Annotated in this window: 49 protein-coding genes and 1 pseudogene (1 of these 50 only partly in view); 15 read left to right on the top strand and 35 right to left on the bottom strand. The window is 60.8% G+C overall.

Annotated features, from left to right (window positions below):
* Positions 1–528: 528 nt before the first annotated feature.
* The 15 genes from EK373_RS22920 to EK373_RS22850 form a co-directional block, all read right to left on the bottom strand.
* Positions 529–912, bottom strand: a complete 384-nt coding sequence (locus EK373_RS22920) for a hypothetical protein (protein WP_129646305.1) — start codon at positions 910–912, stop codon at positions 529–531.
* Positions 913–1,397: 485 nt separating this feature from the next.
* Positions 1,398–1,940, bottom strand: coding sequence for a hypothetical protein (locus tag EK373_RS22915; protein ID WP_129646304.1), 543 nt, complete (start codon positions 1,938–1,940; stop codon positions 1,398–1,400).
* Between the two features lie 18 nt (positions 1,941–1,958).
* Positions 1,959–3,260, bottom strand: a complete 1,302-nt coding sequence (locus tag EK373_RS22910; RefSeq protein ID WP_129646303.1) for an MFS transporter — start codon at positions 3,258–3,260, stop codon at positions 1,959–1,961.
* 71 nt (positions 3,261–3,331) lie between these two features.
* Positions 3,332–3,793 (bottom strand): RidA family protein, encoded by a 462-nt coding sequence (locus EK373_RS22905; RefSeq protein ID WP_129646301.1) that lies wholly within the window; start codon positions 3,791–3,793, stop codon positions 3,332–3,334.
* Between the two features lie 2 nt (positions 3,794–3,795).
* Complete coding sequence (locus EK373_RS22900; RefSeq protein WP_129646299.1) at positions 3,796–5,088, bottom strand: metal-dependent hydrolase family protein; 1,293 nt, start codon at positions 5,086–5,088, stop codon at positions 3,796–3,798.
* Positions 5,089–5,140: 52 nt separating this feature from the next.
* A complete protein-coding gene (locus EK373_RS22895; protein ID WP_198683566.1) occupies positions 5,141–7,330 on the bottom strand; it encodes a TonB-dependent receptor in 2,190 nt (729 codons plus the stop codon).
* 88 nt (positions 7,331–7,418) lie between these two features.
* Positions 7,419–9,524, bottom strand: coding sequence for a S9 family peptidase (locus tag EK373_RS22890; RefSeq protein WP_129646295.1), 2,106 nt, complete (start codon positions 9,522–9,524; stop codon positions 7,419–7,421).
* Between the two features lie 9 nt (positions 9,525–9,533).
* Positions 9,534–10,301, bottom strand: a complete 768-nt coding sequence (locus EK373_RS22885) for an SDR family NAD(P)-dependent oxidoreductase (RefSeq protein ID WP_129646293.1) — start codon at positions 10,299–10,301, stop codon at positions 9,534–9,536.
* Positions 10,302–10,308: 7 nt separating this feature from the next.
* Positions 10,309–11,448, bottom strand: coding sequence for a dipeptidase (locus tag EK373_RS22880; protein WP_198683565.1), 1,140 nt, complete (start codon positions 11,446–11,448; stop codon positions 10,309–10,311).
* An 18-nt stretch (positions 11,449–11,466) separates the two neighbouring features.
* Complete coding sequence (locus EK373_RS22875; protein WP_129646291.1) at positions 11,467–13,425, bottom strand: serine hydrolase domain-containing protein; 1,959 nt, start codon at positions 13,423–13,425, stop codon at positions 11,467–11,469.
* Positions 13,422–15,158 carry an alpha/beta hydrolase-fold protein gene (locus EK373_RS22870; protein ID WP_129646289.1) on the bottom strand — a complete coding sequence of 579 codons (1,737 nt, stop codon included), beginning with the start codon at positions 15,156–15,158 and terminating at the stop codon, positions 13,422–13,424. Before EK373_RS22870 ends, EK373_RS22875 begins: the two co-directional genes overlap by 4 nt.
* Before the next feature lie 21 nt (positions 15,159–15,179).
* Positions 15,180–18,281 (bottom strand): TonB-dependent receptor, encoded by a 3,102-nt coding sequence (locus EK373_RS22865; RefSeq protein ID WP_129646287.1) that lies wholly within the window; start codon positions 18,279–18,281, stop codon positions 15,180–15,182.
* 119 nt (positions 18,282–18,400) lie between these two features.
* A complete protein-coding gene (locus EK373_RS22860) occupies positions 18,401–19,477 on the bottom strand; it encodes a FecR family protein (RefSeq protein WP_198683564.1) in 1,077 nt (358 codons plus the stop codon).
* Positions 19,478–19,545: 68 nt separating this feature from the next.
* Positions 19,546–20,034 (bottom strand): RNA polymerase sigma factor, encoded by a 489-nt coding sequence (locus EK373_RS22855; RefSeq protein WP_129646283.1) that lies wholly within the window; start codon positions 20,032–20,034, stop codon positions 19,546–19,548.
* 563 nt (positions 20,035–20,597) lie between these two features.
* Positions 20,598–22,055, bottom strand: coding sequence for an amidohydrolase family protein (locus tag EK373_RS22850; protein WP_157994500.1), 1,458 nt, complete (start codon positions 22,053–22,055; stop codon positions 20,598–20,600).
* A 1,593-nt stretch (positions 22,056–23,648) separates the two neighbouring features.
* Here EK373_RS22850 and EK373_RS22845 point away from each other — a divergent pair.
* The 4 genes from EK373_RS22845 to EK373_RS22830 all read left to right on the top strand — a co-directional run bounded on the left by EK373_RS22845 (position 23,649) and on the right by EK373_RS22830 (position 27,847).
* Entirely contained in the window at positions 23,649–24,509 is an 861-nt protein-coding gene (locus EK373_RS22845; protein WP_129646279.1) for a WD40/YVTN/BNR-like repeat-containing protein, read from the top strand.
* A gap of 537 nt (positions 24,510–25,046) precedes the next feature.
* On the top strand, positions 25,047–25,637 hold the full coding sequence (locus EK373_RS22840; protein ID WP_129646277.1) for a DUF6624 domain-containing protein: 591 nt from the start codon (positions 25,047–25,049) through the stop codon (positions 25,635–25,637).
* A gap of 207 nt (positions 25,638–25,844) precedes the next feature.
* A complete protein-coding gene (locus EK373_RS22835; protein ID WP_129646275.1) occupies positions 25,845–26,297 on the top strand; it encodes a hypothetical protein in 453 nt (150 codons plus the stop codon).
* Positions 26,298–26,560: 263 nt separating this feature from the next.
* Complete coding sequence (locus EK373_RS22830) at positions 26,561–27,847, top strand: S41 family peptidase (protein ID WP_198683563.1); 1,287 nt, start codon at positions 26,561–26,563, stop codon at positions 27,845–27,847.
* A 390-nt stretch (positions 27,848–28,237) separates the two neighbouring features.
* Here the strand turns inward: EK373_RS22830 and EK373_RS22825 are convergent, their stop codons facing one another.
* The 7 genes and pseudogenes from EK373_RS22825 to EK373_RS34395 all read right to left on the bottom strand — a co-directional run bounded on the left by EK373_RS22825 (position 28,238) and on the right by EK373_RS34395 (position 34,074).
* Positions 28,238–29,305, bottom strand: coding sequence for an alpha/beta hydrolase-fold protein (locus tag EK373_RS22825; protein ID WP_198683562.1), 1,068 nt, complete (start codon positions 29,303–29,305; stop codon positions 28,238–28,240).
* 365 nt (positions 29,306–29,670) lie between these two features.
* Positions 29,671–30,948, bottom strand: coding sequence for an RNA polymerase sigma factor (locus tag EK373_RS22820; RefSeq protein WP_129646270.1), 1,278 nt, complete (start codon positions 30,946–30,948; stop codon positions 29,671–29,673).
* Between the two features lie 7 nt (positions 30,949–30,955).
* Positions 30,956–31,354: a YciI family protein gene (locus EK373_RS22815; RefSeq protein WP_129646268.1), complete on the bottom strand. Its 399-nt coding sequence runs from the start codon at positions 31,352–31,354 to the stop codon at positions 30,956–30,958.
* Positions 31,355–31,378: 24 nt separating this feature from the next.
* Positions 31,379–31,807 carry a YciI family protein gene (locus EK373_RS22810; RefSeq protein ID WP_129646267.1) on the bottom strand — a complete coding sequence of 143 codons (429 nt, stop codon included), beginning with the start codon at positions 31,805–31,807 and terminating at the stop codon, positions 31,379–31,381.
* Positions 31,808–32,184: 377 nt separating this feature from the next.
* Positions 32,185–32,871, bottom strand: a complete 687-nt coding sequence (locus EK373_RS22805) for a phytanoyl-CoA dioxygenase family protein (RefSeq protein ID WP_407676214.1) — start codon at positions 32,869–32,871, stop codon at positions 32,185–32,187.
* Between the two features lie 367 nt (positions 32,872–33,238).
* Positions 33,239–33,604: a type II toxin-antitoxin system death-on-curing family toxin gene (locus tag EK373_RS22800; protein ID WP_198683561.1), complete on the bottom strand. Its 366-nt coding sequence runs from the start codon at positions 33,602–33,604 to the stop codon at positions 33,239–33,241.
* Positions 33,579–34,074, bottom strand: a pseudogene (locus EK373_RS34395) (dihydrofolate reductase family protein). Before EK373_RS34395 ends, EK373_RS22800 begins: the two are co-directional and overlap by 26 nt.
* Before the next feature lie 299 nt (positions 34,075–34,373).
* On the opposite strand from EK373_RS34395, the gene EK373_RS22790 reads away from it, so the two are divergent.
* Positions 34,374–34,589, top strand: coding sequence for a hypothetical protein (locus tag EK373_RS22790; RefSeq protein ID WP_129646264.1), 216 nt, complete (start codon positions 34,374–34,376; stop codon positions 34,587–34,589).
* Positions 34,590–35,372: 783 nt separating this feature from the next.
* On the opposite strand, the gene EK373_RS22785 is transcribed toward EK373_RS22790, so the two are convergent.
* Positions 35,373–35,606, bottom strand: coding sequence for a DUF378 domain-containing protein (locus EK373_RS22785; protein ID WP_129646263.1), 234 nt, complete (start codon positions 35,604–35,606; stop codon positions 35,373–35,375).
* Positions 35,607–35,891: 285 nt separating this feature from the next.
* Between EK373_RS22785 and EK373_RS22780 the strand changes: the two genes are divergently transcribed.
* Complete coding sequence (locus EK373_RS22780) at positions 35,892–36,974, top strand: PepSY-associated TM helix domain-containing protein (RefSeq protein ID WP_129646262.1); 1,083 nt, start codon at positions 35,892–35,894, stop codon at positions 36,972–36,974.
* On the opposite strand, the gene EK373_RS22775 is transcribed toward EK373_RS22780, so the two are convergent.
* The 5 genes from EK373_RS22775 to EK373_RS22755 form a co-directional block, all read right to left on the bottom strand.
* Positions 36,971–37,963, bottom strand: coding sequence for a HupE/UreJ family protein (locus EK373_RS22775; protein WP_129646261.1), 993 nt, complete (start codon positions 37,961–37,963; stop codon positions 36,971–36,973). The two genes, EK373_RS22780 and EK373_RS22775, sit on opposite strands and share 4 nt — an antisense overlap.
* A gap of 3 nt (positions 37,964–37,966) precedes the next feature.
* The gene (locus EK373_RS22770) at positions 37,967–38,878 is read right to left on the bottom strand and encodes a peptidyl-prolyl cis-trans isomerase (RefSeq protein WP_198683560.1); all 912 of its coding nucleotides are present in this window, start codon (positions 38,876–38,878) and stop codon (positions 37,967–37,969) included.
* A 37-nt stretch (positions 38,879–38,915) separates the two neighbouring features.
* Positions 38,916–40,826, bottom strand: a complete 1,911-nt coding sequence (locus EK373_RS22765) for a DUF3604 domain-containing protein (protein ID WP_129646259.1) — start codon at positions 40,824–40,826, stop codon at positions 38,916–38,918.
* Positions 40,826–43,873, bottom strand: coding sequence for a TonB-dependent receptor domain-containing protein (locus EK373_RS22760; protein WP_129646258.1), 3,048 nt, complete (start codon positions 43,871–43,873; stop codon positions 40,826–40,828). Before EK373_RS22760 ends, EK373_RS22765 begins: the two co-directional genes overlap by 1 nt.
* A gap of 142 nt (positions 43,874–44,015) precedes the next feature.
* Positions 44,016–44,648 (bottom strand): TetR/AcrR family transcriptional regulator, encoded by a 633-nt coding sequence (locus tag EK373_RS22755; RefSeq protein ID WP_129647333.1) that lies wholly within the window; start codon positions 44,646–44,648, stop codon positions 44,016–44,018.
* A 616-nt stretch (positions 44,649–45,264) separates the two neighbouring features.
* On the opposite strand from EK373_RS22755, the gene EK373_RS22750 reads away from it, so the two are divergent.
* The 4 genes from EK373_RS22750 (at position 45,265) to EK373_RS22735 (ending at position 49,311) form a co-directional block, all read left to right on the top strand.
* A complete protein-coding gene (locus EK373_RS22750) occupies positions 45,265–45,930 on the top strand; it encodes a phytanoyl-CoA dioxygenase family protein (protein WP_129646257.1) in 666 nt (221 codons plus the stop codon).
* Positions 45,931–46,299: 369 nt separating this feature from the next.
* Positions 46,300–47,295, top strand: a complete 996-nt coding sequence (locus EK373_RS22745; protein WP_198683558.1) for an acyl-CoA desaturase — start codon at positions 46,300–46,302, stop codon at positions 47,293–47,295.
* Positions 47,292–48,527, top strand: coding sequence for an FAD-dependent oxidoreductase (locus EK373_RS22740; RefSeq protein ID WP_129646255.1), 1,236 nt, complete (start codon positions 47,292–47,294; stop codon positions 48,525–48,527). The genes EK373_RS22745 and EK373_RS22740 overlap by 4 nt, the downstream gene beginning before the upstream one ends.
* Positions 48,528–48,564: 37 nt before the next feature.
* On the top strand, positions 48,565–49,311 hold the full coding sequence (locus tag EK373_RS22735) for a ribonuclease H1 domain-containing protein (RefSeq protein ID WP_129646253.1): 747 nt from the start codon (positions 48,565–48,567) through the stop codon (positions 49,309–49,311).
* Positions 49,312–49,403: 92 nt separating this feature from the next.
* Here EK373_RS22735 and EK373_RS22730 read toward each other — a convergent pair whose 3' ends face one another.
* On the bottom strand, positions 49,404–49,622 hold the full coding sequence (locus EK373_RS22730) for a hypothetical protein (RefSeq protein WP_129646251.1): 219 nt from the start codon (positions 49,620–49,622) through the stop codon (positions 49,404–49,406).
* A 202-nt stretch (positions 49,623–49,824) separates the two neighbouring features.
* On the opposite strand from EK373_RS22730, the gene EK373_RS22725 reads away from it, so the two are divergent.
* Positions 49,825–50,808 carry a sodium-dependent bicarbonate transport family permease gene (locus EK373_RS22725; protein ID WP_157994497.1) on the top strand — a complete coding sequence of 328 codons (984 nt, stop codon included), beginning with the start codon at positions 49,825–49,827 and terminating at the stop codon, positions 50,806–50,808.
* Positions 50,809–50,974: 166 nt separating this feature from the next.
* On the opposite strand, the gene EK373_RS22720 is transcribed toward EK373_RS22725, so the two are convergent.
* Positions 50,975–51,775 carry a class I SAM-dependent methyltransferase gene (locus EK373_RS22720; protein ID WP_129646247.1) on the bottom strand — a complete coding sequence of 267 codons (801 nt, stop codon included), beginning with the start codon at positions 51,773–51,775 and terminating at the stop codon, positions 50,975–50,977.
* 246 nt (positions 51,776–52,021) lie between these two features.
* Positions 52,022–52,282, bottom strand: coding sequence for a hypothetical protein (locus tag EK373_RS22715; protein ID WP_129646245.1), 261 nt, complete (start codon positions 52,280–52,282; stop codon positions 52,022–52,024).
* On the opposite strand from EK373_RS22715, the gene EK373_RS22710 reads away from it, so the two are divergent.
* Positions 52,281–52,973 carry a serine hydrolase gene (locus EK373_RS22710; RefSeq protein WP_129646244.1) on the top strand — a complete coding sequence of 231 codons (693 nt, stop codon included), beginning with the start codon at positions 52,281–52,283 and terminating at the stop codon, positions 52,971–52,973. The two genes, EK373_RS22715 and EK373_RS22710, sit on opposite strands and share 2 nt — an antisense overlap.
* A 78-nt stretch (positions 52,974–53,051) precedes the next feature.
* Here the strand turns inward: EK373_RS22710 and EK373_RS22705 are convergent, their stop codons facing one another.
* Positions 53,052–53,891, bottom strand: a complete 840-nt coding sequence (locus EK373_RS22705) for a formylglycine-generating enzyme family protein (RefSeq protein ID WP_269813726.1) — start codon at positions 53,889–53,891, stop codon at positions 53,052–53,054.
* 402 nt (positions 53,892–54,293) lie between these two features.
* Between EK373_RS22705 and EK373_RS22700 the strand changes: the two genes are divergently transcribed.
* Complete coding sequence (locus EK373_RS22700; protein ID WP_129646240.1) at positions 54,294–55,058, top strand: SDR family oxidoreductase; 765 nt, start codon at positions 54,294–54,296, stop codon at positions 55,056–55,058.
* 6 nt (positions 55,059–55,064) lie between these two features.
* On the opposite strand, the gene EK373_RS22695 is transcribed toward EK373_RS22700, so the two are convergent.
* Complete coding sequence (locus EK373_RS22695) at positions 55,065–55,454, bottom strand: winged helix-turn-helix transcriptional regulator (protein WP_129646238.1); 390 nt, start codon at positions 55,452–55,454, stop codon at positions 55,065–55,067.
* Positions 55,455–55,528: 74 nt separating this feature from the next.
* On the opposite strand from EK373_RS22695, the gene EK373_RS22690 reads away from it, so the two are divergent.
* A complete protein-coding gene (locus tag EK373_RS22690; RefSeq protein ID WP_129646236.1) occupies positions 55,529–56,290 on the top strand; it encodes an NAD(P)H-dependent oxidoreductase in 762 nt (253 codons plus the stop codon).
* Between the two features lie 71 nt (positions 56,291–56,361).
* Here the strand turns inward: EK373_RS22690 and EK373_RS22685 are convergent, their stop codons facing one another.
* The gene (locus tag EK373_RS22685; RefSeq protein WP_129646234.1) at positions 56,362–56,853 is read right to left on the bottom strand and encodes a GyrI-like domain-containing protein; all 492 of its coding nucleotides are present in this window, start codon (positions 56,851–56,853) and stop codon (positions 56,362–56,364) included.
* Between the two features lie 42 nt (positions 56,854–56,895).
* Entirely contained in the window at positions 56,896–57,255 is a 360-nt protein-coding gene (locus tag EK373_RS22680; RefSeq protein WP_129646232.1) for an antibiotic biosynthesis monooxygenase family protein, read from the bottom strand.
* Positions 57,256–57,421: 166 nt separating this feature from the next.
* Here EK373_RS22680 and EK373_RS22675 point away from each other — a divergent pair, with 166 nt between their 5' ends.
* On the top strand, positions 57,422–57,671 hold the 5' end (the start) of the coding sequence (locus tag EK373_RS22675) for a creatininase family protein (protein WP_129646230.1). It continues 557 nt past the right edge of the window; 250 of the gene's 807 nt are visible here — the first part of the coding sequence; the start codon lies at positions 57,422–57,424; the stop codon falls past the right edge of the window.

Here is a 57,671-nt window from a genome sequence, read left to right as displayed (position 1 = left end):
CGTGGAACTCGCGCTCTATCGCATTTTCTTTGGCAAAACACATCTATGTTGTGCCACTTCTCCTGGATACTGTCTTCTTTCTCTTTGTTGGATACTGCCTCTGGCGCTGGTTGGCGCCGCGGCTCTGGCTTCTGCAGCCAATGATGCGTCGGTCGGTCCTGGCAGGAATTTGGGCGTATGGCGTCTGCGCCGCTGCGAGCGCACTGATTGTAAGCATCGCTTTCGACTTCTTTCCGAGCGCTTGGTACCGCCTTCCCATTGCGGACGTACTGAGCGTTCACGTACACCTATCCTTATGATCAGGCACGGGTGAACTCACGCGCCTGATCGTCCGCTCCTGGGCCCGAAGCCGGCCGCTCGTGTCATCGCACGCGCACCCGCACAGAGGCTGCAGGAACATCGTGTAGCGCTTCTTCGCGATCAGTCCACGTAAGGCCGCAGATATCCACACTGGATTGAGACCGCGCGCGCCTCACTCAATTGACTTGCCTAATCGATATCGAATTCGCGCGTGGCACGGTCTTGAGCTCAGCGAGGTGAGCTCGGCAAGCTCGAGCAATTGAAATACGTGACTTTCGCATCGCTGAATGCATTGACGTTGAAGCCGCCAATGCTCTTTTCACTGGGCAGCATCACGTATACGTAGTTAGCGCCCTTCGCTGACGCCGAATCCACTGCGCCCTGGGTGACGCGGTCGGCGGCCACCGCCCGATCGAGATTGCCCTTAAAGCCCCACTCCTGTTGCTCCTCGCCGAGCTTCTGGCACTGATATTCAGTCTTGGGCTCGGCCTGACCTGCCAGAACTCGCTCACCCGACTTGGCTTGATAGTCTTTGACGGTGAGCTGTCCAACCGCGGAGCACGCGGCAAGCGAGATAGCAAGAAACGCGATTGGCAGAGCTGTACGCGGCATGGTATTCCCTCGACGAATAAACGCAGCGTAGATCCGAGGTTCTTACGAAGATCTGTAGCAGTTCTCAGTTCTTTCAGCGCCCAGGCGGGCAAGGCGCCCGGAAAATACAGTTGACTGTCCCAATATGCTCGGCCCGATCCATTAAGGTCGTTACTCGGGGCAGCACCCGGCGCTTCGGTTCGAAATCTCGGGCGACCAGATGCACCCCGTGACGGCGACGCATCCACAACATCTCATCGTTTCGCGATTTTTTTCGACTCAGCAATGCGGGCGGAGCCGGATGATCTTGGGTGCATTAACGAACAGTGTTTGCGCTTCTTCTCGACATTCCATCAAGGCTATGAAGGATTCGGCGAGTACGAAGGCATACAAAAGGAAAGCGCGCGCGCACCCCAATGACGGATGGCCTGTTCCAGATTCTGGCCGCGCTTCGTTCCGCTTGCTCGAACTGGCAGCTCCAGCAGCTCACGCAGGTATGGATTTGATTACTTCGCTTCGCTGCCGCGGCGCCGGTAATAATGAACCGCGACGATGAGCAGCAAAGGTCCCCACAAAGCCAGCGGGGCATAACAGGCAACGAACAACCATCGCCATGCCCACGAGGAGAATCGGCCGAGGACCGCGTGTGTCGGGTCGACCACAACTTGCAAAACATTGGACACTAGCGGTGCAGTAATAAAGATGATGGCGATGCCCCCCGCCACCGCGATCAGGAAAGCAGGCCTTCGCGGAACATTCCTTCCGCCCAGCACGGGAACCCAGCGCGGGAAGACCTCGCCCCAACGCGCGACCAGGCCAATGGCCAGATACGCCGCGCCGCATGTGAATGCGCACAGGAACAACAGGTACAGCACGCCATACGCAAATGATGGCCCGCCGCTGCGCTCGAGCAGTGGCGGACCCAGCAGCCCGAGGTTGACACCGAAGATGTGGAACAGTCGCCAAAGCGTCGAGGGCACGGGCAGCAGAGCGATCAGCACGGCAAGCGCCCTGATGGCCTTCGGCACGCGCTGCTCGGTTCTATTCATTCGAGCCTGCAGCTTCTTTCACTCGGCGGGCGCACTCCCCGGAGACAGAGCTTGAATGCGAGTCGCGCTGGTAAGTCTCAGCAACACAACGGTCACTGCAATCGCCGCGACCGCGGCGACGTAGTAAGCAGGCGCAAGTGGACTGGAGCGCAGCCACAATGTGACGATGATCGGCGTCAGCCCGCCTGAAATGGCATACGCAAGATTGTATGAGAGCGAAATCCCCGAATAGCGAATGGTGGGTGGAAACTCGTTCACGAGCACTACCGGCACCGCCCCGACCACGCCGACGCAAAGCCCTGCAAGCGGATATACCCAGCCGAAGTACCGCGGTGCGTATGTCAGCGCGATGAAGAGCAGCAAGGAGGACGCAACCATCCCCATGCAGCCGACGAGCAGCACTCGATCGACGCCGAAGCGATCGGCGCCCGCTCCGCATAACACGCAGCCGACCGCCAGCGCGACCGTCGCCCACATGTTCGCTTGCAGCGAAGCTTGAACAGCGATGCCGTAGTTCGTCTGCGCCAGCGTGGGGGTCATCAGAATCACGATGACGATGCCCACCGTCAGCAGCCAGCTGAAAACCATGCAGCGAATCACGTTCCATCGGTGCCCCGCCAGCACGTGCCGCAGGGGAAGTCCTTCTACCAGCTGGCGTCGCTCGCGCAGCGCCTGGAAGACCGGCGTTTCACTCAGATACCGCCGCAGCCACAAGGCCAGCAGGCCAAACAGGCCGCCGACGATGAAGGGAACGCGCCAATAACCCGACAGCACCTGCTGCGTAGTCCACAACAGATTGACGATACTCGCGGTCACCGAGCCCAGCAGGATGCCAACGGTCAACCCGGCGGTCAGCACCCCGCACGCGAGCCCGACGCGCTCGGCGGGCACATGCTCCGAAACGAACACCCAGGCGCCGGGCACCTCCCCGCCAACCGCCGCGCCCTGCAAAATGCGCAAGATCAACAGCAGCAACGGCGCGAACGCGCCGATCGCGGCATAGGTGGGCAACAAACCCATCAGCAGCGTCGGGACCGCCATGAGCAGCACACTGAACATGAACATGCGCTTGCGCCCGCTTCGATCGCCGAAGTGCGCCATGAGAACACCGCCGAGCGGACGCGCCAGGTATCCAGCGGCAAAGATTCCGAAGGTCTGCAGCTGGCGCAGCCAGTCGGGCATGTCCGGCGGAAAGAACAACGCACCGATGGTCGCTGCGAAATAGACGAAAATGATGAAGTCGTAGAACTCCAGCGCGCCGCCCAAGGCGGCCAGTAGCAGCGTGCGCCCGTCCTGCGCAGATAGATTCCGAGCATGCATTGAGATATCCGGATGTGGCGTGCACTTCGACACTGAAGATTCTATGGACCGGGATCGCGAGCGAACATTCCCTAACCCGGCGAATAAGCCAGGCACTCGACCTCGACGCGCGCACCGAGCGCGAGCTCTTTGACACCGACCGCGCTTCGTGTTGGATAGGGCGGCTTGAAGAACTCACGATAAACGGCGTTGAATGCGCTCCATTCGGTCATGTCTACCAGAAATATCGTGCACTTGATGACTTGGTCGAGGGCCGAACCATGCCGCTGGAGGACCTGCTCGATATTAACCAGCGCTTGCCTGGATTCCGCTCTGACGCCGCCCGGCACGGGAGCAGGCTCATCACCCGGGACATTGCCGATCTGCCCCGAGAGATACAGCAAGTCCCCGGCACGGACCGCCTCTGAAAAAGGCAGTTTCAGCTTCTCCGCGTTTGGAGAATTGAGGAATCGGGCGCTTTCGGCAGAGAGACAGGCGCCCGCGAACGACGCTACGAGAGCGATGAGAACGAGGTTGATTTTGTACCGAGTCATGGCTACTGCTTCGCCACCCGCCCCGCACTCATGACGAAGCTGACGCGCTCCAACTCGGTGATATCTCGCAACGGATCGCCCTTCACTGCGATCAGATCCGCCGCCGTGCCGGGAGCGATCGCGCCGATTTCATCGCTCATTCGATTGTGATCGGCTCCCCAGACCGTCGCAGAGCGGATTGCATCCAGTGGCGAATAACCCGCTTGCACCATGAGCGCGAACTCTCGTGCGTTGATGCCGTGCTCGGACACGCCGCTGTCGGTGCCAAAGGCCACCTTCACACCGGCTTCTCTCGCGCGGCGCAGTGCACTGATCATGTTTGGGCCGACCTCGAGCGCTTTCTTCTTCACGTTGGGCGGCATCCACGGAGCGGTCTGCGCCTGACGCCGGACCGTGTCTCCAGCAAGGAGCGTGGGCACGAGGTATACGCCGCGCGCTTTCATCAGGCGAAGCGATTCGTCGTCCAGATACGTACCATGCTCTATGCCATCCACCCCAGCTCGCAAGGCCGCGTTGATGCCATCCGTCCCGTGGGCGTGGCAGACCACCCGCCGACCGAGGCTATGAGCTGAGCGCACGATGGCCTCGAGTTCCCCATCGAACATCTGCTGCCCGACCCCGGCCGCCGTGTTGGTCATCACTCCGCCGGTCGATGCAATCTTGATCACATCGGCGCCGCGCTGAACCGCCTGCCTGACGGCGCGGCTGCAGTCATCAGCACCCGAGCACATTCCAGGCGGGGAGAACTGCGTGAGGATCTCCGGACGATAGCCGTGGATATCCGCATGGCCGCCATGCGCTCCGACGACCCCTGCCGCAATGACGCGCGGACCAAGGAAATTTCCTCGCGCAATGGCATCGCGCAGCGCGAGCGCTGCACTTGGGTTGCCGCCAAGATCGGCAACGGTAGTGAAGCCCGCTTCGAGCGTGCGGCGCGCATACAAGACGCCATTGAGGGCCTGGTCCGTCGTAGTTTTTTTCAATGCGTCGAGTTCCGCAGTCGGTCCGTTCTGGAACGTGATGTGTGTATGGCTGTCGATGAGGCCCGGCAGAACGAAGCTATCGCGCAAGTCGATGACATTGCCCTCGCCTCGTGCGCCGTCCAGTATCTCGACGATCCTGCCGTTCGCTACGACAATGGTCTTGTTCCGTTCGACCTTTCCGCTCGCCGGATCCGCCAGCAGCAGGCCCGCTCGCACGTATGTGCGTTCGTCACCAGCTCTCTCGGACTGCTGCGCGTGGAGGCTCGACGTGTTCGCGAGCAATAACAGCGCGCCGATCCAGAATCTCGCCATGTTCATCCTCGGTTTCTATGGTTGCTTGATGGGTGGTGTTGCTGCTGGCTCGTCAAAACGTCAGATCCACGCTGACTCCGATCGTCCTGGGCTGCACCAGCGTCAGTTGCACCGCGCCCGGCCCGCCGCCGCCCAGCACGCTCGAGTAAGCGCGCTCATCCAGCAAGTTCCGGGCGAACAGACGCACCTTGAATCGCTCGAACGCAGCAGCCGCGTAGGCATCCACAAGCGAGTAGGCATCGAGGGCATAGCTGGTCGGATTGCTCTCGAATGGATATTCCGTCTCGCCTGCGTACCGGTATCCGAAGCCAATCTCACCGTTCGCGAGGGCCGCAAGCGGAAACGAGTAGCTCGAGGTGAGCGAAGCAGTCCAGCGTGGGACGCTTGGCACTCGATCACCCTCACGCGCCTGTAGCGCCGGAACGTCCTCCTGCAGCCTCGCGTCCGTATAGGCGAGATTGCCGCCGATGCGCAGGCCCGGCACCGGAATGAATGTCGAGGAAAGCTCGACGCCTTTGCTGATGGCGTTGCCGCCGTTGGCGCGATAGACGATGTTGGTGGGCGTATTCAGCTGCAGCTGGATGTCGGTCCAGTCGATATAGAACAAGGCCAGATCAACGGATGCGCGCCGCTGCAGAAAATCGGCCTTCGCACCGACCTCGTAGTTGACCAGGCGATCCGCGTCGAAGCTCGGCTCCAGTCCATCCAATGCGGGGTTCGGTCCACCCGGACGATAGCCGCTCGCAACGCGCGCATACAGCATGGTGTCGTCGGTCGGCCTGAACCTCGGACTCACCATGTAGGTGACCACATCCTCGGACGAGCGCCCGGTGTCCCGAGTGATGACAGTTGGAGGAAGGCCCGCCGCAGCGTTGACGAGGAAACCGCCTCCGTCGGTCGTGAAGTGCTGCTCGTTGCTGCTATATCTCAGCCCGGCAGTGACATCGAACCGATCCGTAAATTGATAGGTCACGTTGCCGAAGGCCGACAGGTCTCGATATGACGCCGGCCGTACGGCGCGGATCAGCGGGTTCGCAGGCGGCAGTAACGAGCCGTCGGGAGTTCGAACCGACCCGAACTGAGCGGCACGCGTGTCCTCATCCGTGTAGAAGGCGCCGAGCATCCACTGGAATGCGCCCTGGTCCGGCGAGGTGAGGCGGATCTCCTGCGTGAGCTTGTCGACTTCATGCAAGGATCTGAGGTCCGTGAGCATGCCCGGTCCAAAGAATGGGCCGAATACCAGGGAAGCGTCCGCGGCTACTTCGACATCGATCTTCGAGTAGCTCGAAAATATGTCCAGAGCAGCCCAGTCGAGATCCAGGCTCGCTGCGCCGCTATAGAAGCGCAGTTTGTAATCGCTGTACTGAGGCAGCACCGTGCTCGTGACGAATTCGCCGAAACGAGGTTGCCCGGAGGCGCGATTGACAATCACCGTGCGTCCACCGCCCTCGCCCATCGTGTCTTGCGCGAGCGCGGAGAACTCGACAATCAAGGCATCCGTCGCCTTCCACAACGCAGCCATCCTCGCGCCTTCCTGCCTTCCCTCGTCCTCGTCTTTACGACCACTGGCGGCGTTATCCATGATCCCCGCCAGTTGCTTGCGATAGATGCTCGCCCGCACGGCGAGCGTATCGTCGATCAACGGCACAGTGCCGCCGGCGCGTGCGATCCATCCAAGATCGTCGGAGCCACGAGTGGTGGTGAGCTCGAGCCCCGTCTGAAGGCTTGCCTGTCGCAGATCCGGTTTGCGCGTCACATATTTGAGCAGGCCGCCCATGCTGCTGGCGCCGTACAGAGTACCTTGAGGACCACGCAACACTTCGATGCGCTCAACGTCGTACGGCAACAGGTCAACCGACAAGCCGCCGCCGCGCGCGGCCGAAGTACTCGAACCCACTGGCGACTCGTCGATATGAATGCCAACGGTAGAATTATCGGAAGCACCGGTGGACACACCGCGCAATGTGAGCTGCGCACGGCCAGGATAGCCGGCATCGATCATTGTGAACCCCGGCACGTAGCCGACGTAATCGCTGAGCTGCTGCAAATTCAGGCGCTCCAGTTGCTCCTGCGGCAGCACGCTGATGGCCGAAGGCACATCCTGCACATTCTCTGAGCGCTTTTGCGCCGTGACCACCACTTCTTCCAGCGTCGATTCAACCTGCGCGAGCGCGAAAGGTGCAAATGACAGCGAGCTCACCAGGCCCGCTAGCGCAGCAGCGCGCGTGTTCCCGAATGACATGCCTACCCCCAGCCCGGAATTGAATTGTTGTTTGATGGAACGAGCCTTCGGCACGGCGCTCCGAGGAGCGCCGTGACCGCCGGCCGCGTCAAGTCTGATCGGGCCGCTGCTGCAACTTCTCATCGAACCATTGCAGGATGATCTCGAGCCGCTGCACTCGCTGGCTTGGCGGGCCGTTGCGAGAGAGGCTGTGCGAGGACAAGGGAAAGAGCGCGAGGCGAGCCGGCTTGCCCAACATCTTGAGCGCGCTGTAATACTGTTGGCCCTGATCGACAGTGGTGCGGTAATCCTCGATGCTCTGGATCACCAGCACCGGCGTCTTCACGTTATCGACGAGCGTGATCGGCGAGCGCCGCAGATAGTCCTCCGGATCGCGCCACGGGAAATCACGGAACCAATGCGGCACGAAGTAGACGCCGGCATCGGCGCCCGGAACAAAGCTGTACCAGTTGACTGCCGGCCGCTCGACCAGCGCCGCGGCGAATCGATCCGTTCGACCCACGGCCCATGCAGTCAACGTCCCGCCCGCGCTGCCACCGGCAATGCCAAGTCGACGTTCATCGACGTAGCCGCGCGCGACAGCCGCGTCCACGATGGCCATCAGATCGCGATGCGCATCGTCGCCCGGATGAGTGTATTGAACGGAGTTGGCGAACTCCTGCCCATAGCCCGTGCTGCCGCGAGGATTGGAAAGCAGCAGGATGTAACCTGCGTTCGAGAGCACCTGGAACTCGTGATAGAAGTTCTCGCCATACATCGCATGCGGTCCGCCGTGAATGTAGAGGATCAGCGGATATTTGCGCGCAGGATCGAAATCAGGCGGCTTGACGAGCCAGCCCTGGATGCGCTGTCCGTCGAACGATTTCGTCTCGATCTGCTCGTACGCCGAGAGCTTCACGCCGGGCAGCATGGCAAGCGCCTGGCCGGTGCGCTGACGCCAGGGCTTACCCACGCCGTCACTGGTCCACACTTCGAAAGGTTGCGTCGGCGAGCCGAAGATCGTCGCCATCTTCCCGTTGTCGGCGACGCTGATCTCGCGCAGATCGCCTCGCATGAGGTTTGGCACTTCGCGGACTTCGCCGCCATCTACGTCGACCCGATACAGCCTGGTGAGCCCATCGTCGCCGGAAAGAAATAGCAGCTCCTTACCGTTCGGCGTGAACGCCACGCGCTGACCCAACCCGTGCAGCCATGCTGCATCGGTGCCTTGCACCTCGCCGACATTGCGATCGAAAGCGCGGGTCAACGTGCGACGGCCCGTGCCGTCGGGCTTCATCACATAGAGCTCCGTCTGATAGGCGCTCTTGTGCGGATTGCCCGCATCATGGCCCGTTAAGGCAAGCAGCCCCGAGCGCGAGACGATCGCTGCGTCGTCGTTGCCCTTGTGCGCAGTGATCGCTTCGGGCTCTGCACCGCCAGCCGCGGGCACGCGGTATAGCTCCGTGTCGAACTCCACTTCCGCTTCCCACGTCGTCGGCATCGCGCTGAAAAAAAGCCACTGACCGTCGGGCGACCAAACCGGCTCCGAAGGCTCGGCATGACCGTCGGTCAGTGGCCCAATGCGTGCAGCGTCATTCGGCCGTGCCTCGGTCACGAACAATTGCGAGCGCCCATCTGGCAGAAAGCCGGGCACGCCATCCATTCGAAAGAACAGCCGATCGGTAACGAGTGCGCGCGTGCGAGCGAGGATCGCCGGGTCGGCGCCTGCCGGCGCATTCTTGGCGGCAGTTTTGGGCGCCGGCATCGCAGGACGAGCGAGATAGGCAATGCGCGAGCTGTCCGGAGCCCATGCGAACCCGCCCACGCCGCTCGGTTCGTTGGTCAGGCGCCAGGCTTCGCCACCCGACATTTCCAAGACGAAGATCTGTGGGCGCCCCTGCCGCGTCGAGACGAACGCAAGCCGTTTGCCATCGGGCGACCAGCGCGGCCGCGAGTCATCGCCCGCGCCCGTCACGAATGGCCGTGGATCCTTCTCGCCTTCGATCAGCCACAGATCGCGCTCATACTTATCCTGCGCCACATCGGTGCGGGTGAGCTCATAAACCACACGGCTGCCATCAGGTGAGATTTCGACGTCCTCGATGACTTGCAATGCATTGAGCGATGCGGGCGCAAGCGGCTCGCCGGTGGCGACAGCGCCAAGCGCCATCAAACACATCCCCATCGCCGACTGGCGTGCCAGATATTTTTTCATGTGTGCTACCTATGCGTCGTTCATCAGGCCGGCCGCGAGGAATCCACCGTCGACGGCCAGGACATGTCCCGTGACATACGCAGCCTCGCGGCTGCAAAGAAACATCGCTGAGGCGGCGGTCTCCGCCGGCGTGCCATAACGATCCAATGGAATCCTCGATCGATACGTCTGTCGCGTCCGTGGCGAATGCATGACCGCGACCAACTCGGTTTCTATGGCGCCCGGAGCGAGCGCATTCACTGTGATGCCGTAGCGTGCAAGCTCGACCGCCATGACTTTGGTCAGCGTGATGACTCCGCCCTTGGCGCTGCCGTAGGCGGCCCTGCCGACACCGCCTCGCAAACCAGCTGTCGATGCGAGCAGCACGATGCGTCCGTAGCCGGCGCGAATCATATGGCGAGCCAGCGTCTGCGACACGAGGAAGCTGCCGGTGAGATCGACGCGAATGATGCGTTCCCATTCCTCGATCGTTGTTTCGAGAAATGCCCGCTCTACGCCGACACCCGCGCTATGCACGAGGATCTGCGGAGTGCCGTCGGCTGCCACGATGTCATCCGCCCAGCGCTGCACGTCGTGAGGAGCACTCACGTCGACCGCTGCCGAGCGCGCGTGATATCCAGCCTCTCGCAGCTGTGCTGCCTTCGCTTCGGCAGCGTCGGCGTTCAAGTCCGCGAGCACGACATGAGCGCCGCCGCTCGCGAGTTGCTCGCTGATCGCCCAACCAATCCCGCTTGCGGCGCCAGTAACAACAGCCAGTTGTCCATCGAACCGCTTCATGCGCAGCTCACGCGCCCCAAACCTGTCCGAGCAACCGTCGGAAGTTGCCGCCGAGAATCGCCTCGATATTCGCATCACTGTAGCCGCGGCGAATCAGCACCTCCGTGAGGTTGTAGAACCGCAGCGGGTCGTCGAATCCATCCGTGTCGAGCTTGTCACGGAAGCCATAACTGGAGTCGTAGAGCGACTTGGCCAGCTTGATCTGCTCCGGCGGCAAATCGTCGTGCCCGTTCAGATCGGCATCCGTGCCGATCCCCACGTGCTCGATGCCGGCGATCTTCACCACATGATCGATGTGATCCACCATGTGCTCGATGGTGGTGGGCTCGCGATCGCGCACGAAATTCCGCACGCCGGTGATGCCCATGACGCCACCGGCCGCCGCCAGCTTCTTGATCGCCTCGTCGGTCTTGGTACGGGGATTGGGATTCAACGCCCGGCAGTTCGAATGCGTGATCGCAATCGGCTGCTTGGACAACTCGATTGCATCGAGTGTGGTGCGATCGCCGCAGTGGGAAACATCCACCAGCATGCCGACCTCGTTCATCTTCTGGATCAGCCGCACGCCTGCGCCGCTCACGCCGCCGTCGCCGCGCTCGGTGGATCCTGAGCCGTAGTAGTTCTGGGTGTTGTATGTCAGCTGGGCGCAGCGCTGGCCCAGGTCGTGGAATGGCTTCACATCCGCAGGGGTGCGGAAGTGCTCCGCGTTCTGCAGACCCAGGATGATTGCGATCTTTCCTTCCGCCTTGGCCTTGTCGATGTCAGCGGCGCGGTCGACGAGTTTGAGTATGTCGCTGTTGCGCGCGATGAAGCCGTTCATCAAGCCGAAAAACGTCATTGCATTGGCATGCGCATCGGGCCCGCCCGAGCCGACGGCGTTATGCAGAACGGTGACGCCGGACTCGCGCAACCACTGTATATCCTGTTCGGGCATGCGCTGCTTCCAGTACTCGAGCGACAAGCTCAGCTTCACTACGCCGAGCATGTCGATCACCAGCGCGCGCTCCATGATCTTCATGACACGTGAGGAGTATTTCCGGTCGCTGCTGGCGAACGCCGGAAACGCCGCGAGATTGATCATCGGCGCCGCGATGGCGGCCGCGGCGGCGGACTGCAAGAACGAACGTCGTGAGCGATGCATGGTCATGATGGCTTCCAGTGAAGGTCAGTAATCGAGGCCGAGCGTCACGAGATTGAAGGCGAACGCGAAGGCGGCCACCACACAACAGGCAGCGGCGATCGCGCTGTTGCCGATGCGCATCGCGCGCGGATGGGGACTGCGCCAGCTCAACCAGGCGTTCCAGACAGCCGCGATGGACAGCATCGCCACGGCCACACCGATGAGATGCAGAAGCCTCAACCAAACATCGAGCTCACTCGTGAACAGCGAGAAGTCGTTCAAGCCCTTGCGCAGTACAACAACCCAGCCGGCCAGTAGCGAAAGATTGGCGATTACAGCAACGCGGCTCAGCACGCGGGCCGGCGATGCGGGCGGTGGCAAAGTCAATGGAGATTGATAGTGTCGCCGCACGAGCGCGGCGACAGGCATGCAGATCGCGGCCACGACGAGCACCGCCACCGCTGTGAACAGCACCGGAAATATCCATCCCGACGATCGCCAGGTGGGCACCGGCAACAGGATGCCCGTGCCCGCCAGCGAGTCCATGCCAATGGCTTTGACCTGCCCGGCATCGATACGAGCAACGAGCCGCTGCGTTCCGCCGACTTCCCGCCACACATAGGGCGCAACTTCACGCCAGCGCTTGCGCACGCCATCCAGGCCAACAGCGGAAGGAATACTGATCGTGTTGTCGGCGTTGAGCGTGATGGACTGTTGCCCGACCAGGCTGGAGAGGCTGCCGAAAAATGTGTCGGCTCGTCCGCGCGAGCGCTCGTACTTTCCAGCGGCCGCCAGTTGCCGTCCATGCTCCGCTGCAGTCGGCATCGTGGGCTCCACGTCAGTATCGCCGCCGCGGGCGAAGTAGCGGCGCGTGAAGCCTCCACTCAAAGACTTCAGCAGATCGTGAACGGCGCCGCCCGCGCCGGTGCTGTTGAATGCTGCGAACCAGCCCACCCCGTTTTCCATGAACAGCTTCAGGTCACTATGAAATACCTGCGTGTTCCCGCCATGACCAATGATGCGAGGATGTTCACTGTTCACCACGATTCCCAGACTGACACCGCCGCTCAATCCCGGCATGGGCTTCGAAATGGAGTCGTGGAATGTGTGCGCCGTCGCCGCTCGTAGCAGCACGCTGTCGGCGTCCCGGGCCGCTGCAAGATGCGCGATCATGAATTGCGCCATGTCCGCGCCAGTGGCGCTGATCCCGCCCGCGGGCGCGGGGATCAGTTCGAAGTACCATGGCGACTGCGTGGCAACCTTATAGCCTTGCGACATGTGGGTCGCGAGCGCTGGTGGCAGTGGCTGGCGCGACGTGGAGTTCGTCATTCCCAACGGAGCAAACACGGCGCGCTGTAGATAATCATCGAACGTTTCGCCGCTGATCTTCTCGACCACATAGCCAGCCAGCGCCGCGCCATAGTTGCTGTAGGCGGGAATTTTTCCAGGAGGCGCAATTCGCGCGGGCATCGACGCTTTCACATACGCTCGCAGCGCCGGGAATTCCTCAGGATGGGCCACCACCGTTCCCTTCAGTCGTTCCTCGAACCCCGCCGTATGCATCATCAGGTGGCGCATGGTGATTGGTTGCTCGAACCCGTCGGACATTTCGATATCCAGGTATTCCGCAATGTCGCGATCGAGGTCGAGCTTGCCCTGCTCGACCAGTTGCATCACCGCGGTCCACGTGAACAGTTTGGAGACGGACCCGATGCGAAACAGTGTTTGCTCGGCATCCACCGGAACGCGATCTGCTACGTCGGCATAGCCGTAGCCCTGTTTCAGAATTACGCGCCCGTCCTGCACGACCACGATGACTCCGCCCGCGATGCGACCACGATCGAGCGCGTAAGGAACGATGCCGTCGAGCCACGCGTGCAGATCAGCAGCATCGAGCCGGCTCGAAGCAGCAGCAGTGTCCAGCGCAACGGGCTCTGACGCCACCGCCGTGGCCCACGACATCGCTATCGTCGCCACCAGCGAGTTGCTGATCGCGCGTATCATGGACGGGAGCTCGTCGTGGTGGACACCGACTCCGTGTAGCAAGTGTGCGAGCCTGACGCTGGCGGCGCAGCGGCCAAGGACAGATAGGCATCCGCGAACGCCGCTCGCCAGAACGCTCCGTCATGACCGCCAGGGAACTCGTGATATTCCACCTCGTTGCCTTTGGCCGTCAGCACGTCACGCAGGAAGCGATTAGCGGTAAGCAGATCGCCCTCGTAAAGGCCTGCGCTCAAATGCAATCGGATGGGAGCCTTCGGTGCTCGCGCAATTCTCTTCACCAGCTCGAACGATTCGATTCGCGGATCGAGCAACGGACCTTCCGTCAGGATGGGCTCCCCTCGCCCGGCCTTGATCGCATCTTCCGACCACCAGAACGCGCCGGATTGAGACAGCACTGCGCCGAAGGTTTCAGGGTGCCGCCATGCGATGTTGGTCGCTGCCAGTCCGCCGAGACTGAAACCGCCGATCACGGTGTGCTGAGGTTTCCTGGTCACCCGATACTTCGCGCGCACTTGTTTCATCAACTCGGTGGCGATGAGATCGGTAAACGCTTCGTTGGGATACATGTCCGCGGCGCGTGAGGCGACCGAAGCGTTGTCCACGAACACAGCAACCGTTGGCGCGATCCGGCGTGCCGCGATCAGGTTTTCCAGGATCGTCGGCACCGGTATGAGGCCTTGATAGGCGGAGCCATCGAGCAGCAACAACAGCGGGTAAGGTCCGCATTGCCGGCTGTAGCCAGGCGGTGTGTAGACGCTGATACGCCGTTCGCCCAACTTGAATGTTTCTGTTTTTCCCTGCTTCACGTCCTTGCGTGCTTGCGTCCATTGCGAGTCCTGTAATACCGGCGGCAACTCGACACGAGACCTCGATGCGAACAATTCGGCGGGATTGCGCCCTTGCGAGTCGGCGTGCAGCGGATCGGCCTTCGCGGTCGCCATCAATGCCATGGCCTGAACCATCGGCGGTCCCGCAACCACCGGTGGATTCTCCGCGACTGTGTATTCGAAGCGCGTGCCGGGAGCGAACTTGAACGATCGATACCACACATCGGAACGGCCGAGCCGGCGCAGCTCGATGACCGGCGCGATATGAAACAGCGACCAGAGCACTTTGACCTGGCGAGTGTGCTGATTGCCGCGCCAGAGCAGCGTCACCAGCATCTCGCCATCCACGTTCTCGATCAGCGGCGTTCCGTTTGCCGCAACCGAAGCCCAGAAGTCGTCGCTGCTCGCCGTTCCCGCCGCGAGGCTGCTGCTTTGCTGCTGAAGTTTGCGGCTGATCAACTCGCCAGTCGGGGCAACGTCGGCATCGAGCGGGCGGAGTATGGATATCGACAGTTGGAACGCGCCTGCGCCGCTACCCGCATTCGTGAGTTGCAACTCATAGCGATCGTGCTTCGGAGCGACGAATGCGACAACGCCACCTGCGAACCTGCGCAGCACCTTTCCATCGGAATCCAGGATCTCCCCCGCGAGGCCCTGCACTATCTGGGTGTCCACCAGACCGTGCACGAACGCACCGGCGTCCGCCTCGATTGAAAAGCGCTGGCTCGCCCCGGCTTTGAGCGTTCCGCTGAACGGCTTTGTCACATCGAGTTGCGCACCAGCGCTGGGGCCGCCAGTTCGCTCCGCGGCCTCAATCTGCATCCATCCCATCTGTAGCAGCCCGGCCATCCCGGCGGCGGCCGCGATGACGCAGCCGCGCACGCCGCCAAGCGTACGACTCTTCATGAGTTTGTCCTCTTGTGTGAACTAGAACGAGAAGCGGATGCCGGCGCTGTAAGCGCGGCCGATCACGTCGTAGTGCAATGGATTGGTGGCGGCGGAAAAGAACACGTCTCTGCCGGTGATGACCGGGTCTTCGTCGAGCAGATTGGAAACATTCGCGAACAGTTGCAGCCGTTTTGCCTGCTCGCTGAGCAAAGTGTATTGAATCGATGTGTCGAGATAGACCTGGGAGGGAAAATGGTCGACCGCGAACTCCAGCGGGGGATCCGAATTGTCGCGATTTGCCGAACCAACGTAACGCGCACCGAGATGAAGGGCGAGCGGCCCATCCGAGTAGCTGACACTGCCGTAACCGCGGACGCGCGGCAGCCCTGGCAGAGAGCCGTCGCCGGCGAGCGCGCCGGCCTGATCGATGTCCATGGAGCCGTCGTTGTAAGAAAGCTCGTCCGTATAGGTTGCCAACAGCCGCAACCCGAGCACGCCCGATGAATCCAGGCCGAGATCGCTCAGTGGCAATGAGTAGTGCGCCTCGAAATCCACGCCGCGAATACGCCTTTCGACCAGATTCAGCTGCGAGCGATTGACGGCCCGGATGTTTCCCGATCCATCACGCACGACGTAGTCGCACAGCGCTACGACCCCGGCGGCGCAGCGGTTCAGAATGTCCGGCGGCGCCAGCTGGCCGATGGCATCCTGCAACTGGATATCGAAGTAATCCACCGAGAGGCGCAGCCGCGGCACGAACCCCGGCTGCAAAACGATGCCGAGCACCGTGGTATCCGCCTCTTCCGGCTGCAGTCCAGGATTGGGTAGCAGCGTCGACTGAACCAGAAGACTCGCCCCGGTCAGTGGATCGGTTACTGGCCAGAAGCCCGTGCCCGAGCGGCTGTACAACTCGAATACATTCGGTGCACGGATGTCCCGCGAGCGGGTTGCTCGCAGCCGAATCGCATCATTGAAGGCATGCGACAGTCCTGCCTTCCAGGTCGTTACCGAACCGCTGGTGCTGTAGTCCGTGACGCGGGCTGCAACGTTCAACTCCGAGCTCCGCGCCAGCGGAAGCTCCGACAGCAGCGGCATCACGATTTCCGTGAACGCTTCCTTGACCTCGATCTCGCCTCGTACCGGCTTCTGGTTGCCGATGAGAAAACCATCGCTGGCGGAAATGCTGTCGACGGCGGTGCGTACCGAATCCTTGCGGTACTCGGCGCCAAAGGCGACCGACACCGGTCCGGCCCAGTTGTCGAAGGCAGTTCCCTGCATGCTTGCCGCGACGACATCCTGCTCTACCAAGGTAAATATGCTGGCGGTGCCATGGATATAATCGAGTGCTGCCTGCGACGGCGCGCCGAATCCAAGCACATTCAAAGGCACGCACCCTGGCGCGCCGGATCGACATACCGCCTCGCCCGAGACCGGATCGGTCACTGCATCCACCGCCTGCGCCATGTTGACCTTGATCACGTTGCCGGGATCGATGTTCTCTCGTTCACTGCGACCGTACTGATAGTAAGCATCCCACGTCCAACTCTCACCGAAGCTGCCACGCAGGCCGGCCACGGCTCGCTTGGTCTCGACCTTGTCGTTGGCTTGCACGAATCCAAAATCAGTGTTGAGTCGGCTCAGGGCAAAACCGGGCACCCCGCCCGCAACCAACTGCGCACGCTGCTCCGGCGCCAGGAATGCGTTGTCGGTGCGGATGAGAATGTCGCCGAAGTTGAATGGCTGCACCAGGTTGCGATTGTTGGCTTCCTGTTGCGCGTAGGACGCTTCGAGCAGACCTGTGACATTGTCAGAAATGTCGTAGCTGCCGCGGGCGAAGACATTGTGCCGTTTGAGCGGCACCGCGAGCACCGCCTGACTGCCGGCGTATGGACCATCCCCTCCCTGCGCGATCAAGCCGCCGCCCGAACTACCGGGATTGAACGGGGTGAGAGAACCATCTGCTGCAAACTGCATTCCTGCGAAGGGTCCGCTCAAGACCAGGCCACCTTCGGTGGCCATGCTGAGGCCGGTATCGGGAAGTAACAATTTCTGGGGCTCGCCGTTCCCCGGCGCATACGCGGGATTGATCACGATTCCCCAATCGCGTGCACCCCACGAGCGGTCGCGTTGATACTGGATACCGTCGTTGTCGAAGCCTTCGGCGGCGATCGAGAAGTGGCCGCGCCCATCGGCAAAGTGCGTACCGAACGCAAGCGCGACACGCCATTCTTCATTGTCGCCCTCCTCGGCAATGCCACTTTGCACTTCGCCTCGGAACCCTTCGAGATCGCGGTCGAAGATCATGTTCACTACACCCGCGACAGCATCCGAACCGTAAGCCGCCGATGCGCCACCCGTCACCACCTCGACCCGATCGATCAGCAGCGTAGGAATCACGTTGATGCTCACCGTGCCTACGTTCGTCGTGGGCACATGGCGCCGCCCATCCACCAGCAGCAGCGTGCGTTCTCCCCCGAGACCGCGGAGATTCAGAAAGTTGCCGACGCCGCCGGTTGCGATGGTATTGGTCGTTGGTGTTTGAGTCGGCAGGAACGCTGGCAGGTCGTTCAGATAATCGGCGATATTGGTCGTGGCGCGCGCCGCGAAATCGTCCGACCCGACCACGGTGACCGGAGTTGGGGTCGTAAAGCCGCTGCGCTGGATCCGCGTGCCAGTCACGACCACCATTTCGATGGCTTCCCTGGTCATCGCGGACGTATCGACGCCACTTTGACTGCCGTCCTCTGGCGCTTGCGCCAGACGAACCGGCTGCCGGCCGTTCGGCGTCGAGCCGACACCGGAGGTGGCATGGCCTTTCACATCGAGCGGAATCAGTGTGACGGTGCGCGCATCGATGAAGCGGTACGTCAGTCCGCTGCCCACCAGAACCTTCGTCAGCGCATCTTCAATGCCGATCGCATCGATGACCGCCGGCGCGTTGAGATCCTTGACGGCCGCAGGATCGAAGAGAATGTTTGTTTTGGTCTGATTGCCCAGGGCGCGCAGCGCCGCCGAGAGCGGTTGGGGCGGAAGCTCGAGTCGCGTTTCGCTCTGAGCAAAACATTGATCGGCGATGAGCAGCGCTGGCGCCGGAGCCAGGGCGCAAGCGATAGCGAACGACAGCGAAAGCCTGGTGCGCATGTTGATCCCCAAGCACCATCCCTGGCGTGTTATTTAAAGTCACAAACGAATCGGTCTTGGGGTAGAGACGCAGCAGACGGAAAAAACACACCTCCCCTGATGCGAAAGTCAGGCAAGGCTCAGCGAAGTGTCTCGCCTGCGAGCGATGCCGGGTCCAGGCGGGACTCGCTGGGCGGCACAGGAACGCCCGAGAGGATGATGCGGCGACCTTCTTTGCGCAGCTCCAGGCCGTGAGTTACGGCCACTGCTCGAGCCATGCTTTCCGAATCGGTGACGCGAAACACGCCGCTCACGCGAATGTTTGCAGCCGGGCCCTCGACGCTCAGTTGCAGCGTGCTGTATCGATTCATCTCCTGCATCGCCTGTTCGAGCGTGAGATCGTCGATGTTCACCAGGCCCTGTTGCCAGGCCGTGAGTTTCTCCAGTTCCGGCCGGTCCAGCACCGGTGTCGCGTGTTCGGCGAAGACGATGCGCTCTCCGGGAGCAAGCGTAATCGGCGTACTGCTAGTAGCACCCTCCGCAGTCGTGGTTGCACCGGTGGCGCCGACGCGGCTCAAGTCGATCGGACCTTCGATGCGATCCAAGAGCGGTTGATTCGGGGGTGTGACCGCAACTTTGCCTTCCAGCAGCGTGACCGCTAGCTGGGCAGAATCACGCCGTACGAGAAAAGCCGTGCCGAGTGCGATGACTTCCCGGTCGCCAGCGGTCACCACGAATGGCCAGCCCGGACGTTTGGCGACTTCGAAGAGCGCTTCGCCCGCTTCGAGGCGCACGTGCCTCCGGTGCTCGTTGTAGTCCACGGACATCCGTGTCTTGGTATTCAATGTCACCTGCGTGCCGTCCTCCAGCACGAGCGTGCGCCGTTCACCGACAGCGGTCTTCAATCCGGCGCCATTGAGATAGATTCCGAGACCGAGCACCGTAATCAACAGCGATGCAGCGATCGCGGCGAACGATACAGCACGCCTCCTTGGAACATGGACCTGGCGGACGTTCGGAGCGCGAATCTCCACATGTGCCGAGCGTCGGACCGCCGCCCGCGTTTTGCTCCATGTATCTGTCGCGTGCTCGAAGGCATACCGATGCATCGGGCTTTCCGCCAGCCAGCACTGCAATCCTCGCTCGACCGCCGGCGTACGCTCCGGGCCATGCAATGTAGCAATCCAGGCAGAGGCTTCCGCCAGCGCCTTGAGCAAGGCCGGATCATGCTGGGCGGGCTCTGACGGTTCCCCGCCGATCAATTCGTGTGATGTCGATGGAGATTTCATGGCGGCGGCAGAGCGCTGAGCGCCAGGACGTTGATGGCCTTGGCGAGATCCTTCTCCACGGTACGTCGACTCATTTTGATCTGCTTGGCGATCTCATCGTAGGTCATTCCTTCGAAGCAATGCAGGAAGAACACGTGTCGAGCACGCTCGCCCAGTTGCGCATCCAGGATCGCCTGCACGCGGCGGACGTACTGTTGACTGTGTGCCTCCTCCTCCGGATTCGGCGTCAACGCAGGCAATGCCAACTCTTCAACCGCGCGCTGCTCGAAAAGATGCACACGATCGCGTCGGCTGCGATCCACGGAAAGGTTGAGCGCAGCCCGGGCGACGAACGCTTCGGGCTCCAGAACTCGCTCTCCCTTATCGATGTATGTCAACAATCTGACGAATGCTTCCTGCACCAAATCCTCGGCCTCATCTCTGCGTCGACCGCGCCGACGCAGCATGCTACAGAGCTTATGGAAATGGGACTTGAAGACGTCCATGAAGCCAATATGACATGGACACGCAGCCGAACCCAAGCAGGGCCGTACAGGCGGCAGACATACCCACCTACCCTTAATGTAGAGACGCAGTAGAACGTGAAAACACACCCTGAATCCTCGATCTCCTGGACTCTCCCGGAGACGACATTGCGATAGCAGCGGAGTATTGCGCGACGACACGGCCGGCGTTTGCCCTTCGACCAGAGCCAGGGACTGATCAGGATCGGGACCGCGGTATCGGGGGATGGAAGTCGAATGTTGAAACGAGCGAACTGAGGACCTCCGCACTCGATCAGGTCATCGGAACGGGAGCATCCTTTTCACAGAGTTGCTGCCGCGGTCCTAGCTCACCCGACGCGGCCGACATCGATGGCGCTGCTGTGATTGGCGCCCTTATCATAGCAATCAAGGAGTTGGGAGCACCTCGCGGGCGGACTGCTTGAACCGTATCCGCCAAGGAGTCGCAGATAGAGCGCATATCGCTTCTGCGCGAACCATCCATTGAGGGCCCTGAATTCCACCCGCCTCCACTGCTCGACGGTTAGTTACTCGTTACGAACGGCCTAATTGTTCCCATCGGCGGAGGCCGTGCTGGCCTCGACTGCGGGTGCCTTGCGCGCCGACAACACGGCGCGCGGGATCGGCCGGCCGTGGAGGAACACCGTTTCGATCGTGTCGTAAGCCTCCACACTCTGCAGCGGATCGGCGCGCAGCAAGAGCAGGTTGGCGACCTTACCCGGCTCCACTGTACCCAGTTGGCGTTCGAGACGAAGCAGGCGCGCGTTGTCGATCGTCAACGCGCGGAACAACTGCTTCTCGGAGACGCCGGCGGCCACCCAGTTGTTCATCTCCAGCCGTCCGTTGAGGCCTGGCGGATTGGTGTAGATCAAGTCACTCGGGGTGTCCGACCCGAACAGCAGATGCGCGTCCGCCTCGGCTAGGATGCGCGTCACCTCCGTCGCTCGGCCGATAGTCCCACGCAATCTGGCTTGCAGCTCAAGGTCCGCGCTCCTGATACGTTCGGGCGCACCGACTGCGCCCTGTCTCGCATACACGTCAATGAGCGCGACCGGATAGGCATCAGCCACATCTGGCCGTGCGAGATAGTCAGTACTAAGCATATCGAGCAGACCGGCGATCACCTGCGTGGTCGGCTGGTAGCCGGTGCCATCGCGAACGATCGCGGCCAGGACCTCGCGCGCTTCAGCATCCAGCGCCGCATCCTCTCCTGGATCGCGCCACATTCCGTGCGCGATCACGTCTACGCCGGCGGCCACGGCGAACGCTTGAGCCCGCTTCCGATTGGCATGGATAAACACAGGCATATCGCGCGCATGAGCCGCAGTGACCAACGCCCGAACTTCCTCCACGGTAGGCGTGAAACCTCTCTCATAGATTGTTTTTACACAGATCGCGCCATCGGTAGCCATGTGGGCGACGACCGCTTCGGGCGTATGCCCGGCAGGGTCGACCACAGGCGGAATTCGCCGCTCCATAGGGACGTCGTATGAAAAGTAAGGAAAGTGAATGTATCGAATCTCGCCGTCGATGATCGCCGCCGCGCCGCAGAAATAAGCGTCCGGGCGCACCTCGCGTGCGTTCCATTGCCTGGTCCGCTCAGCACTCCCGACGAGATCGACCACTGTCGTGAAGCCGAAGAAGAGATAGCTTCTGGGATCTTGCTCGAGGGCAGCGGCGACAGTCTCGGGGTGCGCAGCGGCCTGCTGAGCCGTCATCGGCGACGGGAAACCTGGCGGCACCGCCAAATGCACGTGGCTATCGATAAGACCGGGAATGAGGTAACGATCCGTCCCGTCGATCTGCGGGGCACCGCGCAGCGGCCGCGTGCTCAATTCCGAAATTCGACCGTCAAGGATGCGCACATAGACGTGCTCCAGAGGCTGAGCACGCTCGGGTGAAACCACGGTCACATTTGAGATGATGAGGCCCGAGGAAGGAGCATGCGTTGCGCAGGCAGTCAGCCCGAAACAAGCGCCCGCCGTTGCGGCGAGAGCGATCAATCGAGTCATAACGACCTCCTTTCGGTGGCGACGATCGCATTCAGACGCAAGTGTATGGAAAAAGGTTGCTAGCGGGCGTACGAGACAGCACGAGCCCGGGTGACGACGAGCGTGGCTCGTCAATCAAGTTGCAGGCGGGCGCGTGGGAATCGAACCGAGACTGCAGGAACCGCGTGTAGCGCTTCCTCGGAGTTATCGGCAGCCGGCTAATGGCTGCTGTGCAGGCCGTGCGCCGCCGATCTGATCGGCAGCGATGTATCGATCCTCAACATGAGATCGGATAGGAATTGCGAAAGCCAAACAGTACCGGTAGCGTTGCGCCGATTGTCTTACCACGTCGGCGAGGAGTTAACGTTGCGTCATCGAACTTCAGTGCCCGTGTTGTTGGCGACGTTCTGCGTGTTCTCAGCGCTCGCCGCAAGCCAGGAACGGATCATCATTACCAGCCGGGTACCCCGCGCGGAATCGTGTACACCAGAAACGCCGTCGCCCGATACCAGCGCTGAAACCTATTCCGCCTACGCGAGCTGCGTGTTGGACCACTACGCCGGCGCGTTTAACTCGCTATACACGCGGCATCTGCGCTCATTTCCAGACGATAAGTTTGACGTCGTCATCATGTTCAAGGTCGGGGCCGACGGGTATGCGCACGATGTGTCGAGCACAACAGAAAAGATTGTGGACGCGGATTTCTTAAAAAACTCGCGGCGAGACTTCAGGTCATTCGGTTTGCTCCGCCCGCCAATACGGAGAACGAACTCAGTTACACATTCCAATTTTCCGAGCTACCGCCATAACATCACGCGCGCTGGCGCCGCACCGGGTTTATCTCACACGTACCCGCATAGGCACTGCAGGAACGGCGGATTCTTCAACGTCTAGGGTTGCGAGCGCTCGATACGGACAATGAATCCGGCCTGTTTGATTCTCACGAAAACTGCCAGGATTAGACAGCGACTCTCGCCGACTTCGCCGCGCGCCGCATGGCTATAGTCAGATGGATTGCTGCCCTGGCAACATTCGGAATCTTCTGCGCGTGGACCCTGTATCGATCCGCGCCGGACATGAGGCGAACTCGCGGCTCAGTTGTTCGCACGCGTGTTCGAGCATCACTTCCATAATCTCCGCCAAAGGATCCACCAAAGGCGGGGCTCGCTGATCACCGCCATCCACCGCATGTTGTTGTCCTCAGGCGCAAGTACTGGCCCTCCCGAAAGGAGGTGGTCACAATGGTCATCTCGATTTCCCAGACGGCGGATGATGATGGGGTCATGACCACCATATCGGATGGCCGAAACACAACAGACGAACGCAGCTCGGCACGCCTGCTCCACTTCGTCAGGTGTTTCCGGCTGACGTATGAAATAGATGTCTGCATTCTCGTCGTTGATCTCGGCAAGAAGCGAGGGGGCTTCTGCTTCAGGTATCGTGCACGCGAGGCACTCTCCGGTCGTATAGAAGGCGCCCGGCGCGTTTTTGTGGAACCTTGGGCAGTCTAGATCATCTCACGCACACTCCGAATAGTTGGAAGCATCTCGCCTTCCGTGTACCTTCGGATGCACAATTGAGCGCCCAAAAGGCAAGGAAGTGCGCTTGTTCAGCAAAAGGCTGTCTTTGACTTTCTGCGCCGCTGCCATAGCTTTCCTAACGATGACCTCGGCTGCGTGCAAGCGCCCCGCTCCCGAATCCTCGGCACCCGCCATAGAGTTCCAGACCGACAACTTCGATCTCGATGGCATTGGCTGGATGTCCGAACAGGCGGACGAAAACGGCGTGGATCTAAACGTGAGCGGATTGTGCGCGCTCGATAGCAACGTCGCGTTTCTCTTCGGAGGCGTAGGCGTTGCCGCCGGCACGATCCGCTCGTTTCTGCTGCGGACTATCGATGGCGGCAAGAGCTGGCATGAGGTGATGTCGCCCGTACTCGGCAGCGAGTTGACCCATGTCGCCTTCTCGGACCACCAGCACGGTTGGGCGCTGGCGCTGTGGAGCGTCGAAGGACCCGGCACCGTACTGCTTTTCGGTTCCACGGATGGAGGAAAAACCTGGCGTCAGCTCACTGAAGTTCAACGATCGCAAGGCCACGCTTTACCAGACGGTTTTCCTCTGAGCATGACCTTTACAAGCGCGCTGAATGGTGAGATCGAGCTTGCGTATGAGGGCGAATCTACGTCGATCGACGACACCCGGGAGGAGATTGCGACGCTCGCATCTGACGACGGCGGCGTGACCTGGAGTATGGTTCGACGCGAAACGCGCAAGCGGCTGCCGGTGGAGACACCAGCAGCGCATCACGACTGCGGCTTTGACAGCACCGATTGGGAGCTTCATACGCGTGCCGCCAATGACTCGATCACGGTTCGACGGTTCGACCGTGAGCAAGACCATTGGCGCGTCATGACGTTGCCATTACATTTCCAATACAAGCGAGGGCGTGTCCTATCGTCACCGTAGATCGGTGGGCCAATCCTTGCGGTGCAGGTACGCTGCCGTCGTTGAACGACACGGGGCTTGTCGGAACATCGTCACCAGTAGCCGTCGCCTTGAGCCTCTCGGCCATCTCTCAATGTCGATGTGGCAGCCACGGCCGATTGCATTGATGAAATCACTGAAGCTCTCGCTGATGACGAGCAAGCGAGAACGGCGAGATCGACAGTGGGCTCCTGGCCGCCATTGCAAAGGCAGAGGAAGACAAGGTATTTGGAGGGCAGTGGCGCATGAAGCGCGGCAGCAGTCCGGATACACTTTGGCGTCTGCAGAGGCTTGCGAATGCCCGCCACACATCAGAACCTGCTCATGACAACGGACAGGCGGTGTTTCACCCCTTCCCGTGCAACGGCTCGGACCGGGTGTTTGGTGCTGGCGTTGCTCGCTGTACCTGCGTGGAGCCAGTTCCCATCCACCTCTTCCACGGTCGCGGCGACCTTTAGCGCAGAAATTGACGCGATCTGTCCAGAGGCGGTGCGCGAAGCCGCGGAGCTGCGGTCGCGGATGAAGACTCCGAGGGTGCACGCACCGCCGACCAGGCCCGCTCTTCGCGAGTATCTGCTGCTGATGGAAAAGCAGGATCAGGAGGCGAGAATGTTTCTGACTTCTTCCGGACTCCGCATCAATCCAAGCGGGCCGGAGTCAGTGCGCATGCGTGAGGTGGACTCCGCCAACCTCAAGCGGCTGAAACACATCGTCACGCAGGACGGTTTCCCCACTGCCGAGATGGTCGGGCTCGATGGAGTCGGTGCGGCATGGCTGCTGACGGTACACGCTGCAGGAGATCCGGATTTCCAGGAGAATGTGCTGAAGCTGACCAAGGAGCACGTGCGTCGCGGCGAAGTCGGCAGCGATCAAGTCGCCTTGCTTACGGACGATCTTCTGAGCGCCCGAGGCAAGCCACAGCGATACGGCACCAATTTCGTAATGCGCGATGGCGAGCTGAAACCCGCACCGATGGAGGATGAAGCGAATGTCGACAAACGCCGGCGAGCGGCGGGGCTCGGCACGCTTGCGAGCTACGCATGCATCCTTCGCGTGATGTACGGCTCGCCAACATCTCGGACGCCGGGTTCTTCGGACGCCTCTGAGTGAGCCCGCGCCTGCCCGGAGCCAACCGTCTGACGAATCCTCAACCGCACTATCTCACCCGCCGGCGCACGGGCAGCGCAGGAACATCGCAAACCCCTTCTTCGGAATCATCTGCATTCACTTAAAGCTACCGCGCGCTCACCCTTTCTCCCTCTATGATGGAGAATGCCTGGGCACGAATATCGTGTGATACCTATTAGGCCAACGCTCATGACGGCCGCTCTCACTATCAGCTCCAGTGATGGCTCGATCCGTATTGCTGGGTGTCCTTTGGTTTTGGCAAAGGGCCTGAGAAAGGACGTCGCCGTGGCCCACTTGTCGCAGTTCCATCGCTCAAACACCGATCACGGGTACGGCTATGAATGGCTGTACTTCCAGGGCACCTCCTTTGGTATGCAACCTTGTGCGCTTGGGCTTTGCTTTCATCTCGATCATCTGACGGCAATGCAATTCGGAGTTTCGTTGCCCAACGCAGTGCTCGAAGATGGCTGGCCCACGCGCGAGACCATAGACCAGGAAATCTCTTTTATCCGCAAGCAACTGGCGAAGCAGTTGGGCCGTACCTTCGAGTCTGGGCAGGAGCGCTTCTCCTGGGGTGTGGTTTGGTCGCTGTTCGACGCAAAGGGAGTTCAGGCAAGCGCGGGGCTGCGATATGAGCTCTAAGCTCTCGATCGAGCAGGCTGTTATCGGCAAGGCGCCACCGTTCTCAACGCTCCGACATCGCCGCACGCGTATGCACACCGAGACTGCAGGAACGCGTGTAGCGCGTCACGGAACTTCCACTGAGGGCTGCTGAGGCCGCCAGCTCTGCTTGAACGGGCAGAGTCCAGCGACAGGCCTCGCCCCTTTGCAGTCGTTCGAGAATGTCTGGTATAGGGAGCTGCAGCAGAGTAGCGATATCGAGCCAATACCGTGCAGAGGGTGCCATGACGATTGGTCGATTCCTTGGAGCGCTGTTCTCTATCGCGCCGGGCCTGGCGCTCGCCGCTGCACCTGCGCCGATCATTCCAGATACGCCGGCCGGACACGCGTTGGCCGCGTGGCTCGACGCGTTCAACAGCGGCGATAGGGCAACATTCCAATCCTTCCAGAAGGCCCATGCTCCGTGGTTGAGTCTTGACCAAGAGATGAAACAGCGCGCGCGCACCGGCGGTTACGATCTAGTGACTATCGATAAAGGCGACAAGTTATGGATCGTTTTCCGGGTCAAGGAGAGAGCGAGTTCGGCACAGACTCTCGGCAGCCTCGTAGTTCGGTCGAGCGACGCAGATCATATCCGCCTATTGAAGCTCGCTCCCACTGGCGCCAACGCAGGGGAGGTCGTTTTGGATGAAGCGGAGCGCAGCCGTGTGATTGACGGGGCAGCCAAACTGCTGGCTCAGTTCTACCTGTTTCCGGATGTGGGGAGAACGACAGCGGAGAAACTCAGAACGCAGCAGAAGCAGGACGCTTATCGAGACATCACGGATGGTCAGATTTTCGCTATCCGGCTCACCGACGACCTGCGCACGTTCACCGGCGACAAGCACGTTACGGTGGATTTCTTCGCCAAGAGCATGCCCCCCGCAGAGCCAACCACTCGTCCCCGCCCCGACCCTGCTCGGCTCGCTGCCACCAACTGCGGTTTCGCGAAGGCTGAGCACCATCCTCCGAATATCGGTTATCTGAAATTGAATGGCTTTGAGGAGCCTGACAATTGCGGATCGACCGCGGTCGCTGCCATGACCTTCCTCGCCGACAGCGATTCCATCATTATCGACCTGCGGGACAACGGCGGTGGAGCGCCGCGCATGGCGGCCCTGATCTCAAGCTATCTATTCGACGAGCTGGTGCACCTCGACGACCTCTACGACCGCAACCAAAACATCACCGAGCAGTTCTGGACGTTTCCCTACGTGCCGGGAAAGAAGAAGGCTGGCAAGAATGTTTTTGTGCTCATATCCAATAGAACGTTTTCCGCGGGTGAAGTGTTCAGCTACGACCTGAAGAGCCTCAAGCGTGCGACCCTGATCGGTGAGACGACGGGCGGCGGCGCCCACACCGTAGCTCCGCACCGAATTGACGATCACTTCTTCATCCGCGTGCCATTCGGGCGGTTTATCAACCCGATCACCAAGACGAACTGGGAGAGCACCGGAGTCGAGCCCGACGTCAAGGTGCCGGCCGCAGATGCTCTTGATGAAGCGCTGAAACGCGCGCGCAGCGGTCACTAATTGGCGAAAGCAGACTTCCCGTAGTCAGCGGACGCGCACTCGTATCGGAAGCGCAGCCCCCCCCACAACCCGTCGCAGCGATACCCTGCGCCTGTAACAGATTGCAGGTACAATCTTCGGGTCGACCACCGAAATCATTTGTTTGGTCGAAGGAGCGCCAAATGAACCGTGTTTTTACTTGGAAAGGTCTCGCTATCGGGCTTGGACTGGTTTCAACCGCTGCGTTCATATGCTTTATCGGTGGCAATACTGATATGGCTGCAGCGCTAATCGTCGTTGCTGTAGTCGAAGGAGCCTTCCACGCAGTTCTCGTGGGATTTGTGTCGTCAAAAAGCAACCAACACGTGCCACGCGCTACATGATCGGACGGCTGCCGGCCTCACCTCCTCGTTACTCGGCACGCAGCGACTTCAACATCTTGTTCGCGTTCTCGTTCTGAGGATTCAGCAGCAGAGATTTTTCATATAGTTTGACCGCCTCGAGCTTGTCCCCTTTCGCCATATACGCGTCACCCAAGTCGTCCCAGGCCGCCCATGATCCCGGGTAAGCGTCGGCAGCCATCTCGAAATAGCGGATCGCCTGATCGGGCTCCTTGAAGTTGCGCAGAAACTGCTCCCCAAAGAATCTCAACAAGTCCTCCCGCAGGGACACCCGCTCACCGAGCCTCGCTGATAGCGATTCGTAACGCGACCTGAGTTTCTCCGGCTCCATGTACAACTCGTGCAGCGAGGGTTGATAGCCACGAAAGAAATATGTGAGACCGTCGTGCAAGGCGCGCAGCGCCATGGAGTGGTGCGACTCGTCCGCATAGCGCTTCAATTTCCACTCGAGCCCGGCGGGATTCGTCCGTTGCAACACCTCGGCCAACGAGCTTATGTCTCTCGCCTTGATGAAATACTTCTCCGGGTACGACTCGCCCGTCGCGGCCATGAACAGCTGAACGCGGTTGAACTTGCGGCCTGGCAGCGCCACGGCAGCCCGTCTTTCCATCACGTAGTCATCCCACCACCAGCTAGGATCGATCATCAAGAAAATGGTGTCCACGTCGAGGAACTCATCGATCACGCTCAGCCCGGTGAACGAATAGCCGCAATAGATCCGATACGAGGAGGTACTGAACTCGTTGTCGATGTACGGCACGAGCTCATGCTGGAGGAACTGCCGGAAATTCTCGCCACCGCCACTGCTTTTGAAGCCCTCGTCCGTCTTCCCCGTAAAGCCTTGCAATGAACGCGTCGACGATGAATCTCGGACCCTGTCGGTCTCGACGATCGCCACCACGATGATCTCCGGCACATGAGGCGTGGCGTCCGAGGTCAGGTGTTGCACAGCGCCAGTGAACGAGTGAAAGAACTTGCCGCCGTCTCTGACGTACAAGACGGGATATCGACGGTAACCGCGGCTCTGCGGATAGCTCTCGGGCAAATAGATGTGGACCGTCCTGCCCTCCTTCAGCACTCGTGACTCCACTACTCTGCGGGTCCCGATCCTGATGCCGTCCGTGCCTTCGGCCAAAGCAGGAGAGGCGGCGAAAAGCAGAGCACAGCAGAGCAGCAGACTTACACAGCGAGCGTGTTGGGAAGTATGCGAAAAGACTCCTTTCATAGCGCTGATTCCGTAGCTCGTGTACTGGCGGATCGTAAGTCAGTCCATCGTACGCGAGCCCGCAGACGCGGAGCAATTCAGTCCTGCGAGCTGATACGGGCGCTATGTTGGCCGTTCTATCGGACGCGGCCCCGGATCAGGGCTAGAGACGGAGACTGATGGACCCGATCGAGACCTCTGGATGCCGCGACTTGCGACAAAGTTCGATACCACGAAGTTCACGGCCCGCCCCGCTCGCCAGCGCACGCCTTGGCCCGCGCCACAAGCAACTCCCGCTCGCGCACATTCTGAGCCATGGCTGCTGCGCGCTCGAACTCCGTGTGAGCCTCCTTTGCACGCCCGAGCTTGCTCAGCAGATCGCCGCGTACACTCGGCAACAGGTGGTACTGCCGTAGAGCCGGCTCGTCCATCAGAGCATCTATCAGCTCGAGCCCCGCCGTCGGGCCGAAGGCCATACCTACCGCGATGGCGCGATTTAACTCGACAAGAGGCGATTGCGTGATTTGGACTAACGCGTCATAGAGCGCGACGATTCTTTTCCAGTCCGTCTCGTCGGCCGTACGAGCTTGCGCGTGGCACGCAGCGATCGACGCCTGTAGCGCGTAGGGGCCAAGCGGACTGGCGAGCGCTTCGGCACGAGCGAGCGCAGCGAGACCCCGATGCACCAGAAGCTGGTCCCAACGGGAGCGATCCTGATTGAGAAGGAGGATCGGCTCCCCAGACGGACCGATGCGCGCGCGAGCGCGTGAGGAATGTAACTCCATCAGTGCCACGAGTCCGTGAACCTCGGCATTGTCTGGTATCCGCTCGGCGAGAATCCGTCCTAGCCGCAGGGCTTCTTCGCAGAGCTCCATGCGCATCCAGTCTTCACCCCGGGAAGCTGCGTAGCCCTCGTTGAAGATGAGATAGATCACTTCGAACACTGAGGGCAAGCGGTCAGCAAGGTCGTCACCGCGCGGAATTTCAAAAGGCACGCGGGCCTCCGCCAGAGTCCGCTTCGCGCGAACGATACGTTGCGCGATGGTCGTTTCCGGCACGAGAAACGCCCGGGCAATCTCATCGGTCGTGAGTCCTCCGAGAAGACGCAGCGTGAGCGCCACTCGCGCTTGCTTCGAAAGCACCGGATGACACGCGATCAGAATGAGGCGCATGAGCTCGTCGTCAACGTCCTCGTCCATGTTCGTTTCGTTTTCAGGATGTTCTGTCGATGCGCCGATTGCCGCATCTCTTTGGATGCTCTCATGTGTCCGATCCAACATCCCACGGCGGCGGAGTTGGTCGATGGCGCGGTTCTTTGCAGTCGCCATCAGCCACGCACCGGGATTGTTCGGAACGCCGGTGTGCGGCCAACGCTCGAGCGCCGTGAGCAGCGCTTCCTGAGCGAGATCCTCGGCAAGGCTCACGTCGCGCACTACGCGAACCAGACCACCGAGCAGCCGAGCAGCCTCTATCCGCCAGACCGCTTCAATGGTCTCTTTCGTGGGTGTCTCCCCCATTTGATGGTTACACCTTATCAGTGCTGCGAGCCGGCGAACGCGTCTTTGCGAGATCCTCGGCGTGCAACACGGGACGGATCTCGATCTCTGCGTCCTCTCCCGGTATAGGGTCCGGGCAGCGCCTGATCCACTCGAGCGCCTCATGCATCGACTTCACCTGCCAGACCCAGTAACCGGCCACGAGCTCCTTGGTCTGCACGAAAGGGCCATCGATCACGAGCCGTTTTCCCCCCGAGAAACGCACCCGTTTGCCCTGGCTGCTGGGCTGAAGGGAATCTCCGGCGAGCAGGATCCCGGCCCTTACCAGCTCCTGGTTGAACTGGCTCATCGCGCCCTGTAGTTCCTCTGCCGGCATGAGGCCGGCCTCGGAGTTCCTCGTCGCCTTCACCATCACGATGACTCGCATAGCGCACCTCCGGGAGGCAGCAGTTCAACGCTTCCCTCTGAAAGCTTCGCTCCATGTGGGAGCCGCTTTACGGATCAACTCGAGGTACTGAGGCGGGATATCGGAGGGCTCCGTCATGGGGTGGATCGTGAGCACATCGGCGGAGCCCAGGCCGACCGGGCAGCGAAGCGCCCACTGCGTAGCTTCCTCGAGCGAGGGTACCTCGATCAGATAGAAGCCGCCGATCAACTCCTTGGACTCCACAAAGGGACCATCGAGGACGGTGCGCTTGCCCTTCGACACGCCAACGCGTGCGCCTTTGCGGGCCGGATTCAGCCCTTCCGAGGCAACGAGCACCCCTGCCCGGTGCATTTCCTCGTTGAACCGCATGTACGCACTGAAGATCTCGTCGTCGAGGGGCTGATCGGATGCCGGCGCTTGCGGATCAGAGGTGGCTGTAATCAGAAATCGCATCTTCGGTCTCCTGTAGTTGCACTGTCGGACCGGCTTGCCGAGTGCCCGAGGGGCTTGGTGCCGGTCTGCTCGAACACGACGAATGATTTCCGGTCCGATCGACATCCCGTGCGCCTTTTTTGCATGGAATGCCCGGGCCACGCTCGGCCCCACGAACACGAACAGGAAGCCGGTCGACTCTGTTACGCGAGCAGTACCTCGCTCGAGGATTTTGAGAATTTCTGCGTAGCCGGATCCCTATCAAACAGACGCATTTGCCGCGCCCGGAGCGGGACACGATGCCTGGCGATGCCGTCGCTTACGCCAGCGCCCTCCCATCCGCCCGCCCGCCGTATTGATCAACGGGACGAGCACCGCGCACTGATCGCCATGACTTCTTAAGAGATAGCCTCAGCCCACGCAAGTGACTCTGGCAACGACACACCAGCGAACTCCAGCTGAATCACTCGCCGAGGCTTGAGCGATATGGCCTTTCGCGACGCATGAAGAATGAGTGGCCGGAACAACAACGCATCTCCGGCCTGCACCACACACAGTTGCTTGCCGCTGCGCTCAGCCACGCTCGCCGCCTCTCCGGCTGGCAGCCGACCTAAACGATGTGAAGCAGGAGACACCCACAAGGCTCCATTCGTAGCGTCGGCCGGATCAAGATGTAGCCGTACGCTCAGCATTTGCTCGAGAACCTGCACCGGCGGCTGGACATGCACGACGCCTTCTTTCACCGACCAGGATGAGTAGCCTTCGGCTTCCTCCTGACTTGCAACCGCAATGGTCAAGTCTTGATGCCACGCCACCTGCCAATTGGCATCCAAACTCTTGTTGAAGAGGATCGAGCGGACCAATCTGGCTTGCGAACCGAGCACGGGCTCGACCAGAGAGCGAACGGCAGCCGACAAGGCTAGCGCAGCGACGCTCGGCGCTTTGGCGGCAAGCCCGCGGACGCCAGCCGGAGATTCAATCAGCAGCTCTTCCACATCCCGAATGAGATCGAGCCGAGTGCGCTCATCCAGAACGCCAGACGCTGTCGCGAATCCGTCGCGCTCAATGCTGCTCAGTTGACTCACGGTTGTTTCGATGGCGGCTAACCTGGTTTGGAACCCACTGTGATGGATCTGCGGAGACAATGCCTCGCTCCTGTTTCTTTCCCCGCTTCATGAGACAACCACAGACGCGAAAGCTGCCTAAGGGATTGACGCTGCATCTGTTCGCTCCAAGGTTTCCACGGAAACGTGATCACAGATTCCAGCCCATCGTGAACGCTCAAGCCAACCGTAATCATGAAATCCCGAATAGGTTTTGCACGGGATGAGATCCGCTGGATGGGGCCGTTCACGATGGGCTGGAATCGGTGCTCACTTTGGCCGGAATATGCAACGCAAGTCGAGAGAACGCGGTCCGTTCCAATCTGAGCCAATAACCGCAGCGATCTTGTTATTTGCGTCGGCGCGCATTGGCGCGAAGAAACTCACAGAAGCCGGCTTCATCAACAGTGCCGGCCGCCAGCTCAAGGATGGCTTGTGCGGCGGCTTCCTCGCTGGCCATGAACCGATAACCATTGAGCTCGAGAAACAGCACACCGATCACAAAGCCGCTGCGTTTGTTGCCATCAACGAACGGATGATTCGGTACGATGCCTGCCGTGTACTTGGCGGCAAGTTCAATAATGTCCGAGCTGGCGTACGCGATATGATTCAGTGGCCTTCCCAGAGCAGACTGAAGCAGCGAGGCGTCCCGTACGCCGGGCAATCTCTGTCTAAGCCTTTGATTTTGCTCATCGTGGCCTGGGGCGTTGGCCACGCGCGCGCCGGTAGTGCATCGCGACCGCGCCATTGCCGAGCGACTTCGCCATCGCGTGTTTGGCAGCCCGCTCTGCCACAGAGTCGGATGGCCGGCGATCCGGGGTGAGCGAGGAACTTGTCGTCGATCAGATCCAACCGATCCAGCTCGGTCGCGCGTTTGCCGCTACGAGGAGAGCACACCGTCGGGTGTCGCGCCCTTGAACTATTGAACGCCAGAGCACGCAAGTCGCCGGCGATGTGGTGGCTGTTGGTCCACGGGAAGTCCGTTCCCGTCGACGACACGGCGTGCCTTGGCTTGATTTTGCAACTTCACCGCCCATTTCCGCACCGTCGGGGCGCCTCGACATCGCCGCGGGCGACCGTCGGCCAGTAGCTCTTCATCATCTCTTAGTTGCTGCGGCCCCATAGCATCGCCCCACTCTCGTCCATGAGGCGCGCGAAGAAGTCGTGCGTCTCGTCGGCGGCGATTCCCTCGGGTCAGGCTCGCCGACTCCCTGAGGCCTGCTTTGCACGCACTGGCTCCAAGGATTTGTTAGCCGGTCTCGGTGCCGGGGCGAGAGACGACGGTGTTACTCATTGGCTAGATCTAAAAAGCTGCGCCTGACGCCAGCCTCAGGGGTTCACCGTATTCTTGAATCGGGAGCTGTCTGAGAAGACCAAGCGTCATCGCCGCACTTCTCCCGCCGTTGACGGCGCGTATCTTACCCTCGAACCGGCCGTGTCTTCTCACGACTACGTTTAGCTACTGGCACTTCGATCCCACAGAAATGCGCCCCATCGTCTTCAAGCTGTTCCGCAAACAACCCGACTCTCGACCGCGCTTCGAGCAGGATGCATCGGTGTCCGAAGCGCTCGAACGCCGCGTCAACGCAATCGAGTTCCAGCCGAGCAAAGGGTTTCTGAAGGACCAGAGACAGCCCAAACGATCGGGACGTCGGCCGATCTGGATCGAGCGGGCGCTTCCTCAAGCAGACAGCAAGTAGCCGCAACTGGCCTCTGCAGGTCGCCCATAGTTCTCCCCGCGGCACACGACAGATTGATCAAAGCCTGTGCGCCAGGCGAATGTCCGCCGCGCCATCAATCATTACATTATGTCTCGGGAGCGGCGCGACAAACGGCGCCGAGACATCAGTTAAGCAATCGACGGGGCGTCCATGTGGAACGTTCTTGTCGCGTCGTCCGTGTATCGATTCGAAGAGGAACCGAGGAGCGCCGGCAGAGTACGCGAAGTGCTCCTTCAACAATGGCACATCGCCAGTTGAGCCGTGCTCAGTGGATTCCCAGTACAACCTGGTAGTACACCTTCCTAGATGGAGAGTTGCTGTGGGGACGTGGACGATCGCCTTCTTGCTCGTTGCAGTCAGCACTGCGTTACTCGCCTTCACCACTTTGAGCGAAGCGACGTTTGAGATCGCCAAGGTACTGGCTTTCATCTTCGGAGTGCTGGCAATCGCTGCACTACTCGCGGCTAAGCGCGCCAGACCTGGCGAGTGATTTCGCCATCCCAGGCCGGCTCCGAGCAGCGATGCCGTAGCCGCTCTGAACTGCGATGACTACTCTTGCCGCTGCGCCTCATCAGCGGTTGAAGGCGCGGACTTGTCTTGATCCGCTCCCTGTGTCGCCGGCGCCGTGGGCGGATCCTGACGCCCGCCCGCTCCGTCCGCATTGCCCGGGCCGTTTCCATCGGAGTTGCCAGGCTCTCTGGCGCAGGCTGCGAATGCCAGCGCCACGAGGGCGAGCAGAATTGTGCGGGATTTCATTCCAGCTCACACTCGCCGTGCGGCCGCTTCGGCTCTCGGCTCATCGATCTGGAAGGCGCGCAGCAAAGGCGCGATCTGATACAAAGCCGACAACCCGACCAATGCATATATCGTTCGCGAGGCTCCAGTGTCCGGACCAAAGATGGCGGCCACCAGATCGAAATCAGCAAGGCCAACCAGACCCCAGTTGATTCCTCCGATGATTGTGAGGATCAGTGTAATGAGATTGAGGGACTTCATGAGCTGCTCCAGATCCAAGTGATACTTCACTGAACGCGAGTCGCTCCTCGTCGTTCCGCGGATCCAAAGATTCTCGATCACTCAGCGTCGGGGACTGCTTTAGGTTAATGCGAGTCGCTCGAGCAGCGGACTCGAAGCCCCGCACCGTGCGAGCATCACCCACAGAATTGCGAGTCATTCGCGGGTCGCTTACGATGCGCTCCCCGCATCAGGTGATCGGATACTGCGGCCGCGAACATCGGTCTGCTTCGCACGCTGCCTGGCGCCAACAACTGAGTTTCCAACTTGATCTGGATTGATCGCATCCACCGCTGGACGGGTGCCTGCATCGGGCTGCTGCTCGCCGCATTGGGACTGAGTGGCACCCTGCTCCTCTATGAGGACGCGTGGTTGCGGGCGACAATACCTCAAGCCGAGGAGCCGCTCGTCATGGATGTCGCGAGCGCTGGGGCTGAACGGTTGCTCGCCGATCCCACGCTGGAACTCACGAGCATCATTTTTCCAACCGGTAGTCTGGGATTGTTCCGACTGTCGTTCGCGGGGGATCGAGGCGGCTATGCGGACCAGTCCGGCACGGTCCTCGTTCGCTGGACATCGAAGTGGGAGCGACTCGAGCTTTGGTTGTTCGCCTTTCATCACGACCTGATGATGGGCGAGATCGGCTCGATGATTTCGGGTGGGCTTGCGCTCATCGGAGTTGGCTTCGTACTCACCGGAGCGCTGCTGTGGTGGCGGACTCGTAAGACGTTTGCTTTCAGGGTGCTGCCGGGCCGTTGGTCTCGGTTGCACATCATGCGGCATCACCGGGATCTGGGTGCAGTAATGAGCCCGCTGTTATTGATCGCGATGTTGACTGGTGCGATGTTGACGCTGAGGCCAGTCGCTGACTTCTTGCTTGCGCCCTTGTCCCCGCCGGGGACCATCGCTGAATCGCTCGCGGCGCCCAACGTCAAAGGCGGTCCGATCGATCGGCATTTCGATTGGCGCACGATGCTACAGGCCGTTCGCAGCTCGTACGTCGACGCGGAGCTGAGAACACTGAGTGTTCCCCAACGCGAGGGACAACTCGTGCGAGTTCGAGTCCGGCAACCGGATGAGTGGTTGCCGAACGGCCGAACGGTCCTTTGGTTCGACCCTGCGAATGGTCGGCTGATCGAATCGCGTGATGCGCATGAGTTGCCGCTTGCGACGCGCGCTTTCAATCTTGTTTACCCCATCCACGCATCCAGCGTCGGTGGCCTCGCCTACAAAGCAGTCATGACGCTCGCCGGACTTGCACTGACGCTGCTGGGAACGCTGGCAATTTACGGATTCTGGAGCTTTCAGGCGCGACGCAGAGCTGTCTTCGGATCACGGCATTCAAGTTAAAGTGCTATCCGCACGCTGCGCTCGATGAACCAGAAACTAGCTGTGATCCCGACCAGGTAGGCCGACACTCGGTACACGGATGCTGGCAATTGGCGCGCATACCTTCGCCACAGCCACACCATCGCCACCACGACAGCCACGAATACGATCTGTCCCGCTTCCACGCCGAGGTTGAACGATACAAGCACCAACGGCAGCGCGTCCTCAGGCATGCCGATCTCATGCAACGCCGAGGCAAAACCAAAGCCGTGTAACAGCCCGAAACCGAACGCTGCAATCTCCGGGCGCAGCCGCGTTGAGCGGGCTCGGCCACCGCGAGTCTTGAGGATTTCCGCCGCCAAGAAAGCGATCGACAATGCGATGCACGCCTCCACCGGAGCGCTTGCCAGGCGTAGCCAGCCGAATGTCGTGCCTGCGAGTGTGATCGAATGCGCCACCGTGAACCCAGTAATCGCTGTGAGCAGACGCTTGCGATCATCGACGAGCATCAGCAGAGAGAGCACAAACAGCAGATGATCGAATCCGAACAAGATGTGCTCGACGCCGAAACGGAAATATGCGCCAGCTATCTCACTCACGGACTGCTGCGCGGGTATAGCGACGAAAGGCGTAGCGCCATTCACCCGCAGTGTCTTGGGCGCCCCCGCGATCGGCTCGAAGCGCACGATCACATCAGTCAGTGTGGTGGCAAGATTCTCGAAGACTATGCGCCTGCCGGAGATTCCTCCTTCGCAGACGATGCGCCGGTGCTCGATGGCAGCGGCATTGACGAGCGTCGTGCGCGTCACGCCAAGATTGCGACACGGTGACGGCATGACGGCGTTGAGTGCCAGGCGCATGTCCCCTTGCGCCGGAGTCTTCCAGAGCACATCGTAGGTCGACGGCTCGATCTCGCGAATCTGCAGGAATGCAGGTCGAATCTCGTGTGCCGAGGCCGGCGCACAAGCAGTCACGAGGATCGCGAGCGTGACCAGCATCCGCCAACGCATGCGCTACTCTCCGTTCGTATGAATGGTGTCGAGCGGATGCCTGAGCTTCGGTACGTCGGCGGGTGCTGGCTGAGCAGCGTACAGTTCCGGCCAATCGACCGCGACGGAGTAACGCCGACGCAGCCGAGCAAGGAACTGCTCGCGCTGGTCCCGACGTCGCGCCTCAATCCAGTCGGATCGCAGTTTGCCGCGAATCTCTGCAAGCTCCGGGGTGCGCGCCGGTTCTCGTGTCAGTACCAATAGGAGGTGTGCGCCCAGAGGCGTGACAAGTGGGCCAAACCAACCCTCCCCTGCATGCGCGAACAGTGCATCGGCAAACGTTTCACCGAATAGCGCAGCCACACCGTGTTGCGTCGTCGGCGGCAAAGTCGATGGCAACATGGATGGATCGCCGAGCCTACTCGCATCCGCGCCTGAGCGCAGTTCGTTCAGCAATGCTGTCGCCTCCGCGTTCATACGCTCCCCGTGTACATCAGCGCTCGCCATGACCTGTCGGAACGAAATACGCTCAGCCAATCGATAATCCGCGGCATGTTCGGCCAGCCAGCCCGAGAGTTGCTCATCCGTCGGCTCTGCGCTGGCATCGGCGTCTTCGGCGAGAAATTCGAGCTTTTGCCGCATGCGTCGACGGACAATCGTGTCGTCAGCGTCGAGCCCAATCGCGATGGCCTCTCGATAGGCGATCTCCTCGTCCGCGAAATCATTCACCAGCGCCTGCAACTCGGCCCGGCTCGGCAAGCGCCCGGCAAGCAGCCGATAGCTCTCAGCAATCTGATTCACTCGCCCCTGCGAGATACTGATGAGCTCATGGTCGAGCTGAACGCTGCTGCCATGTATCAACTGATTTGCCGCGAACAAGACGAGGGCGATGCCGAAGAACTGCAGCAGCGGCTCACGCAAAGCGCGCATAAACATGGCCTTCATGCCTCTGGCAGTACGGTCGCTGAACTCGTTAGTCGGCATGCTCGGTCGGTATGAACCAGATCGGTGATGTGTAGGCACGCTCCTGGATCGCCTTTGGCAGCTTTGGGTTGGGTGCGACTTCGGCGCGGATCGCATCCCACGTGGACCAGCGACAAGTCGGATTCTCGATCACTCGTGCGTAGTAGAACGCGTGCCGGTGCGGTTCGAACTCAGGATCTCTCCAGGCGCTCTGCAGTTGGCCGGCGCCTTTGTCGCGCGAGATTTCGCATGTGCTTAGATCTACCGTTGCGCCGTTGTCGGGACAGCGCTGAGTCGTGGCATCGACCGCGCCCCCATCGGAACAGACCACGTCGAATACCTTCTCGTGCGTTTTGCCAGCGGTATCGAGCCAGCCCTTGACCATCTGGATGCGCTGAAGTGGCGCCGAATGAATATCGCGCATCGCGATTACAACGAACCGCGGCTCGCCCCCCGGCTTCCCGACCAGATCGCCGCCCATCGGCACTGCATTCATATAGGCGCTGCGAACCCCGGCGTCGGTCGCGAGATTGACTCCCTCGATCTCATAGCCCGCGAACAGCCGGACGCGGATGCGCGCACCCGTAGTAGCAAATGTTTCCTTTCGCCGGAGCGCCGCGAACAGCGACTCGCGCGTGTTCTGCTCTGCCCATATTCCAGTGAGCCCTGCGGATCCCCAGGTCGAACTGACCGGCACGGTCTTGCCCGCCGCATAGAATTCGTCCCAGCTCTTATAATCAGCCGGCGGAACGGCCCCACGGCGGTCAGGCGATCCATCCAGCGCGCCGACCTTCGAGAAGTAGTGATCCTCCTCGTAGGCGCCGGCGGAGTTGTGACTGTCGCTGCCTGCGACGAAGCCTAACTTGTAGGGATTGGCGCCGAGCTGACTCTCGAGCTCCATGCCTCGCTTCAGGGCATCGCGCGCATAGCCGCCCTCGAATTTCGTTATCGGCTTGCTCACGCCGATGTACGAGGTCATCAGTTCGAACCCGGCAAGCTCATCGTTGGGTGACAGCAGCGGCATCGTCTCGGACTGCCCCTTGGACTGTGTGATCTCGACCAACGGCTCGTTGCGCAAACGCAGCTCCGCGTAGGCGCGATCAATGGGCTGCCCATTCCACATCGTCCGTTCGAACATGGTTCCATCGGAACCGTTGCCATTGTGAGGAATCGACAATGCTTCCATGCCCTCGGCGCGCCGCTGCTCCATCCAACGCCACAGGTCCTCTGGATTCTGCGAGTCGAGCGCCGAATAGGGCATCGCTGGAGCACGATCACTCGAGAAGATGATATTCCGATGCAGGTTGCGCACCTCCGGCATCGATGTGAACTCGTAGCCGATGAAGGTCGTGAACTTGCCAGGTTCGTTGTTGCGCTCGGCGCTGCGCAGGATCTCCTGCCATGCCGATCGAGTCGCGGACAGGTCTGAAAGCTCGGGCAAGCGTTTGCCGCTGCTCAAACTGTCGGCAAAGCGTGCGAAGGCGGCCAGGATGCCGGCACGCTCGCTCGAGGACAGATCGCGCGCGTATGGGACTTTGGAATACGTGCTGCCTGGCGTATCGATCGCCTGAACCACGCCGAGGTACTCGGCGTGGTCGGTGACTGCGAGAAAGTCCAGCGGCGCGTGCGTGAGGCGCAGATCGAAGCCCATGGCGTGCTTGATCGTCCGCCCTTTCGCATAGGCGTATGCGTCGTCAGGATCTGCACGCACGTTGAAAACGTAGGCGTCGAATGAATTGCGTGTATGCAGATGCAGATCGCCGAAATAAACATTGCGCAATGGATTCGCGGGAGAGGCCGCGGCGTTGGCTGTTATGTCAGCCGCCGCCGCGCCCTGCGCTTCGACCGAATCTGTCTGTCGCGGCTGCATGCATGAAGCGAGCAACAACGAGACAGCCAGTATCGCGCTACGTTCCAGCATCAGAACGACATCCTGAGGCCGACCTCAGCTGTGCGACCCAGCGGATTCGCAGTCCACGGGTCGTAGCCGAACTCTTCCTGAGCCGGCGGCGGATCGCGGTCGAACGCGTTCGCCACGGTCGCAGAGAGCGCGAGGCCGTCGTTGAACTCGAAGCGATAAGTGAGATCGACGGTGATGAAGTCTTCGCCCTCCTCGCCATACTGCGCGCCGGGCCGCTCGTCCTTCACCGCCGAGACGTAGTTCACGCCGACTCTCACGTTGTGACGATCGAATCGGTAGTTAGCATCGACGTTCGCGCGCCATTCAGGCGCGGCCTGCGCGAAGGTGGCGAAGTTCAAATTGCCCAGCCGGTCGTCGCCCATCGAAACGACCACGCCATCGAGCAACGTAGGGCCGGTCTTCAGCTCGGTGATTTTCGTGGCGTTCAGGCCGAGCGACAGATCGCCGGGTCCCACCGGCATATCGTACCGGCTCTGGAAATCGAAGCCGTTGGTGGTCTGGCCGGGACCATTGCCATAGCGAGTGGATATCGATGAGAACGTGCCGACGCCACTCATGCCGACGGTACATCCGGCATTGAATGTCACGCGGTTCAACAGCGGCTGCGCGCTCGGATCGCAGGTCGTAATCGTATTGCCCGGCCCGTTGAACACCAGGCTCGCGATCTGATTCGGATCCGCGACCTGATCGATCTTGTCCTCGGTCCGGATGTCGAAGTAATCGACGATCGCCTGGAACCGATGACCGGCCCCGAAACCATCGCTCTGCCAGATCACGCCGAAGTTCTTGGCGGTCGCCGTTTCCGGCTTCAGATTCGCATCAGTGATGAACTGCGCGCCCAACCAGTTGCCAGCGGCTGCCGTGTAGGTGCGCGCAGCAACCGTAACGGCACCGGGCACGGCGCTCAGCGGCGGCGCTTGATAGTTCGTGCCATACGAGCCACGAAACGACAGCGGCCCCCAGACATTCCATTTGCCCGCGAGCTTGTACACGGTGGCGCCGAGACCACCCTCAAATTCCTCGTGACGTGCAGCAGCCTGGAAATCCAGGTTGGAAAGCACCGGCAGGCGCAACTCGGCGAATGCAGACTGTTGATGGCGCCCCAGCGTATCCGGAGGGTTCGGGGCGAACAGCACGAACGGCCCCGGACTATCCGGCGTACAGCCGCGGAAGTTCGGGTCGTTCGTTGGCAACGGCGATGCCGGCAGGTTCGGCCGTCCGGCGCCGTTGCCGCTGGTGAATTCGGCGGGCCACTCACACGCAAGACTGCCGTTGTACAGCGGATCGGGAATGTCTTCGCGACTCTTTACGTCGCGATATTGACCGCCCACCGCCCAACCCACTTCACCGCCGGGCAGTTGCACGCCCAGCATGCCATCGAACACCAGATCCACTGTGGTGTTCTCGTTGATCGTCCGCGTGGCGCGTGGATCGAACAACCAACGCGTCAGCTCCAGTGAGTTTTCCGAGCCCGCGGCGTAGTTCGGATTGGCCAGGCCGCGGACCGGCTGACCTGCGAATGAAGTGGAGAACGGATTCCACCACATGCAGCCATTTTGACCGGCCGCCGCTGGATTCTGTGTGCCGAAGCGCGCCGGGTCGAGGTCGGCCGCCTGGCAGTTTGGACCGCCGAAGCCGTTCAGTGCCTGCTGCAGGCGATAGCCGATCGTGTCCGGGTGAGTGTTGAACGCGTCCGAATGGTTGTAGGTCACGGCGAAGTCATAACCCACGTCCCGCGCTCCGCCCGCCCACTCGCCCAGCGTTCCGTTGATACCCGCGGACAGGCGCCAGATCTCATTGTCGATCCGATCGGGCACGCCAAAGCCCTTGCCATCGCCGAAAGCGAAGTTGCCGCCGTGACCCAACAGTCGATAAGTCACAGGCGTGAACCCCGAAGCACCGGTGATGCCGTTGCGAGCCGCAAAATCCGCGGCGTAAGGATTTTCGATCGGCACGTAGATCTGAAACGTCGAACCGGTCGCCATCGCAGGACCTCGCACCATCGGCTGTGCGGGCGATGCGAAGACCTGAGGCGAGGTCACGCGAGCGTAGGAAGCATCGGCGTGAAACTTCATGTTGTCCGATACATCCGCATTGAGCTGTAGATAGCCCCGATAGATGTCGTTGTCCTCAACCACGTTGTAATAGGGGATGTAGTTATAGGCGCAGGTGAAGTTGTTGTCGTATCTGCCCCCGACCGCTTCGCATGACTGACGAGTGAAGTCGGACACGATGCCACCCACAGGCGCACCGAATTCACCATCGATGGTCGCGGTGGGAACAGCTGGCAACGCGCCACGCGGCACCCATCCTGCGAGGTTGGTCAAAGTCGACCACGGCGCGGGGTTGTACCCGGCCCGGGTGGGATCGAGCGAATCGCGGGTGAAATCGCGATCCAGAGCGTGCAGTCGCGAACGATGCTCGTACTCGACGGACGCGATCAGATTCACCCGCCCTTCCCCGAAGCCGCCGAGGATGCCGGCGGAATAGTCGCCGTCCGAGCCATCGACGTACTTGTACTGCGCGTTCATATCGAGGCCCACGAATCGATCGCGGGTGATGAAGTTCACGACGCCGCCAATGGCGTCCGCGCCGTAGATCGTGGCCGCGCCGTCCTTGAGAATTTCGGTGCGGGCGAGCGCCAGCGATGGAATGTTCGCCGTGTTGATGTCCATGCGCCGGCCGTTGAGCAGGATCAGCGTCTTGTCGGAGCCCAGCCCGCGCAGGTTGTAGTTGACCGAGCCGATCAACGTGGGTCCGCCGAAATAGTAGGACTCGCCGGTGGTTGGCCCGGCAATCGTCAGGCTCTTGGCGAATTCGAGAGCGGTCGGCGCGCCGCGCAGCTCGAGGTCTTCCTGCGAATACACTTCGACCGGCAATGCGGTGTCCACCGCAGTGCCCCGGATGAACGAACCGGTAACGACGATTTCAGTCAGTGCGCCCTCTTCATTTGCGCCTGCCGGCACAGACTGCGCCCGAGCCGGCCCTGCGCCGGTTACACCGAATAGCAATGCCAGGCCCGAAGCCCCGTAAAACGCGAGTTTCATGATGATCCCCCTGTTGGTCGTGCTGATGATTGATCTTGATATTCATTCACACGTGAGTGAGTGTCCGAGCGCCGAAACGGCCGTCAAGCATCGCCCATGAGACCTCCCCCTGTACCGACGAAGCGACGCTCAGCCCGAAAAATCAGTGTGCGCCGGCGCTCGTTGGCTTCGTCACTTCGCGAAAACCCGCTGCCATGAAGCTCGCCATGCGCTTTTTCACCGCGGCGAAATCATCCGATTTGCAGGCGCCGCCAGAGAGCTTGTCGATTCGTCCGGTGCGCGCCAGCGTGAGCAGCAGCGCGCCGGTTACGAAGTGATATCCCCAGAAAATATCTTGCTCGGAGCAATTCGGCAGCGCGCGCTTCAACAGCCCGATCAGACGCAGCACGACTGGATCGAAGTGTTTGTCCATCAGCTCGGCGCCCCACTCCGGGGTGTTGGCCACTTGCGCGCCCAGCGCTCCGTAATTCTTCCAGTGCTCCCCACCCTCGATATAAAGATCGAGGTCGGTATCGAGAAACGCATGTAATGCGCCTTCGACGGTTGGCTTGCCGCCGGTCGCCAGGTCGTATTCGTCCAGCGCCTGCATACGACGCGTGCTGGTCACGACAGCGCGGCGTGCAAACACGGCGTCGAACAGCTTCTTCTTGTCCTTGAAGTAATAATTCATCAACGTGTGGTGCACGCCCAAACGTTGGGCCACATCCTTGAGAGTGACTCCGTACAGCCCGTGCTTGGAGAACAGCTCCTCGGCCGTGTCGAGGATCTGCTCCATCATTTCCGCGCGCTGGTCTGCCTTACTGACACGCCTGCGGCCAGCAGAACGCCGCTTCGGCGCAGCCAGGTGCTTACCTCGGGTTTTTACCTGTGCGAGCACGGTTCAGGCTCCGTCATCCTCGGCAGTCAGAAACAAAGCATCGAGCCGTCCCCCTGCGGGCGGCGGCTACGGCCCGTGACCCAAAGTGAGCCATCAAGTTGGCCCGATGTCAATATTCACTCACACGTGTGTGAATGACAATCCGCCGGACGGAGGCCATGGCCGTGAAGATTGGCAATACGACGAGTGGCTATACTTCGTGAGCATATCGTGCGCTTATTCTGAGGAACTGTAAGGAGGCATTTGTGCGCGAACTCTTTGAGCACCTACCTCTAGCTGACGTAGAAATACGCCGTGCACTGCTGGATGAAATCGTCGCACTCGAAGTTTGCTTTGATCACTGGTGGACTGCCGAGGAGATCGACACGATAGAAGTCCCCACGACATGGTGACGAAGGAAGCTCACACGCACCCGCACCGATACTGCAGGAACACCGCGTATCCCTTCTTCGGAACTCCCTGCATCCACTGAACGCTGCTGATCGTTCGGAACCACTGCACCTGCGGCGGCCATATGACGAAGACGATTGACTGGTACGACGGCATCGCCACGGAGTGTCTGCCTCTCGAGTCGACCCGACAACTTCGGGATAGTGGCTTTGTCGTCATACCGGGGCCCGTCATTCAGGGCGGCTGCGAGCGGCTATCTAGTGCGTTCGATCATGCGATGAGGATGGCCGATCCAGCTGACGTGCGTACTGCGCGCAACGGATTTTCCACGCGCCTGGATGACTTCGTAAATCGCGGGCCGGGGTTCGACGGGATCTACATCTATCCGCCACTGCTGGCCGCATGTCGTCAGATCATCGGCGAGCCCTTTAAGCTGAGCGGTATGCGCGGCAGAACGCTCCATCCCGGCGCACCGGCGGAGGCCCATCATGTGGACGTTCCGTATCAGGATCGGGCCAATGGATGGCCCCTGGTGGGCTGCATCTTGATGGTGGATGCCTTTGATGCCGAGAACGGCGCCACGCGATTCGTGCCAGGATCGCATTTGACGCCGCACGGACCTGTTGGCGTGACAAACGACGCTCGCGAAGAGCAAATCGTCGCGTGCGGTCCGGCAGGGTCAATGATCATCTTCAATGCATCGGCATGGCATAGCCCCGGCGCCAACCGCTCGGCCAGGCCGCGGCGTTCGATACAAGCCCACTTTATTCCGCGCCATGCCCGGGCGTAGACGGACCAGGCTGCGCGGATACGTCCAGAAACCTTTCAGCGCATCGGTGATCTTGCGAAGTACATCTTGGGTCTCGGGAACGTATCGTGATTCCCGCACGCGTACCCGCCCCCGGCACTGCAGGAACCAGGCCGATTGGTCGGGCTGAAGCGCTACACGAATTCTCGATCCTCCCCCTGCGCAGTTTCTAAGTTCTAGCCGGCGCCGGTTCCAAAAAGATCTTTCCGGAAGTCCGTAAGTCATTGATGCGCGGGTGAGCGAGGGCTCTTTGTTCCTCGCGGATCAATCAGGAAGCCAATCCATCGCATCTCCGCTCAGCCTCGAGCATGTGGCCCAAGACACACCGTCATACGGTGTAGGAGCGATGCAATGATCAATGACAACCCTCACACCCCCGCCACGGGCAGCGTGGAGGGCCACCGCGTCCAGGCCCGAGGGATGGCGGCCGTGTGTCAGGGCGCCGTCGACTATTCACCCGCGCGATCCATATGGTTCACGATGATGTTGCTTGGCGCTGTGATGGGCGGTGTTGCGACGGCTACGCCTTCGGCAGTCGCACTGTTCGTGATCAGCACGGCCATCGTTCTGCTCTTCGGGCACTCGCTCGGCAGTCATCGCAAGCTGATCCACAACAGCTACCAGTGTCCGCGCTGGCTCGCCTACCTGTTCGTCTATTGCGGGACGCTGGTCGGGTTGTCGGGGCCGATCTCTTTGTTACGACAGCACGAGTTGCGTGACTACGCGCAGCGGTTGCCGAGGTGTCACGACTACCTCCGTCACGGCAGCGGGTTCTGTCGCGACGCCTGGTGGCAATTGCATTGTGATCTGCACCTTGAGGCGCCGCCCGAAATTCACATCGAAGCCGCTGTGGCGAAGGATAAGTTCTACTGCTTCCTCGAACGCACCTGGATGCTGCAGCAGTTGCCATGGGTGCTGGGGTTCTTTGTCTGGGGCGGATGGAGCTTCGTTTTCTGGGGCGTGTGTGCGCGCGTGACCGCCGGAGTGCTCGGACATTGGTTGATCGGATACTTCGCCCACAATCACGGTGAGATGCACTATCGGGTGAGCGGCGCGGCAGTCCAGGGACGGAACATCCGCTGGACTTCTCTGCTCACCATGGGCGAGTGCTGGCACAACAATCATCACGCGTACCCCGGCTCTGCGAAGCTCGGCTTGTTCGACGGCGAGTGGGACCCGGGCTGGTGGGTACTGGTCTCCCTGCGAAGAGTCGGACTCGTGTGGGATGTGCGACTGCCCGAAGATCTGCCGGCACGACCTGAACTGATGCCGCTGGATTCACCAGTGCAGATCGGTAACAGGCTTGGGCGCCGCATGCCGCCGGTCCGGATGAGCGAGCCGCGATGACCGCCACCCTACACATCGCCGTCATTGGCGCCGGTATCGCTGGCATGAGTGTCGCAATCCTACTTGGCCGGCAAGGTCACCGCGTTACTGTGTTCGAACGCCGCCAACCATCGGTACCGCAGGGCGCCGGTATGCTGCTGCAGCCGGTCGGACTGGATGCGTTGCGAGCGCTGGGGCTAGTCGCCACGATCGAATCGCAAGGGGCCCGGATCGATCGCATCCGCCGCGTGGATACGGCCAGCGCCGCCGCGTTCCGCCTGGTCTATCCATCAGGCTTGCACGACCACGCCGTGGGCATTGGCCGCCCCGCGCTCTATCGCGCTCTTTGGGGTGCACTCAACAACGCGTGCGCCGATGTCCGATCTGGCGTGCACGTTCAAGACATCGCAACGAGCGATGTCGCAACGTGGCTCACTCTGGACGACGGCGGAACATCCGGGCCCTATGACCTTGTCGTCATTAGTGATGGCGTCCATTCTCGATTGCGACTTCGTGTAACACCGACCGTTGAAGTTGCACGCCGCGAGCGGGGGGCGTTTAGCGTCGACGCGCTCTTACCGTCAGGATGCGACTCAAGCCAACTCCTGCAGATTCATCGGGGCCACGATGAATACATCGGCGTGCTCCCGATCGGTGTCGATGAACGAGGAAAACACCGCGCAACGCTGTTCATCAATCAGTCGCAGTCGCAGGTTCAGGCACTGGAGCGAGGCGACTTCGAGGCTTGGCGAATGGTGCTGGCCTTGAAGTATCCCGAGCTACGCAGCTCGCTCGACGAATTGACGGGATTCGACGCCCTCCAGCATTGGTCGTTCTCGCACGTTCGAATGCAGACTTGGCACACAAAGCATCTGGTCTGCATCGGCGACGCAGCGCATGCATTCGATCCGCAATTGGGTATGGGCGCAAACATGGCGTTGGCAGATGCAATCACTCTGGCAGCGGTACTGCATCGCGCGACGCCGTCGCAGGTGCCCCAGGCGCTCGCCACCTATCGAGCGGCACGCGAATCCCAACTACGAACCTACGAAAGAGCCAGCCGCATCATCGCACTTGCAGAATCGGATGGGGCCTTCGGTGCTACTGCCAACCGGATCGCGAGCGGCTTTGGCAGCAAGCTGCCATTCGTCAGACGCCAGATCGTCGACGCAGTATGCGGTTACGCAGGGCTCGACGTGCGGCACTGGCAGCGAACTGTTGATGTAGTACTCGCCACGCAGCGCGTGCTTTAGACTTGGCCCACTCATCCAATCGAACGAAGGTCGCGCGTTGGCACAGAAATTCTATGTGGTCTGGGCAGGACGGCAGACCGGCGTGTTCACAGACTGGGCCACCACGCATCGACAGGTCGATAGATTCGCGGGCGCGCGCTACAAGTCATTCGCGACCCGTGCAGAAGCGGAGCGAGCTTTCGCGGGCGGTGCGCCCAGGTCCACCTTCGTGCGCCGGGCTGCAAACAAGCCAAGCGAGCAGGCTTCAGTGCAAGCCGGACCATCTCCGTTCGATCTACAAATCTACTGCGACGGCGCCTGCGATCCCAACCCTGGCCGGGCGGGTTCCGGACTCGCGGTCTATCGCAATGGCGAGCTAGCGCAGCTCTGGCACGGCCTCTACAACCCTGCTGGCACGAATAACATAGCCGAGCTCAATGCGCTGCATCGGGCGCTGGAGATGGCGGAAACCGCCATCTCCAGCGGCTTAACCGTCCAGATCCTTTGCGATTCGACCTACGCGATCAATTGCATCTCGAAGTGGGCCCCGGGTTGGGAAAAGAAAGGCTGGCGCAAGGCCGGCGGTGAGATCAAGAATCTCGAAATCATTCAAGCCGCTCACGCGGTCTACAGCCGCATCGAATCCAAGGTGCACCTGACTCACGTCAGCGCGCACGTGGGCACTGAAGGCAACGAGCTGGCGGATCGCATGGCGATGTTCGCTGTCGAGAGCGGCAACAAGGAGCTGTGCGAGTACGGGGGCAAGATCGATATCCCAACAATTCTGCGCATGCGCGCGGGTTGAGACGGCTGCGATTGACAGCGACTTCACGTGCACCAAGCGCACAGTCCCCAATCACGCGCGTTTCGCGCCATTTGGCGTTACTCACGTCAGAGCTAGTGGGTGCCGCGAACACCGACCTCGGCGACTTGCCACCGGATGCGAAACATCGACGTCAGGCGCAGCTGTAATCGGAACTCGATGTATCGCGATCGCCTCGCGAAGTCCAACCAGCGCGCTCCAGTGACATCCCGCTTTACATCCTCGGCACTGAGCAACACAAGGTTGGACTCGGGCATTTCGTTGAAGTCGACGTACAATCGCTCCTTGCGCACGGTTACCTCACGCGATGCGAATCGCAACTAGCAAGCCCCAGGCGCCTCCAGCAACACGCCAGCATTCAAGTTGGTCGGCAGAGAGCAATCAATTCGTCAAGGTGCACAAAGGCTAGAGGCCCAATGACCGAGGCTGCAATCATGTCCCTTCTCACTGCGTTGCGGCGCCAATGAGAAAAGATCTATCCTGCACCGAGCAACAGTGAATATCCTGCTTGCAAGCTTGCTTTCGCCGATCACGCTCTCCTTCGTGGCGGGGATATTTGCGGCACTCATCGGCTTCGCGATCAAGGTGCCGAAACGAGCGTTGCAGCTGTTCACCAACCTTCTGCTTGTTGCCATCGGCATTGACGGCGGACGCGGTCTCGCCGCATCAGACCTCAGCGGCCTCGGCGCCGGCCTGGCAGTCACGTTTTCGCTCATCCTGCTTCTTCCAGCGCTGTCGTATGTCATCGCTCGTTACCTTACCTGCTTTTCCGTGCCCGACTCTGCCGCCCTCGCAACGCTCTACGGCTCGGTATCGTCGGCGGTGCTGATGGCTGCCTACGCTGAATCAGGTGACATGAACCTCGAGGTTGACGGCTTGGTGATGGGGATGGCGGCTCTCATGGAGCTCGGCATCTTGGTCGCGCTTTCGATCGGAACGCTCGCGCTGAGCCGCGAGACGGGAGCTGTGAGCTCGAAAGGCTCACGCATCGGCGACATCGTCCGCGGCGGATTCCCGCTGCTGCTCTTCGGACTGCTCATTGGCTGGTTGGTCGGTGATCGCCATTTCGGTCGAATCGAAAATATCGTCGATCTGATCCTCACCGGTACGCTCATGTTGTTCATGGTCGAAATGGGCATGGTCACCGCCGGCGAGCTACGTAACCTGCGAGCCACGGCTGCGCGTGCGGTGAGCTTTGCGCTTCTGATGCCAGCGGTAGGCGGATTCCTCGGCACGTTGCTCGCGACACTGGCCGGACTTTCTTCTGGCAGCGCCTTCGTGATGGGCGCCGTTGCGGCTTCGGCGTCCTTCATCAACGCGCCCTCTGTCGTCCGTGTGTCGTTTCCAACCGCCAATCCGTCGATCTATCTGACGTGTGCTCTCGGTGTCACGTTTCCGGTATTGCTGCTGGTGGGCTTGCCGCTGCTTGCGCAGTTGGCATTGCTTTGGGGACGACTATTCGAGCCGAGTGGCGGATAAGGCGTGATGCCTGTCCCGATTCTTCTCGGCCTTGCGCCAGTCCGAGCAGATGGCGCTCACGATCCAGGACTGCGATCTGATCAACGGCAAGATGCGAACCTCGAAAGCCGTCGTTCTGGGCCGCCCCAAGGACGGGCGAGGATCGGGACAGTGCGTAAATCCTCATCTATCCGATGAATTCCATGTCCTGCTTTCGCGCTATCACCACTTGGGTTTCCAACTGTTCCTTGAAGACTCCCGACGGATTTAAACGCAACAGGGATTCGGTCAGGTCTCGTTCAAACAGCGCGGCGCGATCGCCGAACGCGGATCTCGGCGATGTCGACATCGAGTAAATGTTCCCAATGATGGAAGGCACATCGCGCTCGAACTGCATCGAAAACTCTCTTACCGTGAATCGCGAAAATGTGCCTGAGCGGAGCAGCGAAGGCTCGTTTTCCGGCTCCGGATTCATCTGGGGATGTCGCGCACGAGGACCGAGGTAGCGCACGATCACCTCACCCGCCAGCGCCTCCCAGCTCTCTTGCGGTCGCCGCTGACCGGGACTGATCAGTGCCAAGCCACCATCAGAAGCAATTATTGCCGCCAGGCGGCGCAGAACGGTGTCCCGATCCATCCAGTGAAACGACTGCCCCATCGTCACGACATCGAATATCCCAAGCGCCTCAGTGACCTCCTCGGCGCGCGCGCAGAGCCACGCGATATTGCGACAGTTCGCCCTTGCACTGCGAATCCGACCTTGATTGAGCATGTCTTCACTCGGATCGATCGCAAGCACCTGTCCGACCATTTGCGAAAGCGGAATGGCGATCGTGCCAGGCCCGCATCCTAAGTCCAGGGCGCGCGATGACTGGCCGATCCCGATTGCATCCCGCACATACGTAAGCGCCTGCGAAGCATAAGGCGCGCGAAAATCGTAGAAGTGCGCAGCCTCCGAGAACGGCGAATCGAATGCACAGTCAGCCATGCAGCAATCATAACGCAAACGGTCTCAGCGCCTCCCTACGTACGCTAAACCCGCGACCGCAGAACAGCGTGTACCCTTTTGCGTGAACTTTCATGTCACGGCACGCCCCGCGCAAGGAACTCTCCGATGCTGCCGGCACTTGACCGGAGGCTTGAGGTGTTCGTGAAGCCGCGAGCCATGCTGCCAGCACGGCGACGGTCATGGCGGGCCACTGAAGCTGATCAACAGATCGACCTGCGTCCACGATCAGTGCGCCTCCTTCGCCTTACTCCCGGCAGCAATTTCCACGTCGCGCGCCACCTCATCGCGGATCAGTGCCCAATGGAACAGATTGTCGTCGTTCGGCACGTAGAAGTTGTGGTTGTAATGCGTGAGCTTCATGTCGCGATACAAGGGTCTTGTGATAGCCACGACTTCGTCCCAATACGCTGGCGCGTTGCGCAGATGCTCGACAGCCTGCTGCTGCTGACTTTCCTCGCCGCTTGATAGGTAGGCATGCAAAGCCATGGCGCCGCGCAGCCGACTGGACGATGTGCCGCCCGGATCGAACGTTACGGCCGACCTCATGACGCCATTACTGATGCCCGCCCGGGCAAGCGGTTATGAGTCGGATGCCCATAAAGACTTTCGGAACAGCACCCGCCCTTTGGATCCGCTATGGTCGTTCTCGGCCGGCGCGATGTATTCCACGGTTGAAGACCTGCAAAGGTGGAGCGAAGCCTTGAGGCGCTCCACTCTGCTGCCGCGGCACACTCTGGAGCGGATGTGGCAGCCTGTCAAAGCCGGTTACGGCTATGGTTGGTTGGTTCCATTTGAAATTGCCCACGCGCCGCAGGGGCGCATCATCGAACATGGCGGACGTGTCCCCGGCTTCAGCAGCAGTTTTAGCCTCATGCCGGACGAACAACTGACGACGATCGTGCTCACGAACAATGTCGCTAGCGACGCGATGCGGCTGGCTCGTGGACTCAGCACGATTGCACTCGGCATGCCCTATGTCTCTCCGCTCGTGCGCGAACCGGCGCCCATCGCTGCGGAAACGCTGCAACGTTACGAGGGTGATTACGAGCTTGACGGGGGGTATGGACGATGCGCGCGCACGACGGCCGCCTCTTCTCCCACGCGAATGAATACCACGACGAAATCGAAATCCTGCCGCAATCCGACACCACATTCTTCGTGCGTGATTCCGACGTGAGCCTGCGTACACAGCTGGACACATGCCGGCAAAGCGGCCGTGGGTGCGCCACCTTCGTGCCGCTCGCCTGTTTGATCACTAAGGTCGGCGCAACGTCTTTGCAACGCGAATGCCGATGGAGTCGTCGCGATGTGTGGCGGGATAAGGCACGCGCTCCGCGGTACGCAGGTTGTGCGCGAGCGTGCCCCACGATCCGCCCTTGGCGATCCGGCGTGAGCACGTGCCTTGCAGCGTCGCAGGCAAGCCCGAGTCCGGCAGCGCCTCATGCGAGGCGCTATAGCAATCTTCAATCCATTCGGCGACGTTTCCTATGATGTCGTAGACCCCAAACTTGTTCGCTGCCAGTGAGCCGACGGGTGCGGTATTGAGCCACCCGTCGGTACAGCTCAACGGGTCGAATACTTTGTACCCCGACTTGTCCATGCCCGCGTATGCAGCCATTGTGGTTTGGTCGAAGCCATTAGCGACGAGGCAGCCTCCGGCAGGATCGTCGCCCCACGGATAGACGAAGTTCTGCAACGCCGAGGCACGCGCCACGTATTCCCATTCGACTTCCGTCAGCAGTCGATAACCGCCGTCAGTCTGCCCGTTCAGCCACGCCACGTACGCCTGCGCATCGTTCCAGCTCACACAAGCCACGGGATGATCACCCCGTTGCGGGAAGCCCGGGTCACGGAAGGTCGTGCCCGCATCGTATGCCCAGTTGCCCCGGCTGGAACGGTCGGTGAGGCAGTCTCCCTCAATCGCGCGACCTGTCGCGCGCACGAAGACTTCGTACTGATCGCGCGTAACTTCATATCGGCTCACCGCAAACGGCGCGCGAATCTCATATCTTCGGGCAGGCGTCTCGTCGGGGTTGCGAAAGGGATCGGCGGGGGCAGCGCCCAGAATTGCGGTACCTGCCGGCACCACGACCATTTCTGGACAGTGCGCGCAGTCGCGTGAGCCTGTCCGGACGCTGCTCGAAGTGCAAGCAGGCACAGCGGCGACGAGCAAAAAGATGCAGACCAAACGAATCATAGGAGTTCCTGTGGCGCGCCGCGCCGACGTTCCATTGCCGCGCTTCCGTGCATGTGCAGAGCACTTATTCATGGGGCATGAGTCTAGCGGCTGATATCCGACCTCACGTCGATTTCGCGTCGAAGCGTCAGATTTACGAGACGATCCGCAGTAGGAACACGCGACGCGCTGTGCAGTGGCTGCGACAGGGATTGGAATTGCTTCGGAGGTGAATAGAGAACAGTAGCAAGAATCAGAGTGACGTCGAGCGAGCGAACCCGCAGTCTGCCCAGCAACGCCTTGCATCAAAGTGGAGTTGACATGACCGCGCTTGCCGACAAAGTTGCAATCATCACGGGTGCCAGCTCCGGAATCGGCCACGCAACGGCGAAACTTTTCGCGCGCGAGGGCGCCAAGGTAATCGTAGCCGCGCGGCGTCGAGCGCCGCTGGACGCACTGGCCGCAGAGATCGCCGCATGCGGCGGTCACGCGGTCGCAATCGCCGGCGATGTCAGGGACGAGACCTTCGCTCTCGCGCTGGTGGAAGCAGCTGTAGAGAGATTCGGCGGCCTTGATGTGGCGTTCAACAACGCCGGCGCTCTCGGTGAAATGCAAGCAACACCCGACGTTTCAGTCTCGGACTGGACCGCCATTGTAGAGACGAATCTCTCCAGTGCGTTTCTTGGAGCCAAGTATCAGATTCCGGCAATGCTTGAACGCGGCGGCGGCTCACTGATCTTTACATCGACCTTCGTTGGCTACACCGCCGGTATGCCGGGCATGGCCGCTTACGCGGCGAGCAAGTCAGGACTGATTGGCCTTACGCAGGCGCTTGCCGCCGAATTTGGCGGCAAAGGCCTTCGGGTGAACGCGATCCTGCCAGGAGGCACGGACACGCCGATGGCTCAACCCATGATCGGCACTGCGGCCGGACGCAGCTTCGTTGCAGGCCTGCATGCGCTCAAACGCATCGCGACCCCAGAGGAAATCGCGCGCTCTGTGCTCTACCTCGCGTCCGATGCCTCGTCCTTTACGACGGGGACAGCACTCCTCGTCGATGGCGGGGTCTCCGTCAACCGGACTTGAATCCATTCACATCGGATACTTGGGCCCGCTCCTCTGCTGCGCATCGTATCGTTCGCGAGCGAGGTCAAGCTCTGGAAAGTGTCTTTCGGCCCAGCGATCGAGGACCGCCAACGCACCGCTTAGCGATAGCCCAAGTCGGCTCAGCCGATACTCGACGTGGCGGCGGCGTGCCGGCATCTCGGTACGAACGATCAAGCCGTTGCGCTCCAACGCCCGCAACGTCTGCGTCAGCACCTTCTGTGAGATCCCGCCGATTTTCCGGCGCAGCTGCGCGGTGCGCATCGGCCCTTGCGCGAGTGCTGGCAGAATCAGCATCGCCCATTTCGAGGCGATCAGCTCGAGCGCATCGCGTGCTGAACAGGTCGAGTCATAAACATCACCGACTTTACGCTGCATCGTCTTCACCGGATAGGCACCTTCAGGTGCGTAATTGACGTCGGCGGACGTGCCTCCCACTATCGGAACCCGCCATGAATACCTTGATCGTGCTTGCGCATCCCGAAGCGCACTCATACAACGCGCACCTTGCGCACACTAGTCAGCGAGCTCTCGAGGCGCAAGGGCATCAAGTGCGCCTGTCGGATCTCTACGCGCAATCGTTCGCACCCGATGAGCACGCCAGACATTTTCAGCGGCGCGCCGACTGGTCCCGCTTCGATGCGCAGACCGAGCAACGTTTCAGTTCACGGGAGGATGCTCTCGCACCAGACGTACAAGAACAGATCGATCAGTTGCTTTGGGCAGATCTGCTGGTGCTGCAGTTCCCGCTGTGGTGGTTCGGCATGCCCGCAATACTGAAGGGCTGGATGGATCGCGTGTTCGTCTATGGCAAGTTCTACTCGAGCCAGCGACGCTTCCATGACGGCGCCTGCGCCGGCAAGCGCGCCCTGCTCTCGGTGACTGCAGGCTCATCGCAGGCAGCCTGCTCGCCCGATGGTCGCGAAGGCGATACGCAGCTCATCCTTTGGCCAATACACTACTCCCTGCACTATGTCGGCTATACGGTGCTCGAGCCCATGATCATCACTGACGTTCGTCGCGGCCGCGTCGCCGACGATGAAGAGCGTCAGCGGCTGCTGTTGACGGCGCGATTAGTGGAACATGCATCGAGCTTTCAAAGCTTGCAATCGCGGCGGATCGTTTCGTTCAACGCCCGAGAAGACTGGGATGAGCAAGGAAAACTTCGCCCGGGCGCGCCGGTGCACAGCCCGTTCATCCGACACGTACGCTGAAGCAGATGCTGGCAAGCACAGGCCGGCGATCGACTCCAGAAATGTCCATGACGAGAGCGCGCGGAGTGGACTCAATCCTTCAGCTTGATCGACACGGTGGTCTGCCACTTCTGCGGATCGGGTTCCTCCTCCGGGCTGTTGTGATAGATCTCCGCCCGATTCGCAAACCATTCCCCGCCCGCTTCTACTCGGGCGTCGAACGTCAGCCCGGCTTGACGCGCCCACCCGATGAGAACGCCATTCACGGTCGTGAGATCATCGTAGGGTCCGAAATATGTGATCTCCGCATAGCGCCCGGCCGGGAGAACTCCGCTCACGAACTCGCCTTGCGTGCTCACTACGCGGTCCACTGGAACCCCAAACTCCATGTCGATGTCCGGCATGGCAATGCGGTTATGCTTGAAAAATACCGGACCGGCTTCCTTCAGCCCGCGCTCACGCAGATGAGCGAACAGACGCTGCAGAATCAGCGGAATCTCTTGGTCGAACGGCAGTGTTACATGCGCCCGCGCGGCGATGTATGGCGATGCCGGGCGTTCGACGACTTTCGGCAAAGTGAGCATTCGCTGTTCCTCGAATACGGCCTGGCGAACGCTGTCCTCGGTTCATGGCGCCGACAAGGAGGCGTCCACGCGTTTTGCGTACGCGCGCTCCACTTTAGCAATCCGAACCTCGAAGTGTTCGTACCAGAGCGCTTTTCCATTGCGTTGAGCGACACGATGCTCCATCTGAGCGCGCCAGTCCAGGATGCTCTCGATACTTTGCCAGTAGGAAACGGTGATGCCGAATCCATCGGCGCCGCGCGAGCTCTCAACGCCGAGAAATCCGGGCTGAACGGCCGCGAGTTCGACCATTCGATCCGCAGTCTCGGCGTAGCCATTGTCGCCCTCGGTCCGTCGCGAGGAGAAGATGACGGTGTAGTAAGGTGGTGGCGGGAGCTTCGCGAACGAGGATGTAGTCGACATGCGGATAGGCTCCGTGTCGCCGTACATCGCCGCAAGCTGTCAGCAGGACAGCGGACGGTCGGATACGGACAGCGCACGATCGGGCGAGCTGCGTCGCGAAATACGCTGGTGGTGGATGCGGCCTGCCGGGGATGTGGCTTGGTCTATGTGTTGTTACAGTACGCTGATGATCAGCACCACCTATTGGGAGAATTGCACCACCCGCGACCTGTGCGGGCTGGACCCCGAACAGACGGTTGCGCTGCTGCCGGTGAGCGCGGTGGAGCAGCACGGCCCGCATCTGCCGCTCGCCACCGACGCAATCATTGCCCAGGGGCTGGTGCGGGAGGCGATGCAGAGGGTGCAAGAAGATCTGCTGGTGCTACCACCGATGAGCATCGGTCATAGCCTCGAGCACACCTCCTTCGCAGGCACGC

Origin of the sequence: Peristeroidobacter agariperforans (assembly GCF_004138335.1) — a bacterium.
Lineage (GTDB): Bacteria > Pseudomonadota > Gammaproteobacteria > Steroidobacterales > Steroidobacteraceae > Steroidobacter > Steroidobacter agariperforans.
Note: the sequence above shows the minus strand (reverse complement) of the source record. Positions and strands in the feature narration are given on the sequence as shown.

Coding starts and splice junctions, on each gene's coding strand:
- EK373_RS22810 (WP_129646267.1), bottom strand. CDS start 31,807: ATGCGATTTCTGATTACAGCCACCTCTGATCCGCAAGCGCCGGCATCC.
- EK373_RS22700 (WP_129646240.1), top strand. CDS start 54,294: ATGACCGCGCTTGCCGACAAAGTTGCAATCATCACGGGTGCCAGCTCC.
- EK373_RS22875 (WP_129646291.1), bottom strand. CDS start 13,425: ATGATACGCGCGATCAGCAACTCGCTGGTGGCGACGATAGCGATGTCG.
- EK373_RS22680 (WP_129646232.1), bottom strand. CDS start 57,255: ATGTCGACTACATCCTCGTTCGCGAAGCTCCCGCCACCACCTTACTAC.
- EK373_RS22855 (WP_129646283.1), bottom strand. CDS start 20,034: ATGGACGTCTTCAAGTCCCATTTCCATAAGCTCTGTAGCATGCTGCGT.
- EK373_RS22915 (WP_129646304.1), bottom strand. CDS start 1,940: ATGAATAGAACCGAGCAGCGCGTGCCGAAGGCCATCAGGGCGCTTGCC.
- EK373_RS22900 (WP_129646299.1), bottom strand. CDS start 5,088: ATGGCGAGATTCTGGATCGGCGCGCTGTTATTGCTCGCGAACACGTCG.
- EK373_RS22775 (WP_129646261.1), bottom strand. CDS start 37,963: ATGCGTTGGCGGATGCTGGTCACGCTCGCGATCCTCGTGACTGCTTGT.
- EK373_RS22720 (WP_129646247.1), bottom strand. CDS start 51,775: ATGGCTGACTGTGCATTCGATTCGCCGTTCTCGGAGGCTGCGCACTTC.
- EK373_RS22710 (WP_129646244.1), top strand. CDS start 52,281: ATGGCGCCGCGCAGCCGACTGGACGATGTGCCGCCCGGATCGAACGTT.
- EK373_RS22895 (WP_198683566.1), bottom strand. CDS start 7,330: ATGTCATTCGGGAACACGCGCGCTGCTGCGCTAGCGGGCCTGGTGAGC.
- EK373_RS22740 (WP_129646255.1), top strand. CDS start 47,292: ATGACCGCCACCCTACACATCGCCGTCATTGGCGCCGGTATCGCTGGC.
- EK373_RS22755 (WP_129647333.1), bottom strand. CDS start 44,648: ATGGAGCAGATCCTCGACACGGCCGAGGAGCTGTTCTCCAAGCACGGG.
- EK373_RS22765 (WP_129646259.1), bottom strand. CDS start 40,826: ATGCTGGAACGTAGCGCGATACTGGCTGTCTCGTTGTTGCTCGCTTCA.
- EK373_RS22870 (WP_129646289.1), bottom strand. CDS start 15,158: ATGAAGAGTCGTACGCTTGGCGGCGTGCGCGGCTGCGTCATCGCGGCC.
- EK373_RS22785 (WP_129646263.1), bottom strand. CDS start 35,606: ATGAAGTCCCTCAATCTCATTACACTGATCCTCACAATCATCGGAGGA.
- EK373_RS22760 (WP_129646258.1), bottom strand. CDS start 43,873: ATGAAACTCGCGTTTTACGGGGCTTCGGGCCTGGCATTGCTATTCGGT.
- EK373_RS22750 (WP_129646257.1), top strand. CDS start 45,265: ATGACGAAGACGATTGACTGGTACGACGGCATCGCCACGGAGTGTCTG.
- EK373_RS22840 (WP_129646277.1), top strand. CDS start 25,047: ATGAAGACTCCGAGGGTGCACGCACCGCCGACCAGGCCCGCTCTTCGC.
- EK373_RS22820 (WP_129646270.1), bottom strand. CDS start 30,948: ATGGGGGAGACACCCACGAAAGAGACCATTGAAGCGGTCTGGCGGATA.
- EK373_RS22745 (WP_198683558.1), top strand. CDS start 46,300: ATGATCAATGACAACCCTCACACCCCCGCCACGGGCAGCGTGGAGGGC.
- EK373_RS22880 (WP_198683565.1), bottom strand. CDS start 11,448: ATGACCATGCATCGCTCACGACGTTCGTTCTTGCAGTCCGCCGCCGCG.
- EK373_RS22715 (WP_129646245.1), bottom strand. CDS start 52,282: ATGGCTTTGCATGCCTACCTATCAAGCGGCGAGGAAAGTCAGCAGCAG.
- EK373_RS22905 (WP_129646301.1), bottom strand. CDS start 3,793: ATGACTCGGTACAAAATCAACCTCGTTCTCATCGCTCTCGTAGCGTCG.
- EK373_RS22835 (WP_129646275.1), top strand. CDS start 25,845: ATGACGGCCGCTCTCACTATCAGCTCCAGTGATGGCTCGATCCGTATT.
- EK373_RS22830 (WP_198683563.1), top strand. CDS start 26,561: ATGACGATTGGTCGATTCCTTGGAGCGCTGTTCTCTATCGCGCCGGGC.
- EK373_RS22865 (WP_129646287.1), bottom strand. CDS start 18,281: ATGCGCACCAGGCTTTCGCTGTCGTTCGCTATCGCTTGCGCCCTGGCT.
- EK373_RS22890 (WP_129646295.1), bottom strand. CDS start 9,524: ATGAAAAAATATCTGGCACGCCAGTCGGCGATGGGGATGTGTTTGATG.
- EK373_RS22815 (WP_129646268.1), bottom strand. CDS start 31,354: ATGCGAGTCATCGTGATGGTGAAGGCGACGAGGAACTCCGAGGCCGGC.
- EK373_RS22910 (WP_129646303.1), bottom strand. CDS start 3,260: ATGCATGCTCGGAATCTATCTGCGCAGGACGGGCGCACGCTGCTACTG.
- EK373_RS22790 (WP_129646264.1), top strand. CDS start 34,374: ATGCGCCCCATCGTCTTCAAGCTGTTCCGCAAACAACCCGACTCTCGA.
- EK373_RS22705 (WP_269813726.1), bottom strand. CDS start 53,891: ATGGTCGTGGTGCCGGCAGGTACCGCAATTCTGGGCGCTGCCCCCGCC.
- EK373_RS22885 (WP_129646293.1), bottom strand. CDS start 10,301: ATGAAGCGGTTCGATGGACAACTGGCTGTTGTTACTGGCGCCGCAAGC.
- EK373_RS22920 (WP_129646305.1), bottom strand. CDS start 912: ATGCCGCGTACAGCTCTGCCAATCGCGTTTCTTGCTATCTCGCTTGCC.
- EK373_RS22690 (WP_129646236.1), top strand. CDS start 55,529: ATGAATACCTTGATCGTGCTTGCGCATCCCGAAGCGCACTCATACAAC.
- EK373_RS22695 (WP_129646238.1), bottom strand. CDS start 55,454: ATGCAGCGTAAAGTCGGTGATGTTTATGACTCGACCTGTTCAGCACGC.
- EK373_RS22770 (WP_198683560.1), bottom strand. CDS start 38,878: ATGTTTATGCGCGCTTTGCGTGAGCCGCTGCTGCAGTTCTTCGGCATC.
- EK373_RS22685 (WP_129646234.1), bottom strand. CDS start 56,853: ATGCTCACTTTGCCGAAAGTCGTCGAACGCCCGGCATCGCCATACATC.